This window comes from Chelativorans composti (assembly GCF_039541695.1).
Lineage (GTDB): Bacteria > Pseudomonadota > Alphaproteobacteria > Rhizobiales > Rhizobiaceae > Chelativorans > Chelativorans composti.
Genome location: NZ_BAABGS010000017.1, coordinates 1 through 56,289, shown reverse-complemented (window position 1 = coordinate 56,289; position 56,289 = coordinate 1). Strand labels below are relative to the sequence as shown.

At 59.1% G+C, this 56,289-nt stretch carries 62 protein-coding genes (1 of these 62 only partly in view); 58 read left to right on the top strand and 4 right to left on the bottom strand.

The features are described 5' to 3' along the window. Positions 1–817: the 5' portion of a DEAD/DEAH box helicase gene (locus ABD906_RS05280; RefSeq protein ID WP_345098544.1), read on the bottom strand. It extends 770 nt beyond the left edge of the window; 817 of the gene's 1,587 nt are visible here — the first part of the coding sequence; it begins with the start codon at positions 815–817; the stop codon falls past the left edge of the window. Between the two features lie 68 nt (positions 818–885). On the opposite strand from ABD906_RS05280, the gene ABD906_RS05275 reads away from it, so the two are divergent. The 21 genes from ABD906_RS05275 to ABD906_RS05175 all read left to right on the top strand — a co-directional run bounded on the left by ABD906_RS05275 (position 886) and on the right by ABD906_RS05175 (position 16,267). After that, positions 886–1,632, top strand: a complete 747-nt coding sequence (locus ABD906_RS05275) for a ParB/RepB/Spo0J family partition protein (RefSeq protein WP_345098543.1) — start codon at positions 886–888, stop codon at positions 1,630–1,632. Further along, on the top strand, positions 1,632–2,306 hold the full coding sequence (locus tag ABD906_RS05270; protein WP_345098542.1) for a ParB/Srx family N-terminal domain-containing protein: 675 nt from the start codon (positions 1,632–1,634) through the stop codon (positions 2,304–2,306). The genes ABD906_RS05275 and ABD906_RS05270 overlap by 1 nt, the downstream gene beginning before the upstream one ends. 23 nt (positions 2,307–2,329) lie before the next feature. Next, entirely contained in the window at positions 2,330–2,695 is a 366-nt protein-coding gene (locus ABD906_RS05265; RefSeq protein ID WP_345098541.1) for a hypothetical protein, read from the top strand. Further along, entirely contained in the window at positions 2,692–3,330 is a 639-nt protein-coding gene (locus ABD906_RS05260; RefSeq protein WP_345098540.1) for an ATP-binding cassette domain-containing protein, read from the top strand. The genes ABD906_RS05265 and ABD906_RS05260 overlap by 4 nt, the downstream gene beginning before the upstream one ends. Further along, positions 3,327–3,800 carry a hypothetical protein gene (locus ABD906_RS05255; RefSeq protein WP_345098539.1) on the top strand — a complete coding sequence of 158 codons (474 nt, stop codon included), beginning with the start codon at positions 3,327–3,329 and terminating at the stop codon, positions 3,798–3,800. Before ABD906_RS05260 ends, ABD906_RS05255 begins: the two co-directional genes overlap by 4 nt. Beyond that, positions 3,800–4,081, top strand: coding sequence for a hypothetical protein (locus ABD906_RS05250; protein ID WP_345098538.1), 282 nt, complete (start codon positions 3,800–3,802; stop codon positions 4,079–4,081). Before ABD906_RS05255 ends, ABD906_RS05250 begins: the two co-directional genes overlap by 1 nt. Then, positions 4,081–4,950, top strand: a complete 870-nt coding sequence (locus ABD906_RS05245; protein WP_345098537.1) for a hypothetical protein — start codon at positions 4,081–4,083, stop codon at positions 4,948–4,950. Before ABD906_RS05250 ends, ABD906_RS05245 begins: the two co-directional genes overlap by 1 nt. Then, positions 4,947–5,195 carry a hypothetical protein gene (locus ABD906_RS05240; RefSeq protein ID WP_345098536.1) on the top strand — a complete coding sequence of 83 codons (249 nt, stop codon included), beginning with the start codon at positions 4,947–4,949 and terminating at the stop codon, positions 5,193–5,195. The genes ABD906_RS05245 and ABD906_RS05240 overlap by 4 nt, the downstream gene beginning before the upstream one ends. Before the next feature lie 151 nt (positions 5,196–5,346). Further along, positions 5,347–5,973 carry a hypothetical protein gene (locus ABD906_RS05235; protein WP_345098534.1) on the top strand — a complete coding sequence of 209 codons (627 nt, stop codon included), beginning with the start codon at positions 5,347–5,349 and terminating at the stop codon, positions 5,971–5,973. Beyond that, positions 5,963–6,880, top strand: a complete 918-nt coding sequence (locus ABD906_RS05230; protein ID WP_345098533.1) for a phage terminase large subunit — start codon at positions 5,963–5,965, stop codon at positions 6,878–6,880. Before ABD906_RS05235 ends, ABD906_RS05230 begins: the two co-directional genes overlap by 11 nt. Next, on the top strand, positions 6,870–8,579 hold the full coding sequence (locus ABD906_RS05225; protein ID WP_345098532.1) for an LAGLIDADG family homing endonuclease: 1,710 nt from the start codon (positions 6,870–6,872) through the stop codon (positions 8,577–8,579). Before ABD906_RS05230 ends, ABD906_RS05225 begins: the two co-directional genes overlap by 11 nt. 54 nt (positions 8,580–8,633) lie before the next feature. Beyond that, entirely contained in the window at positions 8,634–10,286 is a 1,653-nt protein-coding gene (locus tag ABD906_RS05220) for a hypothetical protein (RefSeq protein WP_345098531.1), read from the top strand. Between the two features lie 81 nt (positions 10,287–10,367). Next, positions 10,368–11,327, top strand: coding sequence for a DUF6651 domain-containing protein (locus ABD906_RS05215; RefSeq protein ID WP_345098530.1), 960 nt, complete (start codon positions 10,368–10,370; stop codon positions 11,325–11,327). A 132-nt stretch (positions 11,328–11,459) separates the two neighbouring features. Beyond that, complete coding sequence (locus ABD906_RS05210; RefSeq protein WP_345098529.1) at positions 11,460–12,362, top strand: major capsid protein; 903 nt, start codon at positions 11,460–11,462, stop codon at positions 12,360–12,362. Positions 12,363–12,428: 66 nt separating this feature from the next. After that, positions 12,429–12,746, top strand: coding sequence for a hypothetical protein (locus ABD906_RS05205; protein WP_345098528.1), 318 nt, complete (start codon positions 12,429–12,431; stop codon positions 12,744–12,746). A 61-nt stretch (positions 12,747–12,807) separates the two neighbouring features. Next, the gene (locus ABD906_RS05200) at positions 12,808–13,479 is read left to right on the top strand and encodes a hypothetical protein (RefSeq protein WP_345098526.1); all 672 of its coding nucleotides are present in this window, start codon (positions 12,808–12,810) and stop codon (positions 13,477–13,479) included. Positions 13,480–13,482: 3 nt separating this feature from the next. Continuing rightward, positions 13,483–14,274 carry a hypothetical protein gene (locus ABD906_RS05195; protein WP_345098525.1) on the top strand — a complete coding sequence of 264 codons (792 nt, stop codon included), beginning with the start codon at positions 13,483–13,485 and terminating at the stop codon, positions 14,272–14,274. Then, positions 14,271–15,032 (top strand): hypothetical protein, encoded by a 762-nt coding sequence (locus ABD906_RS05190; RefSeq protein WP_345098524.1) that lies wholly within the window; start codon positions 14,271–14,273, stop codon positions 15,030–15,032. Before ABD906_RS05195 ends, ABD906_RS05190 begins: the two co-directional genes overlap by 4 nt. After that, on the top strand, positions 15,025–15,372 hold the full coding sequence (locus tag ABD906_RS05185; protein ID WP_345098523.1) for a hypothetical protein: 348 nt from the start codon (positions 15,025–15,027) through the stop codon (positions 15,370–15,372). Before ABD906_RS05190 ends, ABD906_RS05185 begins: the two co-directional genes overlap by 8 nt. Beyond that, positions 15,369–15,860, top strand: a complete 492-nt coding sequence (locus ABD906_RS05180) for an HK97 gp10 family phage protein (protein ID WP_345098522.1) — start codon at positions 15,369–15,371, stop codon at positions 15,858–15,860. Before ABD906_RS05185 ends, ABD906_RS05180 begins: the two co-directional genes overlap by 4 nt. Continuing rightward, positions 15,857–16,267, top strand: coding sequence for a minor capsid protein (locus tag ABD906_RS05175; protein WP_345098521.1), 411 nt, complete (start codon positions 15,857–15,859; stop codon positions 16,265–16,267). Before ABD906_RS05180 ends, ABD906_RS05175 begins: the two co-directional genes overlap by 4 nt. On the opposite strand, the gene ABD906_RS05170 is transcribed toward ABD906_RS05175, so the two are convergent. Continuing rightward, positions 16,261–16,647 (bottom strand): hypothetical protein, encoded by a 387-nt coding sequence (locus ABD906_RS05170; protein ID WP_345098520.1) that lies wholly within the window; start codon positions 16,645–16,647, stop codon positions 16,261–16,263. The genes ABD906_RS05175 and ABD906_RS05170 overlap by 7 nt on opposite strands. Positions 16,648–16,818: 171 nt before the next feature. On the opposite strand from ABD906_RS05170, the gene ABD906_RS05165 reads away from it, so the two are divergent. The 29 genes from ABD906_RS05165 to ABD906_RS05025 all read left to right on the top strand — a co-directional run bounded on the left by ABD906_RS05165 (position 16,819) and on the right by ABD906_RS05025 (position 47,461). Beyond that, the gene (locus tag ABD906_RS05165) at positions 16,819–17,640 is read left to right on the top strand and encodes a hypothetical protein (protein WP_345098518.1); all 822 of its coding nucleotides are present in this window, start codon (positions 16,819–16,821) and stop codon (positions 17,638–17,640) included. A gap of 81 nt (positions 17,641–17,721) precedes the next feature. Further along, positions 17,722–18,075 carry a hypothetical protein gene (locus ABD906_RS05160; protein ID WP_345098517.1) on the top strand — a complete coding sequence of 118 codons (354 nt, stop codon included), beginning with the start codon at positions 17,722–17,724 and terminating at the stop codon, positions 18,073–18,075. Between the two features lie 68 nt (positions 18,076–18,143). Beyond that, positions 18,144–18,437: a hypothetical protein gene (locus ABD906_RS05155; RefSeq protein WP_345098516.1), complete on the top strand. Its 294-nt coding sequence runs from the start codon at positions 18,144–18,146 to the stop codon at positions 18,435–18,437. A 29-nt stretch (positions 18,438–18,466) separates the two neighbouring features. Then, positions 18,467–23,140 carry a tape measure protein gene (locus ABD906_RS05150; RefSeq protein ID WP_345098515.1) on the top strand — a complete coding sequence of 1,558 codons (4,674 nt, stop codon included), beginning with the start codon at positions 18,467–18,469 and terminating at the stop codon, positions 23,138–23,140. After that, positions 23,140–23,493 carry a phage tail protein gene (locus ABD906_RS05145; RefSeq protein WP_345098514.1) on the top strand — a complete coding sequence of 118 codons (354 nt, stop codon included), beginning with the start codon at positions 23,140–23,142 and terminating at the stop codon, positions 23,491–23,493. Before ABD906_RS05150 ends, ABD906_RS05145 begins: the two co-directional genes overlap by 1 nt. A gap of 55 nt (positions 23,494–23,548) precedes the next feature. Then, complete coding sequence (locus ABD906_RS05140; RefSeq protein WP_345098513.1) at positions 23,549–24,256, top strand: phage minor tail protein L; 708 nt, start codon at positions 23,549–23,551, stop codon at positions 24,254–24,256. Further along, on the top strand, positions 24,253–25,056 hold the full coding sequence (locus ABD906_RS05135; protein ID WP_345098512.1) for a C40 family peptidase: 804 nt from the start codon (positions 24,253–24,255) through the stop codon (positions 25,054–25,056). The genes ABD906_RS05140 and ABD906_RS05135 overlap by 4 nt, the downstream gene beginning before the upstream one ends. After that, positions 25,049–25,684, top strand: coding sequence for a tail assembly protein (locus tag ABD906_RS05130; protein ID WP_345098511.1), 636 nt, complete (start codon positions 25,049–25,051; stop codon positions 25,682–25,684). The genes ABD906_RS05135 and ABD906_RS05130 overlap by 8 nt, the downstream gene beginning before the upstream one ends. Further along, entirely contained in the window at positions 25,681–30,294 is a 4,614-nt protein-coding gene (gene gpJ / locus ABD906_RS05125; RefSeq protein ID WP_345098510.1) for a TipJ family phage tail tip protein, read from the top strand. Before ABD906_RS05130 ends, gpJ begins: the two co-directional genes overlap by 4 nt. A 37-nt stretch (positions 30,295–30,331) precedes the next feature. Further along, on the top strand, positions 30,332–31,048 hold the full coding sequence (locus ABD906_RS05120) for a hypothetical protein (protein WP_345098509.1): 717 nt from the start codon (positions 30,332–30,334) through the stop codon (positions 31,046–31,048). After that, positions 31,045–31,809, top strand: coding sequence for a hypothetical protein (locus ABD906_RS05115; protein WP_345098508.1), 765 nt, complete (start codon positions 31,045–31,047; stop codon positions 31,807–31,809). Before ABD906_RS05120 ends, ABD906_RS05115 begins: the two co-directional genes overlap by 4 nt. Next, positions 31,806–32,111, top strand: coding sequence for a hypothetical protein (locus tag ABD906_RS05110; protein WP_345098507.1), 306 nt, complete (start codon positions 31,806–31,808; stop codon positions 32,109–32,111). Before ABD906_RS05115 ends, ABD906_RS05110 begins: the two co-directional genes overlap by 4 nt. A 4-nt stretch (positions 32,112–32,115) precedes the next feature. Then, complete coding sequence (locus tag ABD906_RS05105) at positions 32,116–32,319, top strand: hypothetical protein (RefSeq protein ID WP_345098506.1); 204 nt, start codon at positions 32,116–32,118, stop codon at positions 32,317–32,319. Positions 32,320–32,378: 59 nt separating this feature from the next. After that, positions 32,379–32,657, top strand: a complete 279-nt coding sequence (locus ABD906_RS05100; protein ID WP_345098505.1) for a hypothetical protein — start codon at positions 32,379–32,381, stop codon at positions 32,655–32,657. 39 nt (positions 32,658–32,696) lie between these two features. Continuing rightward, positions 32,697–33,185 (top strand): peptidoglycan recognition protein family protein, encoded by a 489-nt coding sequence (locus ABD906_RS05095; protein WP_345098504.1) that lies wholly within the window; start codon positions 32,697–32,699, stop codon positions 33,183–33,185. Then, positions 33,182–33,424: a hypothetical protein gene (locus ABD906_RS05090; protein ID WP_345098503.1), complete on the top strand. Its 243-nt coding sequence runs from the start codon at positions 33,182–33,184 to the stop codon at positions 33,422–33,424. Before ABD906_RS05095 ends, ABD906_RS05090 begins: the two co-directional genes overlap by 4 nt. Beyond that, positions 33,411–33,761, top strand: a complete 351-nt coding sequence (locus tag ABD906_RS05085) for a hypothetical protein (protein ID WP_345098502.1) — start codon at positions 33,411–33,413, stop codon at positions 33,759–33,761. Before ABD906_RS05090 ends, ABD906_RS05085 begins: the two co-directional genes overlap by 14 nt. Before the next feature lie 283 nt (positions 33,762–34,044). Beyond that, positions 34,045–35,916, top strand: a complete 1,872-nt coding sequence (locus ABD906_RS05080) for a hypothetical protein (RefSeq protein ID WP_345098500.1) — start codon at positions 34,045–34,047, stop codon at positions 35,914–35,916. Positions 35,917–35,944: 28 nt separating this feature from the next. Further along, entirely contained in the window at positions 35,945–36,298 is a 354-nt protein-coding gene (locus tag ABD906_RS05075; protein ID WP_345098499.1) for a hypothetical protein, read from the top strand. After that, positions 36,298–39,357 (top strand): phage tail fiber repeat family protein, encoded by a 3,060-nt coding sequence (locus ABD906_RS05070; protein ID WP_345098498.1) that lies wholly within the window; start codon positions 36,298–36,300, stop codon positions 39,355–39,357. The genes ABD906_RS05075 and ABD906_RS05070 overlap by 1 nt, the downstream gene beginning before the upstream one ends. 600 nt (positions 39,358–39,957) lie before the next feature. Beyond that, positions 39,958–40,518 (top strand): DUF4376 domain-containing protein, encoded by a 561-nt coding sequence (locus tag ABD906_RS05065; protein WP_345098497.1) that lies wholly within the window; start codon positions 39,958–39,960, stop codon positions 40,516–40,518. A gap of 22 nt (positions 40,519–40,540) precedes the next feature. Then, the gene (locus ABD906_RS05060; protein ID WP_345098496.1) at positions 40,541–41,293 is read left to right on the top strand and encodes a PhoH family protein; all 753 of its coding nucleotides are present in this window, start codon (positions 40,541–40,543) and stop codon (positions 41,291–41,293) included. A gap of 70 nt (positions 41,294–41,363) precedes the next feature. Next, a complete protein-coding gene (locus ABD906_RS05055) occupies positions 41,364–42,095 on the top strand; it encodes a hypothetical protein (RefSeq protein ID WP_345098495.1) in 732 nt (243 codons plus the stop codon). A 63-nt stretch (positions 42,096–42,158) separates the two neighbouring features. Continuing rightward, positions 42,159–43,499 carry a DnaB-like helicase C-terminal domain-containing protein gene (locus ABD906_RS05050; RefSeq protein ID WP_345098494.1) on the top strand — a complete coding sequence of 447 codons (1,341 nt, stop codon included), beginning with the start codon at positions 42,159–42,161 and terminating at the stop codon, positions 43,497–43,499. Between the two features lie 2 nt (positions 43,500–43,501). Then, positions 43,502–44,644 carry a hypothetical protein gene (locus ABD906_RS05045; protein ID WP_345098493.1) on the top strand — a complete coding sequence of 381 codons (1,143 nt, stop codon included), beginning with the start codon at positions 43,502–43,504 and terminating at the stop codon, positions 44,642–44,644. Between the two features lie 90 nt (positions 44,645–44,734). Next, the gene (locus tag ABD906_RS05040) at positions 44,735–45,256 is read left to right on the top strand and encodes a WGR domain-containing protein (RefSeq protein WP_345098492.1); all 522 of its coding nucleotides are present in this window, start codon (positions 44,735–44,737) and stop codon (positions 45,254–45,256) included. Next, positions 45,256–45,804: a hypothetical protein gene (locus ABD906_RS05035; protein ID WP_345098491.1), complete on the top strand. Its 549-nt coding sequence runs from the start codon at positions 45,256–45,258 to the stop codon at positions 45,802–45,804. The genes ABD906_RS05040 and ABD906_RS05035 overlap by 1 nt, the downstream gene beginning before the upstream one ends. An 11-nt stretch (positions 45,805–45,815) precedes the next feature. After that, on the top strand, positions 45,816–47,297 hold the full coding sequence (locus tag ABD906_RS05030) for an ATP-dependent DNA ligase (protein ID WP_345098490.1): 1,482 nt from the start codon (positions 45,816–45,818) through the stop codon (positions 47,295–47,297). Continuing rightward, on the top strand, positions 47,294–47,461 hold the full coding sequence (locus tag ABD906_RS05025; RefSeq protein ID WP_345098489.1) for a hypothetical protein: 168 nt from the start codon (positions 47,294–47,296) through the stop codon (positions 47,459–47,461). The genes ABD906_RS05030 and ABD906_RS05025 overlap by 4 nt, the downstream gene beginning before the upstream one ends. Here the strand turns inward: ABD906_RS05025 and repC are convergent. Together repC and ABD906_RS05015 are read right to left on the bottom strand one after the other, a co-directional pair. After that, positions 47,456–48,580 (bottom strand): plasmid replication protein RepC, encoded by a 1,125-nt coding sequence (gene repC / locus ABD906_RS05020; RefSeq protein ID WP_345098488.1) that lies wholly within the window; start codon positions 48,578–48,580, stop codon positions 47,456–47,458. The genes ABD906_RS05025 and repC overlap by 6 nt on opposite strands. A 177-nt stretch (positions 48,581–48,757) precedes the next feature. Then, a complete protein-coding gene (locus tag ABD906_RS05015) occupies positions 48,758–48,967 on the bottom strand; it encodes a ribbon-helix-helix domain-containing protein (RefSeq protein ID WP_345098487.1) in 210 nt (69 codons plus the stop codon). Between the two features lie 192 nt (positions 48,968–49,159). Here ABD906_RS05015 and ABD906_RS05010 point away from each other — a divergent pair, with 192 nt between their 5' ends. From ABD906_RS05010 to ABD906_RS04975, 8 genes are all read left to right on the top strand, one after another. Further along, on the top strand, positions 49,160–49,585 hold the full coding sequence (locus tag ABD906_RS05010; RefSeq protein ID WP_345098486.1) for a hypothetical protein: 426 nt from the start codon (positions 49,160–49,162) through the stop codon (positions 49,583–49,585). Between the two features lie 96 nt (positions 49,586–49,681). After that, positions 49,682–49,876 (top strand): hypothetical protein, encoded by a 195-nt coding sequence (locus ABD906_RS05005; protein WP_345098485.1) that lies wholly within the window; start codon positions 49,682–49,684, stop codon positions 49,874–49,876. A 49-nt stretch (positions 49,877–49,925) separates the two neighbouring features. Beyond that, positions 49,926–50,102, top strand: a complete 177-nt coding sequence (locus ABD906_RS05000; protein ID WP_345098484.1) for a hypothetical protein — start codon at positions 49,926–49,928, stop codon at positions 50,100–50,102. Between the two features lie 50 nt (positions 50,103–50,152). Continuing rightward, positions 50,153–52,384, top strand: coding sequence for a cobaltochelatase CobT-related protein (locus ABD906_RS04995; protein ID WP_345098483.1), 2,232 nt, complete (start codon positions 50,153–50,155; stop codon positions 52,382–52,384). A 112-nt stretch (positions 52,385–52,496) separates the two neighbouring features. Further along, positions 52,497–53,747: an AAA family ATPase gene (locus ABD906_RS04990; protein ID WP_345098481.1), complete on the top strand. Its 1,251-nt coding sequence runs from the start codon at positions 52,497–52,499 to the stop codon at positions 53,745–53,747. Then, entirely contained in the window at positions 53,744–54,394 is a 651-nt protein-coding gene (locus ABD906_RS04985) for a sigma factor (RefSeq protein WP_345098480.1), read from the top strand. The genes ABD906_RS04990 and ABD906_RS04985 overlap by 4 nt, the downstream gene beginning before the upstream one ends. Next, positions 54,394–54,924 carry a hypothetical protein gene (locus tag ABD906_RS04980; protein WP_345098479.1) on the top strand — a complete coding sequence of 177 codons (531 nt, stop codon included), beginning with the start codon at positions 54,394–54,396 and terminating at the stop codon, positions 54,922–54,924. The genes ABD906_RS04985 and ABD906_RS04980 overlap by 1 nt, the downstream gene beginning before the upstream one ends. A 57-nt stretch (positions 54,925–54,981) precedes the next feature. Continuing rightward, positions 54,982–56,250: a PHP domain-containing protein gene (locus ABD906_RS04975; RefSeq protein WP_345098478.1), complete on the top strand. Its 1,269-nt coding sequence runs from the start codon at positions 54,982–54,984 to the stop codon at positions 56,248–56,250. Positions 56,251–56,289 lie beyond the last annotated feature (39 nt).

Genomic DNA, 56,289 nt, shown 5'->3' with positions numbered 1-56,289 from the left:
TGCAGTGCTGAAGGATCTCGTAGTAGCTGTTTCCGCCGGCCTCGTGCGCCTCCTCGCCGATCACGACCTCGACCATCGAAAGGATCTTGAGGATCTGTTCACGGCGCTTCACCTTTGCGTCGTAGCGTTCCTGGGCGATACGGGCGACCTCTTCCGGCGAGATTTCGGCATTGCCGTTCTTGGACAGATGGGCCGACTTCACGATGGCCCGGCGCTCGCGCGCAAGGTCCGGCACTTCGAGCGCCTGCACGAGCGTCTGCACCATGCCCAGATTGACGCCGCGCACCACCTTGAACTCGCCGTCGCCGATGATGCCGGTGTTGAAGCCGATCTCCTTGAGCTGATCATCCATCTGATAGAGCAGGATGCCGCGCGTGGTCAGGAACAGGGTCATGCGCTTGTAGCGGGCCATGATCAGCTTGGCACACTTCGATTTTCCTCCACCGGTTGCCACTCGAATGATGCCGCGGCCATACTTCTCCACCTGCCGCAGCGCCTTGAGCTGGTAGTCGTAGCGCGGATCATCGTTGCCGAACTCGTCAACGATCGGGTTCTCCGGCCCGAGCGGCTCGGCGTGAGGCTTGCAGATCGACTGCACCTGATGGCCGATTGCCATCAGCTCCTGCTCGACCACATGGGCAAAGCCGGCCGGGAAGGTGTGGTTTCTGACATCGAAGAAGGAAGACTTGCCGTGCCAGCCGATGCTCACCGAGTCGGCCTCATACGAGAGCAGGGAGTTTACGAAGCTTGCAACCTCCCGGGTCGGATTGATCAGCTTAGCGACGGTCGCATTCCGAGCGATCTGAACGAATGCCATTCTGGATTGCCTATTGCCTTTGTATCCGGATATAGTAAGTATGAATTTACTTATCACCGGATGATCCGATGCGCGAGATTGAATTTAAATACGTTCCAGTTGGCGAGCTGAGGAAGAACCCCTGGAACACCAACAAGGTTTCGCCCGACAACGAAGAAAAGATCCGCGAAAGCCTCAAGCGGCACAGCATGTTCAAGCCGATCATCGTGCGCCAGGTAAAGGGTGTCCCTGGCTACGAGATCATCGGCGGCGAGCACCGCTGGGAGCAGGCCATCGAGCTGGGACTCAAGACGGTTCCGGTTGCCAACCTCGGATATATCGACGACAAGCAGGCAAAGGAAATTGGCGTTATCGACAACGCCCGCTATGGCGTGGACGACGCGTTGGCCTTCAGCGAGCTTCTGCGTGAACTGGGCGACGTGGAAGACCTTCAAACATTCCTCCCTTACGGTAGCGCCGATCTCGACGCGATCTTCAACGCTTCATCTATAGCGTTGGACGACCTGGAAATTGACGAAAGCTTCATGCGGGAAGAGGAGCCGGAAGAGGAGGAGGTTCCCGAACCGGTTCAGAAGGCGCCCAAGACCCACACCGTAATGCGCTTCAAGGTGTCGCTGGGTGATGCCGAACGCCTGACCGCCCTCATTGCCAAGACACAGAAGGATCACGGCTTCACGACCGCAGATGATCTTACGAACGCTGGCGATGCGCTGATCCATCTGCTCAGTCCTTACCTGCATTCCGGCGCGGCCACTGTCTATACGGCGGGGCTCGAAGCTCTGGACGATGTTCTGAACAACACGGATGACGAGTGATGAACAATCCTACGATTGAACTCTGGGATGTCGAAAAACTCATCCCCTATGAGGCAAATGCCAAGAAGCACTCTCCTCAGCAGGTTGCGGATCTGGCGAACCTGATCAAGAAGGCCGGATGGACGCAGCCGATCGTCGTGGACAAGGACGGCGTGATCATTGCTGGTCACGGCCGGCGCCTGGCCGCGCTAAAGCTCAAGGAAGAAGGCAGGCTGCCAAAGGGACTTGTTCCCGTCATCGTCCGACGTGATCTCTCCAAGGCCGAGGCCGACGCACTGCGTCTGGCTGACAATCGCGTCACCTCGACCGACTACGACCAGGCGCTCATCCAGGAGGAGCTTCAGAGACTGGCGCAGGAGCTTACCGGTGATCTCCAGATCATCGACCTCGGCTTCGACGAGAAGGAGCTTGATTTCACCCTGTCCGATCTGGGCGAGATCGACGACAGCTATTTCGTGGACGACGTGGCCGAAGCCGTCGAGCAGCAGAAGCGCGAGAATGAAAAGGCCATCGAGGCGACCGACGACATTGCGGCCCCGATTGGCGATGCGCTTGGCTTCAAGCGCGTGACAATCGCCCAGAGCCGGCAGATCCGCGAGCTTATGAGCGCTGCGGAGTCCAGAACTGGCAAGAAGGGGGTCGATCTCCTGATCGCCGCACTTTCCGCTGTCTGAATCGGTAAGTAAGAGTTTACTTAATGGGTAACGTCATATCGCTCACGTCCGGCCGGCCGATCGAGGTCGAGATTGAGGAGCAGAAACAGCTTGATCAGGAGTTCATCGACAGCCAGCTCGAGGTTCTGGACAAGCTGCGGGACCAGATCGCGACCGGGCGTTTTGCCGAGCTGATCGTAATTTCGCGCGATACGGAGTCCGGCCTGTTCGTTCATGACCTTGTTTTCAAGTCCGAGACATCCCGGTCCACCGACATCTTTGCCTGGGCCGGCATTCTGAACGCACTCACGCTTGAGATGACCGATCTGTCGATGATGGCGCCGACCATCACCTCCGACGGCACGGTCGTCGATCCTCATCAGGAAATGGAAAACGGAGAAGAGTGGTGACGGTCTACACCATCGACAGACGTTTCAAGACATCCGTCGAGCGCACGCCGCGCGTCCTTGAGGTGGCCGAGAGCTTCGGCCTTGGCCTCTCGGACAAGGAGTTCGTCATCTACGACAACCTCGATGTCGAGATCCGGCAGGGTGATGTGGTCTACATCACCGGGCAGTCCGGTTCCGGCAAGTCCCTGCTTCTGCGCGATCTAAAGGAGCAGATGACGAGGAGCGGCCTGCGCGTCGCTGACCTCAACGAGATCGAACTTGATGGCCGCCCGGTCATCGAGCAGGTCGGCAAGAACATGCAGGAGGCAACACACTACCTGGCGCTCGCCGGCATTTCCGACGCCTGGATCTACATCCGCAAGCCGTCCGAACTGTCCGACGGCCAGCGTTACCGTCTGAAGCTGGCGAAGGTTATCGAGCAGGATGCGGATGTCTGGGTGGCTGACGAGTTCGGCGCCGTGCTCGACCGCGTGACGGCAAAGGCTGTCGCATTCAATCTTCAGAAGACCTCCCGGCGCATGGGCAAGACGCTCATGGTGGCGACCACCCACACCGATCTCGTCGAGGAGCTTGGGCCGTCCCTGACCATCACCAAGCGCTTCAAGGAGCGCGTAGAACTGGAGCACGCCGCATGACCTTTTCGGGACACACCCTTGTCGTCCACACCCCCGATTTCAACCGCAGCCTGTTCGATGAGACCTGTTTCGACAGAGTGACATTCGTCGTCGAGAAGTCCCTCTCCCACGTCGGCCGCGGGTTCGACCGGATCGTCTTAGCTGGCTACACCCGGGACAGGATGCCGTCGGAAAAGCTCTTCGCAAGCATCATTGCCTGTGTCGCCAGGTCTGACAGTCCGGTCCTCTATACCATCGACGGCCGCACCTTCACCGAGACGCCCGTTGCGTCCGCCAGCCATCCGCTCATGCAGTTCTTCGGATACGGGCATCTGCCGGAGCACCTTCAGGTGGTGTCGAGGCCGTTCTGCGAACTGGCGCTTCACATCGTCACGACGCTTCCCCGTAACAGCGAGAGCACGACGGCTCTGCGCAAGCTTCTTGAGGCAAAGGACTGCGCCGTCCGCGCGGTGCTCTACAGGGAGGAGTGATGCTCGAAACCGCCTATTCCATCGCCTACGCACTGTCGGTGCCGCTCAACGCGGTGAGCGGCGGCAGGGCGGGGGAGACCTTCTCCTATCGCTGCGCCAAGGCCAGACGCGCCGGCAGGAGCTGGGGCTGCATCTTCTGCGTCCTGTTCGAAATCTTCGACCGGGATCACTGCGAGAAAACGATCCGCCGCTGGGAGCGCTTCGAGCGTTTCAAGCAGAGCGAGCTTGCGCGAAAGGATGCGTCAGAAAACGACAGGGAAGCTCGAGGGCTGCGACCGTGATGTTTCTTGATACAGAGACTATCATTGAGCGAAACGACAACCCTGAGCCCGTTTTCTCGCTCGCCCGGGACATGTGGGTGGAGCGAGGAACCAAGGCTGACTGGGATCTGCTGCACGATCTGCACTACAAGGCGGAGAAGCTGCCTATCGGGCCGCGGTTCTGGCGGCTGGAGCTCTATGGCGAAACCATCGGCGTGCTGGTCACGGGTGCGCCGAAGGGCATGCTGCGCGAGCGCCACATCGTCTTTCCGAACCTGAAGCCTGGCGCCGGCGAGACGAAGCTCACCAACACCAACCGCTACAACTACATCAACGCCAACTTCCGGGTGATCTCGCGCTTCGTGATCGACACCATGTATCGCGGCATCGGCGCGGGCTACCGGATGATGAACCTTGTCTCACGCATGGAAGGCAACACCTTCATGGAGATCCAGAGCTCCATGTCGAAGTTCAACGTCTTCGGACAGAAGGCCGGCTTCCGGTTCGTCAAGCCGATGAACGCGAACAAATACGAGCAGGTCATGAGGTTCTTCCGCTCGCACTTCAACGCGAGCCCACAGGACTTTGAGGCGATCGTGGCGGAGGTCGAGGCCAAGTCTCCGGAAGAGCAGCAGCGCATCCGGGATCTCTGCGTGGACTTCTACATGCGGAACTCCGCGCTCGAGAACACCTCAAACGGCGGTGCCGCAATGGAGCGCCGGGCAGCTCAGATGACACTGCGGGACGCCATCAAAGGAATCCAGCAGATAGGTCTGGCAAGTCCGATGTATGGCATTTGGAAGTGTCCTGATCCGAAGGGCACGGTGCCTGATCGTCTGCCTCTGCTTGCTTTCGACAATCAGGGTCCAAACGAAAGGTTGAAGCTGTGAAGCCGCGCAGAACCGAAAAGCAGCGCGAGATCATGGGAATCATTCTGCGTGAGGTAGGGCAGGGGCGTTTCCTGTCCATCAAGGAGCTGCACGAGATGATTTCCTACAGCGCCAGCTACGGCGCCATCCGGATCAGTGTTCGGTGGCTTGAACGTCAGGGAATGCTGGAGCGCCGGCAGGTGGGCCGGAACACTATCCTTGTGCCTACAAAGAGAGGATACGACTGGTTTCGCCCGGCGCAGTGAATTGAGGATCTTCCCCGATCCTTCGTTTCTAATATATTATGTAAATACTTACTTATATATGTATAATAATAATAATTAGAAACGAAGGAACGGGGAAAGGAGGCTGCTCCGGAGTTCTTGGACCGCTCCGGTTGTAAGTAAACGGTTACTGATGATGGAAGACAAAGCAACAGGCTCCGGCCGACGCATGACCGATGCCGAGCTGGCAGAGGCCAAGGAGCTCTACGAGCTTGGCAAGGCCAATCTGGTCGAGCTGTCGGAAAAATACGGGATCTCGCGCCAGGCGTTGTCGCGTCGGCTGAAGGATGTCGGTGCGGTCAAGAACTCGCGCGTGGGCGAGGTGGCCGCGGCGACCGCTGCTGCCGCAAAGGCCGCTGCTGTTGCTGCCGCTGAGCGCTTTGCCGATCGTCGGGCTGACTGGATCGAGGAGACGCGGATTGATGGCGTCAACTCGCTGAAGCAGATCCGGCTGCTCACGCGAAAGGTCGTTCTGGACGCGATGAAGGCCGGTCGCCCTGTTGCAACCGCCGAGGACGACCTGAAGGCGCTTCAGCGCTTCAACAAGATCATCTGCGACAACCTTCAGAGCGCCCTTTCCATTCTTCGTGCCGACGAGATGGTGGATCAGGACTCGCTGCCGACCCTGCGCATTGAGGATCTCACCGACGAGGACATTCTCCAGCACCACAAGAACACGGGTGCGCTGCCCGAGGATGCGACGGTGGCGGACATGCTGGCCGAGAATATCGACCTGGAGGACATCACCAATGGAGATTGATGCCCTTCAGGCGGCGCCGGCGAACACGTCGCTCAAGCTGCACCGCTACCAGAAGATCGTCGTCAACGACAAGCACCGCTTCCGCGTCGTCGTGGCCGGCCGCCGCTGGGGCAAGACGCAGGTGGCGAAGATCTCGATCATTCGCGCCGCAGCGTCCAAGTGCAATCAGCTCGTCTGGTATGTGGCACCCACCTATCTTCAGGCGCGCGACATCATGTGGGATGACCTCAAGATGTCGATTCCGCGTGCATGGATCGCCGCGATCAACGAGCAGCGCATGACCATCCGGCTCATCAATGGCTCGCGCATTGCGCTGAAGGGTGCCGACAAGCCGGACTCGTTGCGCGGCGTGGGTCTGCACTTCCTGGTGATCGACGAGGCCCAGGACGTGAAGAAGGAAGCCTGGGAGATGATCCTTCAGCCGACGTTGGCGACGACAAACGGCCGGGCGCTGTTCATCGGCACACCGAAGGCATTCAACTGGCTCTACGACATCTACATGCTCGGCCAGCGCGGCGACATCATCAGGGATGAGCGCGGCAGGATGGTTCCGAATGAGTGGATGAGCTGGCAGTTCCCGACGATCACCTCGCCGTTCATTCCCCGGCGCGAGATCGAGGCCCGCCGCCGCGACATGGATCCTCGCACGTTTAAGCAGGAGTTCGAGGCTTGTCACCTTCCGGAAACGGAAGTTCTCATGTTCGACGGACGGCGGGAGCAGATCCAGAACGTCAAGGCCGGGGATTTCGTGGCTCATCTGAGTGATGAGGGAAAAATCGTGCCTGCCGAGGTTATAAAGATCGGAGTGACTGGCGAGAAGACGATTTGCGATGTGACGCTTGAAACGGGCGAGACTGTTTCGGCAAGCGCCCATCATAAGTTCAAGGTTTATCGAGATGCAGCCTAATACCGTGTTCCTGGTCAATTCCGAGTATCTGGAGTTTACGCCGACCAAGAAAGAACTGCTGACGGCGGACGAACGTCTCGCGGCGCTTCTGGGCTACCTCACCGGCGACGGAACGATCACCTCAAAATCTCAAAGTTATACCAAGAAGAACGGCTCCGTGAGCCGGTATGACTGTATGGGTGGCGCCTTCTACTCCTCCGTGAAGGAGGATCTGGAGAAGATCCGGGCGGACCTGTTTGAGCTGGGCATCATTACGGCTGCGTCAGTGAGGTCCAAGAAGGGAAAGACGCCGGGGTATCAGCTTCAGATCAGTCAGTCCGCCTGCGAATGGTTCGTGCGAGCCGGTCATCCTGTTGGATCCAAGACGGCACAGAGCTTCCGCGTGCCTGACTGGATCATGTCGGCTGACGCCGGCGTGAAGCGTGCTTATGTCGCCGCACTGTTTGGCGCAGAGGGCACGACTCCGGTGAAGGACAGGTCCAGCAAGTCGCATTTCCCGAAACTGCCGTGCCTGAACATGTGCAAAAGGAGTGGTGTCGAGGGAGAGCTTTTCTTTCTCGACCTTCAGAAGATCCTTGCCGATCTTGGAGTGGCAGCTTCGGTCAATGTGACCGGGGGCGAATACAAGACCTACTGGCTTCGCATTCTCAGCGGCCCGGAAAATCTGATCCGCTTCTTCGAGGACGTCGGCTATCACTACTGTGACAGGAAGAGCGAACTGGCATGGTTGTGGGCGAAGTATCTGCGTGCCTATCAGACAGAGGCGAAGCGTCGTGTCGAGACTGTGACCGAGTTGGCCGCAAAGAAGGTCAGATACAAGGATATTGCCGCAGAGCTCGGCATGACGGAAAGCGCTGTGAAGGACATGCTTCATCGGCTGCGTCACGGGCAGGAGGGTGGAACCTGCGGACATGGCTTCCCTCATTTTGACGAATGGATTGCCGAGCGATGGAATGAGAAGCGCAAGGTCTTGCGTCTCTTCGTTCACGGCAAGTCGCTGCGGCCGCAACCGCAGACCGTCTGGAACATGCTCGTTGACAGTCACGACCACAGCTACGTCCTGGCGTCCGGCGCGAACAATTTCAATTCCTTCGAAACAATGTCGGGCCGCGTCTACTACCCGTTTGATCGCGACGAGCATGTAGGCGATTATCCGTTCGATCCGAGGGCGCCGATCTACATCGGCATGGACTTCAACATCGACCCGATGTCGGCCGTCATCATCCAGGAGAAGGAGAATGGCGAAATCTGGGTCGTTGACGAAAAGGTGCTCTACGGCTCGAATGCCCAGGAAATGGCCGACGAGCTGGCGCGCTGCTACTACCGCTATTTCAACCAGATCTCGATCTATCCGGACCCGGCCGGCAACAACCGCAACCACGATCGTGGCGAGTCCTCGATTGAGATCCTGCGCGAGGCCGGTTTCAAGAACATCTACTTCAAGCGCAAGCACCCGCTGGTTCAGGATCGCGTGAACGCCGTCAATCGTCTGCTGATGACGGCAGAGGGCGACATTCGTCTGCGCGTTGACCGCAAGTGCCGCAAGCTGATCGACTCCCTTGAGCAGACCATCTACAAGGAAGGTTCGCGCGAGGTGGACAAGTCGCTCGGCGTCGAGCACGTCACAGATGCTCTCGGCTATTACGCGGACTTTCGGCATCCGATACGCAAGATGCGCATTCTGGGTGTGTCGATTTAGCTTGAAAGTAGGTAAGTATTTACTTACAATCAGGCTCCACGCACGGATTTGGACATGGCCGTCAAGACCGAAGACAAGCTGAGAGATTTCTACGACAGGCGTCACCCTGCCTACAACGAGTTGGTGGGGCATTGGCGTTTTCTGGAAGAGACCTATCGCGGCGGCCGGCGCTGGTTCGAGCAGAACATTCACCGCTATCACAAGGAAGGTGACAGCGAGTATGCCGCGCGCCTGAGGCGTGCATATCGCTTCAACCACACGAAGGAAGTGGTTGAGCTGCTCCAGAAGTATCTGTTCAAGGGTGATGTTCAGCGCAATATCGAGGAAGCGCCGGACGTCGTGAAGGAGTTCTGGAAGCGCGCCACGCTCACCGGACTCGACATTCATCAGTTCATGCGCCAGGTGTCCGCGGGCACCTCGATCACCGGCCGCGTTGCAATCGTGGTCGATAACAACTTCCGCGCGCCGGTGAATGAAGATGGCAAGGTGCGCCCGGTCTCGGTGGCCGAGGCCAGCAAGCAGAGCTATCGCATTTACGCCTACATGGTGTCGGCCAAGGACATCCTGGACTATGCCTGGGATGATGACGGCGACGGCGAGCTGCTTTGGATCAAGCTGCGCGAAGTGGTGCGAGACGACAAGGATCCGCACAACTGCTCGGGCGAACTCTCCGAGCGCGTCCGACTGTGGACTCGTGACGGCTGGGAGCTCTATGAGGAGGTCGAGGCAGAGGGCTACCACTATCGTGGTGGCCGGCGCTACCGTAACCGTCGCGTCGAGCTTGTTGAATCGGGCGAGCACAATCTGGGCTTCGTTCCTGTCAAGCTGGTCGATCACACGATCAGCGAGGATCCGTATCGGGTGCCGGGCCTCATTGATGACGTGGCCTATCTCGACTGCGCGGTTGCAAACTATCTGTCGAACCTGGATGCCATCATCCAGGATCAGACCTTCTCGCAGCTTGCCATTCCGGCCCAGGCCATCCAGTCGGGCGACGACATGTTCCAGAAGGTGCTCGAGATGGGCACCAAGCGCGTGTTCGTCTACGACGGCGGTGCCGGTTCGACGGCCAAGCCCGAATACCTGTCGCCGGACCCGAAGCAGGCCGGCGTGATCATCGACGTGATCAACAAGATCATCAACGAGATTTACCACACGATCGGCCTTGCTGGTGAGCGCACCAAGCAGGACAACGCTGTTGGTATCGACAATTCGTCTGGCGTGGCGAAGGCATACGACTTCGAGCGGGTCAATTCGCTGCTCCTCTCGAAGGCGCAGATCTGCCAGGCGGCTGAAAACTGGATCGTTCGGGCCGTCCTTGCCTGGGCAAAGGAAGAGGCTCCGGAATACGATCTGGTGACGTATCCGTCCACGTTCGACATCGCAAGCCTGAACGACGAGCTTATTACCGCCGAGGCACTGGCGAAGATCGACGCTCCGGCAGAGGTGCGGCGTGAACAGATGCGGACCATCGTGGACAAGATCTTCCCGCAGTTGAAGGAAGATCTTCGTGCCAAGCTGCTCGACGACATCGACGACTGGCTGGAAGGCTCGGACATGCCGGTCGCCCCGACGTCCGTCAGCAGTTCGGATGACAAGCCCGTGGCGGCGCCCAACCGTCAGGGCGAAGTGACCAGAACCACCTATAGCAACAACGCAGCGAAAACAACCAGGGCCGCCATCAGCCGGGCCACCAGGCGGACCTGAAAGTAACCGGGCCGAGATACTGGCCCAAACGCGAGAGATCGCAACCAGGAAGCCCGAGGAAAGGGGCAAAGGAGTAGTCGAATGACGATTGAAAAGAACACCGGTTCTGACGTGCGCCAGGGCGCTTATGCCTATCATGCACTTGGAGCCTCCGGTCTTGCAGGTCTGGCGATGCCGCGGATTGCATTTGCACCGGAAACTGGCGAAGGGCAGGGCGGTGATGTCGCCGATGCCGCTGACGCCAACGATGCGCAGAAGAAGGCAGGCACCACCGTCGAGACGGAAGGACAGACTCGCAACGAGCCTGAGAATACCGAGAAGGACGCTGATGCTGCCGGCGATGAGAACGCCGACGATCCGGCCGCACTCAAGGCCGAGAAGGCTGCCCTGCTGCGCGAGGTGATGGAAAAGAAGAACAAGCTGCGTGAGGCTGAGAAGAAGGCCGCCGAAGCGCTGGAGCAGCTCAAGCAGTTTGAAGGAATTGATCCCGACAAGGTGCGGGAACTGCTGCGCAGGGAAGCAGAGGCCGAGCGCCAGGCCGCCGAGGCCAAGGGTGACTTCGAGCGCGTGAAGGCCATGATGGTCGAGGAGCACGAGCGCGAGAAGAAGGCCCTTCAGGAACGCATTGCCCAGCTTGAGGCCGAGACCGGTTCCTTCCGTTCGACGATCAATGAACTCACCATTGGCAACAGTTTTGCCACCTCGAGCTACATCAGGGACTCTCTGACGCTGACCCCGACCAAGGCGCGCGCCCTCTATGCCTCGCATTTCGAGTTGCAGGATGGCCGTGTGGTAGGCTACGACAAGCCGGCCGGCGCGAAGGATCGGACTATGCTCGTGGGCGCCGATGGCAATCCTCTGTCCTTCGATGCCGCGATGAAGAAGATCATCGAGGCTGACCCGGACAAGGATACGCTGATCAAGGCAAAGGTGACGCCGGGCTCCGGTTCGACCCATTCCGGTCAGCAGCCGACCAAGACCACGAAGCCTTCGATTGGTTTCGGCGTCGATCGCATCCGGGCCTCTTTCGAGAAGATTTAAGCCACAAACAAGAAAAGTAAGTCTTCACTTACTTTTTCCTTGCCAACGGCCCCATTGATGGATTATGTAAGTAAGCGACTACTTACATAGTCCACGATGGGCTGTGCCTTAACGCAAGGAGAGTTTTGAACAATGCCGCTTCTGATGACCGAAGCCGCAAAGCTGGCAGAGGATGACCGCCAGCGCGGCATTATCGAGGAGCTCCTCGATAAGGATGAATTCTTCGCCCTTGTGCCGTTCGTGAAGGCCAAGGACGATGTGTTCAGCTATACCCGCGAGAAGTCGCTGCCGAACGCTGGCTGGATCGACCCCTACGATGACATCGAGGAAAGCACGGGCGAGGTCGAGAATGTTTCGACCAGGCTCAAGATCCTTGCGGGCCAGTTCGACATCGCCAACTTCATTTCCGAAGTGAAGTCGGAAATGTATGACCAGATCGCTGTTCAGGCGAAGTTCAAGATCAAGGCCGTCGGTCGCGATTTCAAGAACTGCCTGATCAACGGCGATGAGTCCGTGAACCCGAAGACCTTCGATGGTCTGAAGAAGCTCACGGTTCCGGAGCAGACGATTTCCGCCGGCGCAAACGGTAACGCCCTGTCCTTCGCAATGCTCGATGAGCTGAAGGATGCCGTGCCGCTTGGCGCTGACTTCCTGATGATGCGCTCCGAGATGTGGCGCGTGATCCGTGAACTTGCCCGCCTCCAGGGTGGCAACACGGCCGAGCACATCATGGTTGAGAACTTCGGGATGCCGATGCGCTTCTACGATGGTATGCCGGTCATCATCAACGACTACATCAGCAAGGATGAGATCCAGGGCTCCAGCGACAAGACGACCTCCATCTATGCGGTGCGTGCGAACGAGGTTGACGGCTTCCATGGACTCTGGGCTGGTGATGCCGCCGGTATCCGTCTGGAGGAGGTTGGCCTGAACTTCAACAAGGACTCCACTCGCTGGCGTGTGAAGTGGTATTGCGGCGCCGCCCTGCGCGCGACCCATGCTGTTGCCCGCCTGAAGGGTGTTCTTGTTCCTTGATTGTAAGTCAGAACTTACATACAATGGGCGGGGACTTCCCCGCCCTTTTTCTTTAAGGAGAACGAAATGCCTCGCCTCAAACTTACCCGACCCGGCTTCGAGAACTACACCGGGTATCTTCTTGGTGTGCAGTTCGTGAATGGCGTGAGCGTAGGAATCAGCCAGCACGACATCGACATCATTGCTGCCTCTCAGGGCGGCGTCCTGATCGACGATGAAGACAACGAGATCGGTGGCGCATCGCCGGTTCTGCGTTGGACGCACGAGCACAAGCCCGATCATCCTGGTGCGCCGTTCGTCGGCGTTCCCCCGTATGAGTCCGAAGAGACCGGAGACGAAGAGGCCGGAGACGAAGAGGCCGGAGACGAAGAGACCAGCGAGTAGCCAATCAGAGCCCGGAGTTCATTCGGGCACTTCCTCTTAATCAGCAAGCATCAGGTTCAACATGGATTTGAAGAAGCTCAGGGTTGCATCGCCGCATATGCGCAACTACACCGGCGTCCTCGGCGCGGTGAAGTTCGTCAATGGCGAGTCCGTGGAGTGGCTGCCGCGGCACGTTCGTGACCGTATGGCCGCCGCAATGCCTTTCGACGAGATCGACGAGAACGGCGTGGTCATGCCTGCTGGTTCCGTGCATCGCATGATCCGCGAAGCGGCATCCCGGGCCGAGAACATCAACCCCACCCGTCCGCGCCAGACCGAGGCCGAGAAGATTGCCGAGCTGGAACGCGCCAAGCTCGATGCCCAGAAGATCCCGGAACTGGAGACGCGCGAGAGCCTCGAGGCCATTGCCGACAGGGAAGGCATCACCGGTGTGCGCCGGGTGGCTGCCCGCTGGGGTGTGAAGCACCGGTCGATCGCCGTTCTCATCGAAATGATCCTTGAGGCGCAGGAGGCCTATCTCGCCAAGCGAAAGCTGTCGCTCGAGAAGGTTCGTGCAGAGCAGCAGAAAAGCCTCGAGAAGATCGCGTTGGCCGCGGCTGCTGCGGAGCCCGCGAATGAAGGGCCGGCTGATGAATCTGGCAAGACCCCGGATCCTGTCAGCCAGACAATCACGGAAGCCGCTGCTACCGGAGACCTGGCCGTGGCCGTGTCCACCGAGAAGGCACCGGAGTAGGCCATGAAGTTCTACCCCGCAGACAGCATTGTCGAGGTTGAGGTTGCATTCAGCGACCTCAACGGCCAGCCTATTACGCCGACATCCGTGTCGGCCGTGCTGTTTGATGGCGAAGATAACGAGATCGAGAATTTCGGCTCGATTCCCTTCGACCCTGCGGCCGGCTCTGTCACGGTTGTTGTCCCGCGGATCTACAATGAACTGGATAGCAACGAGACGCGCGCGGTGCGTGTTCTGCGGGTGTCCATCGGCACGGTTGGCGGTGAGATCATTCGATCTCTGCCCTATGCACTTGAGGCCGAACAGCGCCTTGAGATCATGGTCAACACGTTCCAGACCTATGAAACGGCCCAGGTCGCCATGAAGGACATGGTGAACATGTCCGGCTGGACGGCGGCCAACGACGATCAGCGGCGCGCCGCGCTCGTCGAGGCTTTCCGGCGCATAACCATGATGCCGTTAAAGTATGGTGTTCGCGACACCCACGACAAGCTGAACTTCCGCGAGGAGCACTACATCACCCGCGAAGATTGGATCGGCATGTCGGCCGAGGATTTCAAGAAGCTCCCGGACCACTTCCGCCAGGCGCTTCGTCGGGCCCAGTTGATCGAAGCCAACGAGCTGCTTCAGGGTGATGCTGTTGCCCGCAAGCGCCGGGCCGGCATAGTTTCCGAAACTATCGGTGAAAGCTCGATGACCATCCGGGCCGATCGCGTCGATTACGGCCTCAATCCGCAGACGATGGCAGCCCTGGCGGGTTACATTCACTTCAACATGCGCATCACCCGGGCATGATCTCGAACATTCTGTCTGAACGTGCGGAAGCCGCGGCCGCTCGATATGAGCGGCTGCTGGCGTCCTATCAGGTGCTTTATTCTCGCGCACTGTCCGGCGGCGTCTTCGAGTATGTCGGCCGCATTGCAGAGACGGTAGCCGAAGCTGAACGCAAGGCCCGGATCTTTCTTGAGGAGGAGAAGGACTGGATTGCGAAGGATCTTTACGAAATCGCTTCAGAAGCTCAGGGGCGCGTGCAGCGCAAGCTGACGCAAAAAGATACTGAAGAACTTACGGACGCAGCCCTTGAGCATTTGAAGCTGACCCAGAGCTTTCTGACTGATGAGCTTGTCGCGCAGTTGCAGCGAGACATTGCGACCCTGCGACGCGAGCTTCAGAAGGCAACGCTCGACGTGCGCATGATGGCCCGGGCGAATGGTATTTCCGAGAGCGAGGCCGCGTGGCGCTATCGCATGGATCATGACGACCTGGTGCTGTTTCATTTTCTCGACCGCCGGTCGCGCAAGATGCCCTCGCGCAGCTTCATTCGCACAATCTGGCGCATGTCGCTGCTGTCTGCCTACAACGAGACGGTTCTCTTCACTCTCGTGGATCACGGCATCGACCGTGCCGGCGTCGTGCGCTTTGAGGATGGTGTTGAGAAGCAGGTCGATGTGATCAGCCTGTCCGGCGATGCTCCCGGCTACGCGGCCGTGCGTGACACTTACTTCCACCCGAACGCAAACGCCTATCTGGATTTGGAGGCCGTCGATGTTTGAACCCAATCAGGTCGGCAAGCTCTACAAGCTTATCGGCCGTGACGTTTTCGCTCGTTCGACCTATGCCGAGCCGATCGACTGTCCGTTTGGGGCGGTCAACATGGATGTTGGCGCGCGCAAGACTTCCGTTCGCGCCGACAGTTCTGCATCGCGCGGTTCGGCAGACGAGCACGCCGCAGAGCGCGCCAAGATCCTGATCGCGCCTTTCATCGACGTGCAGGTCGGCGACAAGTTCGAGTGCGAGGAGGGTGTCTTCGTCATCCAGACCAAGCACGTCCGGCGCTCCATCATGGGCAACATCGACCACTTTGAATGTGATCTCGAGGTAATCCCGGCATGAAGGCAAACATGAAGGTCTCGGGGTTTCCGAAGGTCAAGGCAGCACTGCGAAACATTGCAGATCGCGTTCCGAAAAACGCGGCGCGCACCATGCGCCGGTCAGCCGAGATCATTCTTGAGGAGGCAAAACTCAACACCCCGCGCGACTGGGGCTCGCTCGAAGAGGCGATCAAGATGAGGGAAGGGCGCGGACCGCGCGGCCGACTCGAGATCGACATCTACGTTGACGGCGCCCAGCCGGTCCTTGGCCGCTACAGCCTGGTCACGGTCGATCAGTATGCGTGGATCATTCACGAGAACTACGACCACCTGGTTGAAAGCAAGACGTGGAAACCGGGCAAAGAGACCGTGAAGAAGATGCTTCAGAACCCTGGCAGGCACATCGGCTCGTTCTTTCTTACGCGCGCCGTCGATGAGGAGCGGCCGCGGCTGATGAAAAAGATGATCCAGGCGGTCGCCGGCGTTATTCAGGAAGAGGGAATGGCATGATTTTCGACGTGATTGAAAGGAAGCTGGCCGACAGCGGCATCGTGGTGCCGGGCGTGAGCCTTTTCCGCGGCTTCTTGCCGGCCGAAACCAAGATTGGCGTGCTGACAAGGGCGCCGCTCACCGGCATCCCGGTCGATCCGTATATTCCGGGGCGTTATCGCGCGAACATTCAGATCATCACCCGGCACGTCGATCCGGTCGAGGGCGATCATCTGGCGAATGAGGTGGCGAAGATCCTGATGGTCGAGGCGCCGGAGCGGCACGAGTTTCCTGAAAAGAACATGACCGGCAGCGTCTCCCTGTTCTATCCGAAGACGTTACCGGTGCAGTTTCCGCGGCTTGAAGGCAACGGTCTGGAGTTTTCCCAGCACTTCGATGCCGTCTGGACGATGAGCGAGTTTCAGTAGCTGTAGCGCTTGCTGTTATATTTCGAGACGGCCCTGTAGAGGGTGTCGAGGCTTTCCTCGATGACCTGGCGGGTTGCCTCTCTGCTGAGATCGCTCTCGCAGCGTCTTAGGCCCCAGACCAGATCACCGAAATGCTCGGCATCATCAAGGGCCTTCAGGACATCCACCGGATCGACGCCAGTGATTTCGGCCATCTTGTTCTGAATCTTGAGGCGAATGTAGAGGGGGTCTCGCGTGTTTCCGCAGACCTTTTCCTTGCCGTAGAAGTGCCCGTAATCGGTGACGGCCTTGCTGAGGGCACGATTGACCGGCTCAAAATCCTCGTCGGCCATTGCGGGGTTTGCCGCCAGAAGGAGTGCGGCGGCAAGAAGTCTAAGCATTCACGTCTCCTCTTTTCGTTCGTGTCTCTGCTTCGTCTTCTATCAGCGTAACAAAGGAAAAGTCGAGTGTTCGGAAGGGACTAGTCAATTCCTTGTTTACTCTTGATGCCCAATCGGTTATGGTCAGTAAGCACTTACTTACCCCACGGCCATTTTAAGGAGATCTCACTAATGGCATCGTCCGCAGATAATGTGAAGTTGGGGGTCTGTAACGTCCTCTTCGACGGTGTTGACCTTGGCTACACCAAGGGCGGCGTCGAGGTGGAGGTGCAGACGACCACCCACGAAGTTACCGTTGACCAGCACGGTTCCACGCCGCTGGCTGAACTTATCACTGGTCGCACCGTGACGGCAAATGTTCCGCTCGCCGAGACGACCCTGGAAAACCTGGTTGCCATCATGCCCGGCGCCCGGCTCATCACCGACGGCGTTCGCGCTACCGGCTCGGTCACGCTGAACAGCAATCCGTCGATCGGCGATAGCGTCACGTTTGCGGGCTTCACCTTTGAGTTCGCCGACACTCCTGTTGGAGCCTACGACGTGAAGATCGGCGCCGACAAGAATGCAACCGCCGCGGCCCTCGCCGAGAAGATCAACGCAGCTCCGGTTCCCTACACCGCAGCGGCCAACAACGCCGTTGTGACGATCACGGCGAAGAACTACGGCGCCGCGGGCAACGGCGAAATCACGCTCGACTTCGCGACTCCGGCCAACGCCACCAAGACGAACCTGGCCGGTGGCGTCGATCCGACTTCTGCGCGCGTCGATGTGTCCGACGGCATCAACATGAACCTGCTGTCGGTCGCCAAGACCCTGATCCTGCGCCCGCGCGGCACGAATGGCGAGGATGACTTCATCATCTATCGCGCTGCCTGCCCGGGCGCCCTGAACTTCGCCTACCAGACGGACGCAGAGCGCGTCTATCAGGCGAACTTCAAGGGTTATGTCCGCGAGGACGGCGTTCTGTTCTCCGTCGGCGACGTGAATGCGTAAGCTCTCTGACAGCATCTGAGGAACCTGGCCGGCGTCTGCTGAAGGCGCCGGCTGCCCATTTTCAACCACAGGAAGAACCATATGACCAAAGTCATCAATCTCGACACCCTGGCTCCGGCTCCCGCTCTGGCGATCATTGTCGATGGCGAACGTCACGAGATGAAGGAGGCAACGGTCGAGACGTTCCTCGAGAACATGCGTGATATTGAGGCGCTTGGAGTGAATGCCTCCCCGGTTCAGGAGGTCGAAACGATCATCCGGATTGTCTCCCGCGCTTTTCCCACGCTTCCGGTTGAGAAGATGCGTAAGTGGCCGCTGTCCACCATTCAGCAGCTTGCTGACATGGCGCGTGGCATGAATGCGGAGATTGGCACCACCGATGCCAAAGAGGCCAAGGAGGCCGCCAAGACGGGAAACGCCCCCGCGGCGAGCTGAAAAGCTTCGACGTCGGCTTTCTGCTCGCCAAGGTTCTGCGTGAATACGGGTTCTCGTGGGATGATGTGATGAAGATGCCCCTGAGGCGGTTCTGGTTCTTCGTGAGCCAGGTGGATCGGCTCAGGGCGGAAGAAGAGATCCGCCAGCTCCGTGTCCTGGCCGCGGTCACCAGCTCAGATGCCTACAAGAAGGCGATCGAGGTGCTCCAGGAGGAGATGGGCGAGATCTACATCTGGGAGCCGCTCAAGGTTCCGCCGGAGATGAGGGTCGATCCGGAAACGGGCCTCGATCCCGAGTTCGACCGTGAGGGACTGCGAGCACTGAAGATGAAGCTGGCCGCGCAGGCTCGAACGAGAAGGTAGGTAACGACTTACATACGGGACTGACTGGAATGACTGCAATTCGCGTTGAACTTCAGCTTGCTGATGGCAGCTTCACCACCGGACTGCTGCGCGCCGGTCAGTCTCTTGCCCAGTTCGAGCGAGAGCTTATCCGCACGAACCCTCGTCTTCAGGCATATGCCCAGAACGGCCAGAGCGTCATCAAGTCGATGACGCGGGCCACCGATGCCAACCGTTCGTTCCTGTCCAGCCTGCGCGACATTACCATCGTGACCGGTGCCCTCTCGATGGGCATTGGCGCGGTCTCGCGCGCGGCGAACGGCTGGCTCGGTCAGATCGTCAAGGTCAACGCCGAAATGGAGCGTTTGACCATGCTCATGACCGGCATGAGCACGAAGGAAAATCCATTCGAGGATGCTGCGTCGAACGTGGAGTATCTGCGCGAGCAGGCGCGGCAGATGCCCTTCTCGCTCAACGCCATGTCGAGCGCCTTCGTGAAGCTGAAGGCGACCGGTATTGACCCGACCTCCGGCGCGTTCAAGGCACTCGTTGACGGTGTAGCGGCATTCGGTGGCACCGACCAGCAGCTTGAGCGCATCGTGCTCGGCATCACACAGATGTCGGGTAAGGGTGTCATCCAGATGGAAGAGCTGCGTCAGCAGCTTGGTGAATCCATGCCTGGCGCCATGCAGCTCATGGCCCGCTCGATGGGTGTTTCGGTCGCTCAATTGACGAAGGCGATAGCGACCGGCACGGTCGAGGCGAAGTCTGCCCTGGAGCAGTTCTACGCTGAGGTCGAGCGCTCCTATGGCGGCTCTGCCCAGCGCATGATGGAAAGCTTCAACGGTCAGGTCTCGCAGTTGAAGACCAACCTTCAGATGCTGGTGACGGGCGAAGGCGGCCGCGGCTTCTTCCAGGCCGTCAAGGGCGAGCTGATTGCGATCAATGAGTTTCTCCGGTCCGACTTCGCTAGCGCAATCGCCCAGAAGATGGGCACGGCGCTCACGGCCGTTATGCAGGGCTTCCGCGAGCTTGTAGCCTGGGTCTGGAAGTTCCGCGACGAGATTGCGACGCTTGCAGCAAGCGGCGGCCTTATCTGGCTCGCAGGCGTGGCGAACTCTGCATTCGGTGCAATTGCCGGCGCCATCAACAGCACACGTGTGACGATGGTGGCCTTCAGCCGCGCAATGGCCGAGGCCGGCTCCATGATTGCGCTTGGCGCGACCGGCTTCCGCAGCCTGAGCACAGCACTGATTGGTGTTCAGATGTCTGCACTTGGTGCGGCGACGGCCCTGCGTGCGATTGTCATGGCAATCCCGGTGCTCGGGGCCATCACCGTTGGTCTTGGTTCCGCGCTGATGCTGCTTCGGGACTTCTTCAAGTCCACGGCCGAGGCGGCTCGTGATGCTTATGAGGAGATGATCGAGTTCGGCAACCAGACGGAAGCTGCGACCCGGCAGATCATCGACAACTACAAGGCAACGCTTGATGCCGAGGAACAGCAGATCCTCAGCACCATTGAGAACATCAAGCAGGCCATGGAGAACCCGCCGCGCGGCACTTCTGTCGAGCAGCATCAGCGGATCCTCGAATACTGGCTCAAGAAGTATGAGGAGCTCCAGCAGCGTCGCGTCAAGGTTGAAGAGGAGAGCGAGGACGCCCTGCGCAAGGCGCGTGAGCGCGACCGTGACCAGCGACTGCGTGAGCTTGAGCGTGAGAACAACGAGAAGATTGGCATTCTGCGCGCCCAGTATCTGCGCCAGTCTGAACTCGACCGGAAGGCGTTTGATGACGCGATCAGGAATGCTCGGCAGACCGGCGAGGCAATCTCGAAGATTGAGGAAGACTACAGTGTTCTAACAATCCAGCGCGGCATCGAGCTCGAGGAGAAGATCCGCGAGGTCTACATGAACTCGCGCCAGGCGCTGATTGCCGAGCTTGAGAGAAGTGACGTCGAGGCTTCGATAGGCCTGGCCGGGATCATCACGGCAATCGACGACCAGATCAAGGCGACCGACCAGCGCATCGAGGACCTGCGCACCCAGGAGCGCGGCATGAAGTTTCAGAAGGCTCCTGAAGATCAGAGCAAGGCGATCGAGCGTGGCAAGAAGGCGCTTGCGTCTCTACAGCAGGACATTGCCGCCGTGTGGGCCGAGTTCAACGGTGCCAGTGGCGCGGCCGCGGAGATGATGCAGCGCATCGCCAATGGCGACTTCGGTTCGATCAAGGAAGGCGGCGAGGAAGTGGCGAAGCTGCATCAGGCGCTGCTTGATGCCGCCGAGGCCAAGGAAGCGCTGGATGAGCTTATGGATGGCCGCAAGGAGGTCTACCGTGAGCTTGATCGGATCAGGGATGATCTGTTTGAAAAGGAGCTGGAGCTCTTTGAGCGCAAGAGCGGGCGCAAGCTCTCGGATGCCGAGAAGCTCATCATGCGCATGGACGCCGGGCTCATCAAGGGCTTCGGAAAGAACAGCGAGACTCAGAGACTGATCGAGGCTGCTGCGCGTGGGCTGACACAGAACGCGGAAGCCGCGGCAAAGGTTGGCGATGCGATCCGCGACGACGCATTCGGCCAGCAGTCGCTCAATGCCATTGATGAGGCGACGAACCGGTTCCAGCGCCTGCTCGGCGTCGTGTCGCAGACTGGTGACACGATCTCCGGCCTCAATTTCTCGGGCTTCAGCCCGGGCGGTGTTGCCAATGACCTGCTGACCGGCATTTACGGCGGCGGAAACAGGATCACGCGCCATGCCGGCTCGTTCCTGGATCTGATCGCGCGCGCCGAGGGCACGGACAAGGGTCGCGGCTATAACGAGACGCTTGCCTATGGTCGGTTCACCGGCGGCCCTGTCGATCTGGTCAACATGACCCTGGATGAGATCGACCGGCTTCAGACGCAGATGCTTCGGCACCCGGGCAACTACTTCAATTCGAGCGCCGTCGGACGCTACCAGATCGTGCAGACGACGCTGCGTTCCCTGCGTAAGAAGCTCGGGCTGAGCGGCGACGAACTGTTCACGCCCGACTTGCAGGATCGCCTGGCCCTCGAACTGATGCGTGGCCGGGGCGCGAATGTCGAGGGCCTGCGCAATGAATGGGAAGGTCTGCGCCGGGTTGATGCGAACGTTATTCTTCAGGCCTACAATAACCAGGCGTCCTACAACGCCGGTGTGGGCCCGACGCGCGAGGCGGCCGCTGCCCTCAACGAGCAGGCGAATGCCCAGGCGCGCCTCAACGAGGAAAAGACCAAGACCCAGCAGCTTACCGAGCAGCAGGCCAAGATCGAGGCCGACGTGCGCGAGACGGCCGGCCAGTATCAGGAAAAGGCTCTGGATCTTGCTCGTCGCACCGGTCAGCAGAATGTGGCCGAATACGCCAAGAAGATCCAGCGCGACATTGAACGCGCCAAGTCCGGCGTGGACGAGATCGGCAAGCACTACGAGCGGCTCGTTGATGACATCGAGGCTGGAAAGCTTTTCGATACCATCCGCGATGCAAACGATCCGGTCTATGCCGACCTGATCAAGCTCGCCAAGGAGCTCGATGCTGCCGAGAAGAAGCGCAAGGAGACGCAGGATGCCATCAAGGACGCCAAGCGCGAGGAAGAGCAGTTCAACAAGAAGGAACTGGAGCTCGCCGAGCGTCTGAGGGAGGCCCGGGAGAAGTCCAGGAACCCCGACTACAAGGGCGAGTCCGATGAGCTGCGCAAGCTGCGGATGGAGCTTGATGAGTATGTCGAGCTGAAGAAGAAGGCTTATGGCGAGGACTCGGCCGAATACAAGGCCGCGCTTGATTTCCGCACCAATCAGCTCCGCCAGTTTGGTCAGGTCGAGGCCTACGAACAGGCCGCGAAGTGGGCGAAGGAGCGCCGGGACTTCGAGACTTCGATGATGTCCCAGACGCAGATCAGGCAGCGCGAGATGCAGCGTCAGCTTGCCCTGCTTGACCGCTGGGTCGAGGACGCCCGGAAGGCCGGCCTGAGCGAAGAGGAAATCACTGAGCAGGTCGAGCGCCGCAAGGCCCAGATCCGCGCCCAGTATGCGATGCAGAGCCCGCTTGCGCGCCAGATGAAGGAATGGTCCGACTTCCAGGGTCAGCTTGAGCAGGCGACGACGCGCTGGATGGACAGCCTTGCCGGCGGACTTGCCGACCTCATCATGGGCACGGGCGATCTGCGCTCGGTCATTCAGGGCATCCTGAAGGACATCATCAACATGGGCATCAAGTATCTGATGTCCAACATCATGGGCAGCAAGGGCAAGATGGCTGCTGTTGCGCCGCGCGGCGGCAAGGGTGGTGGCAAGGGCAAGATGCTGGGCAAGGGTCTGTTCGGCCTCTTCCACACCGGCGGCATCGTTGGCTCGACGCCTCCGCGCGCCCGGCTCGCCCCGCTTGGCCTGTTCGCCAATGCGCCGAAGTTCCACGGCGGCGGTATCGTCGGCGGACCGAAGCTGTTGCCGTCTGAGGTGCCGATCATCGCCAAGAAGGGCGAGGGTGTCTTCACGCCGGAGCAGATGGAAGCGATGGGCAGCTTCAAGCAGCCGATGGCCTTCCAGATCAACGCTCCGATCACCGTGAACGGCTCCGCCGGCACGCCTGAACAGAACCAGGATCTGGCAAAGCGCATGGCGAAGGAGATGGAAATCACGATGCGGACGATCATCGCGGACGAGGTTCGCAAGCAGCAGCGTCCGGGTAACGCATTGAACAGGAGAAGCAGGTAATGGCACTGCCTACGTTCAATCCGCCGATTGGCCCCTCGCCCGGGACCACGCACAAGCCCAAGATCAGCCTCTATGAGGCCGAGTTCGGCGACGGCTATTCTCAGCCGACGCCGAAGGGCATCAACCACATCAAGCGCACGGTGTCGCTCAGGTGGGAGGCCCTCACCTACCAACAGATGGAAGAGATAGTCGGCTTCTTCGAGCGCATGGAAGGTTGCAAGCCCTTCTACTACCGGCCTTTCGGTGTGGGTGAGGTGATGAAGTGGGTCTGCAAGGATTGGCAGGCTTCCACGGAAGAAGGCATCTGGAGCGTGAAGGCGGAGTTTGAGCAGAGCTTCAGCCACCAGATCTGATTGGGCTTGATTGTAAGTAATGGTTTACTTACAATCGGACCAACTCGGAGTTGCCATGTCCATTCAAGCTGAAAGCCAGTCTCTTGCGCCTTCCGGCATCATCAACCTGTTCACAGTCGATACCTCGCCTGTGGGCGGACCGCTGCTGCGCTTCATCATGGGTTCCGACAATGATCAGCCCGTGAAGTTCGGCGGTGTCGAATACCAGCCCATCGACATCCAGTTCGACGGGCTCGAGACGACCGGCCAGGGAGCATTGCCGACGCCGAAGATTCGCGTGTCGAACGTTGATGGCCTGGCCCAGGCCATCATTTCGACATGGGGCGATCTGCTCGGCTGCACGCTGTATCGACTGCGCACCTACAAGCGGTTTCTTGACGGCCAGCCTGATGCGGATCCTGAAGCTTTTTACGGCCCGGACGTTTTCCGCTTCGAGCGCAAGACGTCCGAGAACGCTGTTTACATCGAGTGGGAGCTCTCCGCGGCGATCGACCAGGAAGGCAAGATGTTGCCTGGTCGGACAATCATCCGCGACACCTGCCTGTGGCGCTATCGCGTTTTCAATCCGTCCACCGGTCAGTTCGACTACAGCAAGGCGGAGTGCCCCTACACCGGCAACCAGTATTTCGACATCAACGACATGCCCGTTTCCAGCCCCGCCTTGGATTATCCGAGCCGGCGCCTCAATTGCTGCCGCGTCCGGTTCGGCAACAAGCCACTGCCGTTCGGCGGCTTCCCGGGTGTTCAGAGGGTGAACGTATGATCCCGACAGGTTTTGAAGAGGCATTCGCTGAAGCCAAGGCTCATGCGCGCAGGGAGTTTCCGCTCGAAAGCTGTGGTCTCATCGTGAGCGGCAAGTATATCGCCTGCGAGAATGTCGCGGCCGATCCTTCCGAACACAAGGAAGGCGACCGGAACTGCAACTGCAAGCGCTGTTCCTTCGTGATCGACCCGGCGGTCTACGCGAAATATGCGACCGGCGGGAACATCGACTTTGTGGTGCATTCGCACCCGAATGGTCCCTTCTATCCGTCAAAGGCCGACATGGAGGGCCAGCTTGCGACCGCTGTGCCGTGGGCCATCATTGCGCTTGACGATGAGCGCGTGGGCGATCCCATCTGCTGGGGTGACAGCCTGCCGATCGCACCTGTCCTCGGCCGGCAGTTCATGCACGGTGTCCACGATTGCTATTCGCTGGTGCGAGACTGCTTCAGGCTCGGCAAGGATGAGCTTGCCAGGCAGGACATTCATGGCTGGCCCTATGACCCGATCAAGCTGCGCGAATATCCGCGCGATGATGCGTGGTGGGAGGACAACGAAGACCTCTACATGAAGAACTTCATCCGGGAAGGCTTCATGCGCATTGATTTCGAGGATGCGGCACCCGGTGACATTTTCCTGATGAAGATTCGTTCCAGCCAGTTCAACCACGCCGGACTGCTTCTCGATAACGGCCTGATCCTGCATCACCTGCCCTCGCGTCTGTCGCGGCGCGAACCGGCCGGCATCTGGGCGCGTCAGGCGGGCGTCTGGCTTCGTTATGTCGGGTTCGACAATGCGTAACGTCTATCTGCATGGCTCTCTCGGCGAACAGTATGGACGCCATTTCCGTCTGGACGTGAAGACGGCCGGCGAGGCCATCCGTGCGCTCTCGGCCAACTTCCCGAGCTTCTACCAGACCATCCGCGATGGCGCCTGGCATGTGGTCCGCGGCAGAGATGTCGATACGGGCATGGATCTCGATGCGGATCAGGTGCGCGATTTCAACCTCGGTAATGGCGATCTGCACATCGTTCCCTATGTCGCCGGTTCCAAGCGCGGTGGTCTGCTGAAGGTCATCCTGGGCGTTGTGCTTGTCGGTGCTGCTTTCCTGTTCACGGGCGGCGCGCTCGCCACCCCGATCGCTGGTGGCGCACTCGGCGGTATCACCGGCACTCATGTTGCGCTCTTTGGTGCAGCGGTCGCTGTGGCCGGTGTTTCGCAGCTTCTGGCGCCCGAAGAAAGCGGCAAGGACGAGGACGAACATTCGTTCACGATGTCCGGGCCCAGCTCGACTGACCAGCAGGGCGTTGCAATGCCGCTTGTCTATGGCGAGGTGATCACGGGCGGCCGCCTGATCTCGGGCGGTGTGGACATCGAGCGCATTTCCGCCAGCGGCAAGAAGAGCGGCTCCATCGGAGGCAAGAAGTGAACCAGATTGCGAACATCCCGGTTGTTCATGGCCGCGGTGGCGGAAAGGGCGGCGGTGTTTCCAACGATCCGAATACGATCCGCACGCGCGCCCGAGCCCGCTTTATCGAAGCGATCTCGGAAGGTCCGATCCATGGTCTCGTGAACGGCGAGAAGTCGATCTATTTCGACCAGACGCCGCTCATGAACGAGAACGGCACCTACAACTACAAGGATGTCATCTGGCAGTTCCACCAGGGTTATGCCGATGAGGGCCACTTCAAGGGACACAACGCCGTTGAGTCCCCGCATACGGTCGAAGTCCAGGTAACGGCCGCGAATGGCGGTGTGGTGCGAACGATCGTCGGCGAAAACATCGACGCGGTGCGTGTGATCCTGCGAGTGCCTGCGCTTGTTCGCCAGACCGATGAGGGACTGAAGAAAACGTCGCTGCGCTATGCCATCGACGTGCGCGGCTACCAGGGCACCTGGGTGAATGTCGTCAATCACACGCTGAGGAACGAGAAGGCCCTTTCTCCCTTCCAGCTTGCCCACAGGATCGAGCTGCCGGATGGGGGCTCGCCCTGGGACATCCGTGTCCGGCGCATCACGCCTGACAGTGATGACGACAAGCTCCAGAACGAACTCTGGTGGGAAAGCTACGTCGAACTCATCGAGGGCAAGTTCATCTATCCGCACACCGCGGCAATAGCCTTCGACGTGAACGCGGAGGAGATGGGTTCGACCATCCCGCCGCGCGCCTACCACGTCAAGGGTCTGCTGGTGAAGGTTCCGAAGAACTACAACCCTGAGACGCGCACCTATACCGGCATCTGGGATGGCACGTTCAAGATCGCCTGGACGAACAACCCGGCGTGGATCTTCTATGACCTGCTGACCAACAACCGATATGGTCTCGGCGAGTTCGTGAGCCCCGACATCATCGACAAGTGGTCGCTCTACACCATTGCGCAGTATTGCGACCAGCTCGTGCCGTCCGGCTACAAGAACGCCGACACCGGCGAGGACATTCTCGAGCCGCGCTTCACCTACAATGGCGTCATCGACAGCCGCGACGAAGCCTTCTTTGTGCTTCAGTCGATCACCCAGGCATGGCGTGGCATGGCCTACTGGGCGCTCGGAAAGGTGTTTGCGACCGCCGACATGCCGGCCGACCCGGTGAAGCTGGTCACACCTGCCAACGTCATTGATGGCGATTTCGAGTATGCCGGCACCGCGATCAAGGCGCGGCACTCGGTCGTTCAGGTCAAGTGGAATGATCCGGCCGACTTCTACCGCCCGGCAACCGAGATCGTCATCGACACCAAGCTGCTTGAGAAATACGGTTGGCGCGAGAAGACCGTGCAGCTTCGTGGTTGCACGTCGCGCGGCCTGGCGCACCGCTACGGCAAGTGGATCATAGACACCGAGCAGAACGAGACCGAGACCATCACCTACTCGGCTTCCTGGGATCATGCCGAGCTGCGCCCGGGCGACATCATCGCCGTGTCCGACCCTCGCAAGGCCCAGATCCGCGCCGGTGGCCGTATCGTGCGGCACAATGGTCTCGTGGTGCAGCTCGATCATCCTTTCGAGCGCACGGAAGGCGCAACCTACGAACTCATGCTGACCCTGCCGTCGGGCCTTATCGAGAGGCGCAAGATTGTCTCTTGGCTCGATGACGATACCCTGCGCGTGGAGACGCCCTTCAGCGAGGAGGCCCTGCCAGATGCGCTCTGGACGATCACCGGCACCGACATCACACCGCGCCTCTATCGCGTGCTGACCATCGACGAGACCGAGCCGAACATCTTCAAGGTCACTGCCCTCTTCCACGACCCGCTGAAGTATGCGCGTGTCGAGCAGGACATTGTGTTCGAGCCCCTGCCCTACGAGCGCAATTCGCGCACTTCGATCCCGCCGACCGATTTGCGTGTCACTGAAACAGGCTATGTCTCGAACGGACAGACCTTCACGTCGTTGACCGTCTCCTGGACGCCGCCGCAGAACTTCCTGACGCGCGGCTTCCTGGTGTCTGTTGACACGCCGAACGACGGACGCATCGAGCTTGGTGCCACCAACTCCAACTACATGGAGATGAGGAACACTGAGGCCGGCGAATACACGTTCTACGTCCAGACCATCAGCTATGCCGGTGTTCTGTCCGAACCGGCCGAGATCACGTTCAATGCGTCCGGCGCGGAAGGCTTTCCGCTGCCGGTGGTCTCCGAACTGGAGCTTGCCGACAATCCCGGCTCGACGGAGTTCCAGAGTCCTGACCTGCGGATCCGCTGGAAGAACAACTTCGCCTTCCAGCTTGATGGCGATCCGAAGGATGATCCCTCGCCCCACTACACCTTCAACCTCGTTCGCATCTACAATGCGCTGACGGGTGAACTTCTGCGCGAGGAGCGGGTTCATCAGGAAAGCTACACCTACACCATCACGGCGAACCGTTTTGACAGCCTGCGAAAGGGCTATTCAGGGGCCAGCCGCAGCCTGCGTGTCGAGGTGACGGTCTCCGACGTGTTCGGCCGCACGTCCACGCCGGCTGTGCAGACTTTCACCAATCCCGTTCCGGCGCCGATCGTGCCGACCTACATGATCAACGGCGGCACAATCTTCATGTCCTGGCCGCAGCCGGAAGAGCCGGACTATGCCGGTGTCATCCTGTTCCGCTCGACCGAGCCTGGCATCAATGTTCTGACCGACACGCCCTACTATGAGGGCGGCGGCAACGCGCTCACCATCCTGGGCGACTACGAGACGGTTTACTACTTCAAGATCGCTGCCTACGACACCTTCGGCAAGGAAGGGCTGAACTGGTCGAGCGAGTTTGCGATCACGACCCTGAGCGACGGCGCGGACGTTGAACCGCCGGCCATCCCTGTCGATTTGCACGTCACGTCGGAACTTGAGGATGACGGTCGCGCCCGCGTGGTCGTCACCTGGTCGGCCAACACCGAGGAAGACCTGGCGGGCTACGATGTCGAAATCCGCCAGACGGGCGGTGCCTGGGTGGGCACGCAGGTCACAACGAACCGTTACGAGTTCCTGAGCCTCCCCGGTGTGGTCTACGACATTCGTGTCCGCGCACGGGATCGCAGCGCGAACTCGTCCGGCTACACGAACATGGTGACGCATGTCGCGGCCAAGGACTCCACACCTCCGGCCCCGCCCACCAATGTGCAGATTTCGGCCGGCCTCAATTCGTTCTGGCTGTCCTGGACCAATCCGGCGGATCCTGACCTCGATCACATCGAGGTGCTCGAGTCCGAGACGAACCAGATTGCTGACGCTGTTGTGCTTGCGAACGTGACCGGCAGCTCCTTCGCGCGAACCGGCCTCGACCACAACATCCGCCGCTATTACTGGGTGCGCGCCGTTGATACCTCCGGCAACAAGAGCACCGCGTCCTCGTATGTCACCGCGGTCACGGCAGAGCTGCCCAAGCGCACGGAGATCCAGACCGTCGGCCTGGTTCTGACGCCGAACTCTCCGGCCGCCGACGAGGTGAGCTGGCCGACATTCACGATCATCTATGGTGAAGCCGGGGAGGCGCCCCAGTCGCGCACGATAGCGCCTGGTAACGCAACATATACCTCGCAGCCCGTCTACCTCTATTATGTCGAGGGCGAAACCCAGCTTCGCTCGACCACGAATATTGCAGCGATCTTTACCGATCAGGGCCACCCGATCGCCGTCTACCGCGGCGGAACGGATGTCGAACTGGCTGGTGGCAAGACGCTGATCGACGGACAGAACATCCTGACGGGCACCGTCGGCGCGCAGCAGTTGGTGACGAACAATGCGATCATCACCAATACGGCGCAGCTTGCTGACGCGATCATCACGAGCGCCAAGATCGTTGAGCTTGATGCCGCCAAGATCAAGGCTGGAACGGCACTCGCCGGCTCCATAACGGTCAATGGCAGCACGCTCTCGGACGTCGTGACGAGCGCGAATGATCCGGCTGCCAAGATCAACAGCGGCACGACACGCATCGACCCCGGCAAGATCCTCGTATCCGGATCCACCACGCTTGCCGACTGGAGAATGGGCGGAGATGAGACGCGCATCGACGGCGGCGCCATTGCGGCCAATACAATCTCGGCCAACAAGCTGACGATCGGGCAGCGGGGCATCGCGGTTGACGGTATCACCTTCGAGCACAACTCGCCTTCGGCCAACAAGGTGGCCTGGACGGCCGGCTCGATCGCCTATGTTGATGACGACGGCACGAGCAAGACCGTCTCGATCACTGCCGGCAATGCAACATGGTCGTCCGGCACGCTCTACCTTTACTGGGTGAAGGGTGCGACGACGATAAGCTCCACCACGAGCCATGCGACGGCCAATGGCGCCAACAGCGTGATTCTTGCTACCTATCGGGGCGGCATCATGCTCTTCCCGGTCTACGGCCGCACGATCATCGACGGCGGCCAGATCAAAACGCAGAGCATCGACACTGCGCAGTTGAAGGTGGGCGCCGTCACCGCGGACGTGATCAGTGTCTCCTCGCTGTCGTCGATCACCGGCAACATGGGCCTGCTGACTGCTGGCAAGATCCAGAGTCCGGACGGTAAGTTCGTGATCGACCTCGACAACAAGTTCATCTCGATCACGGTTTAGGCTTTACAGTAAGTAAAAACTTACTTACGATGGGCGCATGGCAAAGAAGCTCTACGCTGACGGCATGACGGGTAAGGTCGCGATCTACGATCCGGCCAACCCGAACGCCTTCACTGACCCCAGGAACAACCTCGGATCGGTCTACTTCCACTCCGATCTCGACTACGTGGGTGTGGCGGCGATCATCGACGTATCGGTGAACCATCCGTTCCGTGCGAAGGGCGGCAGCAACGCCCGGCATGCCTACCTGACGCCCAATCCTGCCTCCGGCGCGGTGAACTCGCTCACGCACAACCTGGGCTACGTGCCGCATGCACTGGTGTTTGTCGGCAACGACATGCTGCCGGCAAATTCTCAGATCCAGCACGTAGGATCGTCCTTCCGCACTGTTGCAATCGAAGTGACGACGACACAGGTGCGCGTCTTTGAGACGGCCTGGGTCTACCAGCATGACCTTCCGGCCATCACAAAGAACTACAAGATCGTCCTTTTCACGCAGAAACTGGGATCTTCGGGCAATCAGACGCTCAGGATCGAGCCCTCTCAGTTCATCGCCTCGCGCGGCAAGCTGAATACCGCCTACAACTACCTGCGGCGATCGCTTACAAGCCCGATGTTCTGGTTCTCGAAGGGCAAGACGGCCGACGTTGCAAACGGTTCGTTCAAGATCGTGACGGCCAACGGCAGCACGATCACCCGGTCGCCCTACAACGGCTCGTTCACAGGCGTTCCCGGCATCGGAGTCGAGTTATGAGCTTCTACGCCAGCAACGACCGGATCTACATCACCAATTCCAGCGGCAAGGTGATCTTCGACACCAACAAGCCGATGCCGCACATCATCCAGACGGTGTCGGCCACGGTGTCCGTGACTTTTCCGGAAATACCGGTGTCGATCAAGCGCGGCATGACGAACATGGGACCGTCCATGATGTGCGCGCGGGACGAATACCAGTGTAAAAACGAGTATGTCTGTAACTGGGATCCGATGCTCGGACAGTATGTCTGCGGCTACGAGTGGGTCTGCAACTGGGTGGCCGTGCCCTATGACCGCTACCTGGTATGGGATGTCTTCGACTATAAGGCGCTTGAATGGGAGAAAACGCACGAGATCGCCACCATCGAGAATGGACTGGAAGCGGATTTCCTGCTGGTCAAGGCAGTTGCCACGCGCACGCTACAGGGCGAGCTTGCCGACATCGGCGGTCTGCCCTGCGGCCTGCCGCTCGGCCAGACCTTTGTCGCCAACAACACCTCCATCATCGAGTGCATGTCGGATATCCGCGACGGCTCGCCCTGGATGACCCGGATCATGAGCGTCTTCGTCGAAGGCGGAAAGGTCAAGGTCCAGTTCAAGCACTCGAACCGGGCATTCGAGTCGGTATCCGCCTGGGACTACATGGAATGCAGCTGGATTGGCTTCCCGCCCGTCGCTCCTGGCATGCCTCCGCCGCCAAAGGGCAAGAGCGCCTTCACCTTCGACCTGAACATCGTCATCGGAAAATTCACGAAATGACCGAACCCCTCTGCAAGCCCCGCTACAAGTGCCGTCCGAAGTATCAGGTGCTGCCGTCAACCCAGACGCCGATCGTCGAGGAAGGCCAGATCGTCGGCTGGACGCTGCGCATGACCATGATGCATCAGGGCATCCTGCATACCGAGGAGATGACCTATACCTGCGCGCCCGACGAGGTCCGGCCCTTCCCGTGCGACGGCCAGGCGCTGGAGGACGTTCTGGCAAAGGCCATCAACGAGCTGAACCTGATGCAGATCTGCGAAGCGGGTCTCGAAGCCAAGATTCCATCAACCGAGGAGTGAAACGATGAGTAACTGTGGTCCCGGCGAAGTGCCCTACAAGGGCTACTGCATGCCTTCCTATTTCACCGAGGAGGAAATGGAAGAGCGCTACCAGCAGCTCCTGTCCTATGAGCGCCGCGGCAAGAAAATGCGCCTGATCATCGGCGGCATTATCGTGGTGGTGCTGATTGCAGGTGCCGTTCTCTGGTATGGCAGCGTCACCGGCTGATTGCGTGTTTTCGCTCCTCGTGGTAAGTAAGGGTTTACTTACCTCACAGGAGCGCGATCATGGCTGATACCCCCTCGATGACGATCACGCCGGCCAAGGTCGGCTTTGTGTTGTCCCTGGTCACCACCGTCACGGTCGGCTGGAATGCCGTCTCTTACTTCAAGGCGATCGAACAGAAGAACTTCGAGCAGGATCAGGCAATCCAGTCCCTCAAGGAGAGCGGAATCCGTCTCGAACGCAGCACGGACCGGCTCACCAGCGAGACAGGCCAGCTCCGGATCGCCGTCGAGCGGCTGACCACGATCATCGACCGGATCGAACAGAATACGAGGCAGTAAATGGCCTTGATTCCCGAACATTGGATGCCCAATGCGCCCATGAAGCGCATCATCGCTCACTGGACAGCCGGTGGGTATGTCGCGTCGTCCCTCGACAAGGAACACTATCACTTCCTGGTTGAAGGTGACGGAACGGTCGTTCGCGGCCTGCATCCGATCAGCGCGAACATTCCGCCGCTGCGCGAGGGGAGGTATGCAGCGCACACGCGCTCGGCAAACTCCTATTCGATTGGCGTGTCCGCCTGCGGAATGGCCGGCGCTACTGAAAATCCGTTCAATCCCGGACGTTACCCGATCAGTGAGCGGCAGTTTGGCAAGCTCGCCGAACTGATCGCTACGCTCGCCAAGCGCTACGGCATTCCCGTTACTGACAAGACCATCCTGACCCATGCCGAGGTCCAGCCGAACCTGGGCATCAAGCAGCTCGGCAAGTGGGACTACACCCGCCTTGTCTTCAAGCCTGAGTTAAAGGGCTACAGGGAAGTCGGCGACTATCTCCGGCATCTCGTAAAGGTGGCAATGCGATGAGACTGCCCAAGAAGAGCTCCCGGCGCTTTTCCAAGTGGATGCTTGTGATCAACGGCGCGCTTGCCTGGGCGGCCGTCTTCTACGCGATCAACAGGGGCCAGGCTGAAGCTGTCGCCGCTTCAGGCCTCGGTCTCATCGGCATCCTCTACAGCGCCTACGTCGGTATCGGTCATGCCGATTTTCGCAAGGTTCTTGAAGCAAGCAAGACAATCCTGAGAGGTGACGATGAAGCTGGCTGATTTCATTCCAACGCCCGTCAAGGTCGGCTTCTGTGCTGTGGCCGCGGTCGCGGTGATTGCAGCCGGATGGACCATCTACAACTCGATCTACGAGTCCGGCTGGCAGGATGCCGCCTTCCACTACGAACAGAAGATGAAGGAGCAGCGTGAGGCCAACGAGCGCGCAATTGCTGAGGCCAAGCTGCGCCTCAACACAGAGATCACCCGTATTCGCCAGGAAAAGGAAAGGCTTGAAGATGCACTCGAACGGATCGAAGCAGAGGCTGACACGGATCCTCGCGCCAACAGTCTCGGCATTTCTGCTGACAGCGTGCGCCGCCTCCGGGCCATCCGCTAACGCACCGATCAATCTCCCGGAGCTTCCGGCAGAGGTAAGGACCTGCAAGGGCCCGACTGAACTGCCGGCCGGTTTCATGTCGCAGGCGAAGGTAGAGCGGAATTGGGCCTCGGACCGGGCCAATCTGGTGATCTGCCGGAACAACCTCAACACTGTCGTTGGATACTATGACGAGATGCGCGAAGGACTCACCGTTCCCCCGGGGCAGTGAGTCCTGCGTTTCTAATATAAGTATCTAAGTATTTAACTATATAGCTATATAATTAGAAACGATGGACGGGAAATGAAGCTGCCGGAGTGGACCGAAACCTTCGTCAAAGTCTACAATGACAAGGAGCGCTTTCCGACAATTGCTGATGTGGCGCTCGAACTTGGCATTTCCTATCAGACCGTCCGGAACAGGGGTGCCATTCTTCGCGGCCTGGCGCGTCGAGGTGTTGAGGTCCCGGAACTCATCAGCCGCGTCATTACAAAGACGAGAAATGACGAGGAGCAGCTTACCCCTAGAGATCATGCTCAGAAGCGCGCGGACGCGCTCAGGGACGCTGTATGTTCGATTCTGACACGCTCTAGATACCCTGTCATCAACCCCGAAGCTGTCATTGTCGAAAGCTCTGTCGCAATTGTCTATGATCGGGCGCTGGGACTGAATGTCGAGAAGGAGACAACGCCGCGCACCTGGCTTTCTGACACGCTCCGGGTCGAGAGGGTCGAGGATCCGCGCGGTCGCACCTTTATCTTTACCTCCGCCCAGAATGATGCCGAGATCCACCTGCCCTTCTGGCGCTCTCTCAAGACCTACGCCGAGCTGATCGACGCCGACATCGTGGTTGGTCCCCTCACCTACGAGACGCAGTGGTGGTCCGAGACCAACCCGGCATCTCGCTTCTATGATCCCAGGCTCGAGGAGTTCTTGTGCTTTGGTCAGATGGAGATCGGTGACAATTTCATCTTCGCCGGCGAGATGAACACTCTGCCGACGGCCCGGCGCCCTATCTCGGATCTTACGACCTATTCCCGGGGACGCTGGGCGGTTTTCCCGCATCCGATGATCCAGTTGAAGTCGGTTCCCTCCACCGATCCGAACATCCAGGCCCATCAGGTGATGACGACCGGTTCTGTGACCCGGCCGAAGGTCATTCCGCGCAGGGCTGGTGTTAAGTCGGTGTTTCATCAGGTGCTGGGCGCGACAATTGTCGAGTTCGACGAGGATGGCGACATCTTCTGCCGACAGATCATTGCCGATGAGGATGGCTCCTTCTACGATCTGGACATTTACGTGAATGGCGACGATTTCACCTTTCATGACGGCGTGGCCGGTATCGTCTTCGGCGACGTTCACATAGCCAAAGCCGATCCGAAGAACTGTATCGCCTCGTTTGGCATCCATCCGCGTGATCCGCACCGGGCACATCATTCTGGCTCGATGATGGAGGTGTTGAAGCCCGAGAAGGTCTTCTTGCACGACATCCATGATCACGAGTCCCGTAACCATCACAACGCCAATGATGCCGCCCATGCGTTCGAGATGGCCTATCGCGGCCGCGATAGTGTCGAGGATGAGGTCTTCATGGCGGCCGATTTCCTCTACGCCCTGAGCAACGCATACGAGGACACCCAGGTCATCGTCGTTGACTCCAACCATGACCTCGCCCTTGAGCGTTATGTGCGCGAGGGACGTTACCGCAATGACGGCATCAACATGCTCTACGGCTTGCGGCTTGAGCAGGCATATATGGAGTTCCGCCGCCAGGTGGCCGAGGCTCTGGAGGCCGGTGTCAACCCGCCGACCTTCTCGCTGCTCGAATGGGCGATCCGTGACCTGCTTGCACCGATCGACCTTCCGGTCCAGTGGGTGCATGACGGCCAGTCCTACCTCCTCAACGAGGTCGAGCACGGCAATCACGGCTATCGCGGCGCGAACGGTGCAAAAGGCACCGTGACGGGCTTTGCGGCAATGGGCCGGCGCATGTCGATCGCCGACAAGCACTCGCCGGAGATTCTTGATGGCGTCTACGTCGCCGGAACGATGCAGCTTCAGATGGGCTACAACAGAGGTCCATCGGGCTGGGCAGTGGCGAATATTGTGCAGTATCCGAACGGCAAGCGAACTCTCGTTACCTTGCAGAACGGCAAATGGCGTGGTAGAAAGTAAGTAAGGGTTTACTTATACTCGTGGCGAGATGTCCTCTTACAATCACTATCTTCAGGGCAAGGCGATCCAGACTGGCTGTGAGTGGCGCCTGAAATTCAAGATCATTTCCGAGGCGCTGGAGTCCTTCCCGCCGAGCGCCAAGTTCGTGGCGCATGTGCGAGACACCTATGATGGACCGCTCAAGGCTGAGCTGACCACCGAGAACGGCCGTGTCATTCGCGTTTCCGGCAATGAACTGGAACTGGTGCTGCCGGCCGAAGTCACCAAGAACTGGGAGGCCGGCAAGGTTGTCATGGACGTGATCCGGACAGATCTCACCCAGCCGATACATCTCGGTTTTGACCTCGAAATCCCCGTGAAGCGTTCCGTGACGAGGCTCTGATGTCTGACGATCTCGTTGTATCCTATGCCGATGACATTCTGGTCCGGGTTCGCCACAATCACGAGCTCCGGCTTGAACTGACGCGCCAGGGTCCGCAGGGACCGCAGGGTGAGAGGGGCGATCGCGGCTTCACGGGTAAGAGCGCATATGAACTTGCCGTGGAACAGGGTTTCTCCGGCAACCTCGGCGACTGGCTGGAGTCTCTCAAGGGCAAGCCGGTCCAGCTTCGTCGAAGCGGCTCCTATGTCCAGTGGCGTCTGGTGGGCGAGTCCACCTGGCAGAACCTTTTCCCGCTCCTCGACATCAAGGGCGACAAGGGTGATCCCGGCGACGAGGTTGAACTTCGGGTCAACAGCGGTCAGATCCAGTGGCGTCGCGGCGACGAGGCCTGGCAGAACCTGATTGCCATTCTCGATCTCAAGGGCGATCCGGGCGAGCCTGTATCGCTTCAGACCAACGCAACTCATATCCAGTGGCGGCTGGGCTCCGGTGCATGGCAGGATCTGCTGCCGCTGACCGCAATCCGCGGTGAGGACGGCGACGAGATCGAGCTGCGGCGCAGCGGTGATTACGTGCAGTGGCGTCTTGGCACCGGTTCCTGGACCAACCTTATTCCTCTTGCTGACCTCAAGGGTGACAAGGGTGATGAGGTCGAGCTGCGTGTCACGGCAACGCATATTCAGTGGCGCCTGGAAGGCGGCACCTGGCAGGATCTGATTGCACTCAGCGCGCTTCAGGGTCCGGCCGGCAATAACGCCTGGTCACCGATCCTGGCTGTTGAACAGGACGACGAGCGCTTTGTTCTCAGGGTGGTTGACTGGACGGGTGGCACAGGCGTCAAGCCGGAAACCGGCCTCTATATCGGCGCGACTGGATACGTGACGAACAAGGCAGACGCTGCAAATGTGCGCGGCGCGCCCGGCTCTGGCGACATGACCACGCCCGTCTACGACAGCAACAACGACGGCAAGGTGAACTCGGCCGACCGCGCCGATGCCGTTGACTGGTCTGGCGTCGAGAACAAGCCCTCGACCTTCCCGCCGGCATCGCACACTCACAGCGCTAGCGACATTACCTCCGGCACCCTGAACGCTTCGCGCATTCCGAACCTGGCAATCTCGAAGATCACCAACCTTCAGTCGGCGCTGGATGCCAAGCTTGACGCCAGCAAGGTGGGTGTGGCGAACGGCGTCGCTTCGCTTGATGAGAATGGCAAGGTTCCGGCTGCACAGCTTCCGAGCTACGTCGATGACGTGCTCGAGTTCCCGGACTACGCCTCGCTGCCGGCAACCGGCGAAAGCGGCAAGATCTACGTTCTCCAGACGCCGCACACCGTGGGCGGCATGACAAGCTCCCAGTTCCGCTGGACCGGTTCCGGCTATGCGCCGATCGTGGCATCGCCTGGCACGACCGATTCTCTGTCGGAAGGTTCGACCAACAAGTATTTCACCGAGGCGCGCGTGCGTTCGACGCAGCTCGCCGGACTTTCGACGGGCTCAGGCGGCGCGATCGGAGCCTCCGACACCGTTCTGTCGGCCTTTGGCAAGATCCAGAACCAGATCAATTCGCTGTCGTCTGGCGTTTCCAATCACACACATCCGGACGCGACGACTTCCGCTTCCGGTTTTATGTCCGGCGGCGACAAGTCGAAGCTCAACGGAATCGAGGCGGGCGCCGACAAGACGGATGCCGAGAATGTTGGTGCGGCCATTCACGGTTCGTCGGCCAAGACGACTCCGGCCGACAGCGATACGGTCGCTTTGATCGACTCCGCAGCCTCTTATGTCTTGAAAAAGCTGAGCTGGTCCAACATCAAGTCCACGCTCAAGGCATACTTCGACACGCTTTACTCGGCTGCAAGCCATACACATGCCGCCGCCACAACGTCGGTGGCGGGCTTCATGTCGTCCAGCGACAAGTCGAAGCTTGACGGTATTCAGGCCCAGGCGACGAAGAATGACACCGATGCAAACCTGAAGAACCGCGCCAACCACACCGGCACACAGCCCATCAGCACGATCAGCGGCTTGCAGGGTGCGCTCGACTCCAAGCTGGATCTGGCCGGCGGAACCATGACGGGCAGGCTGGAGATCCCGGCAGCTTCGGCAGACGGCGCAATGCTCAACGTCGGTCAGGGCACCGAGGGGCCCAGCTCTCCTGTCACTGGCGATGTGTGGATCAGTGGCAATGTCCTTTACTTCCGAGGGACTTCGTCTACTCGTGCGCTGGGCTCTACGGGTAACCTTTCCACCGTTTCGCAGGCTGAGGCGGAGGCAGGCACGGCGACGTCCACGAGGGCATGGACGGCGCAGCGCGTCCGGCAGGCGGTCGCTGCATACGCAGCGCCGATCTCCCACGGGCATGAGATTGCGGATGTGAATGGGCTTCAGGCGGCCCTGGATGACAAGGCCGCGTCCCTGCATACGCACGGCATTGCGGATGTGTCCGGTCTTCAGTCTGCCCTCGATGCCAAGCTTGATGCGTCTGCCGCTTCGACCGATGCGGATGCAGACACAATCGTTAAGCGCACCAGCGATGGCGACATCAATGGGCGCTACATTAAGGGCGACTCTATGTGGTGCTCGCACAGCGCGAGCACGCGCAGCTCGGATACGATCTTCTATTCCTCGACCGACAACTACATTCGCAAGAACACGGCGGCAGGTTTCAAGGCGTCGCTCGGTATCACGATTTCGGACGTTGCAAATCTTCAGTCCAGTCTCAACGCCAAGATCAACAAGACCGGCGATACAGGTCTTGGTGGTTTCGTCTCGACGACCTACAACCTGGGCAGCAGCAACGGCAAGACCATCAAGCCCGATCCGGCCAATGGCAATTATCAGGCGCTTACCAACGACGGCAACTTCACGCTTCAGGCGCCGGACGACATCAACTGGAGTTCCTACTCTATCCTGATCCGTATTAGCGGCTCGGGCGGCACCTGCACGGCTACGGGGTTCACCAAGGTCTACGGCCAGCTTCGTTCGAGCGGAAACAACTTTGCAACGATCCGCGTAATCAACACCACAAAGGTTCTTGTGTTCGAGGAGGCAAGCTGATGGCAATCGGTCAGTTCATGCCGTTATCAGTCGCGGAGGTGTTTGATCCGCCCGGCTCTGTTACCTATAACAGTGGGACACATTCATTTGTTGTTCCCGCTTACAAAACATTCCTGCGCATACGCATGTGGGGCGGCGGCGGTGGTGGTGCTCGTGGGTTGATCGGCGGCTCGAGTAACGGAAAGTCGGGGGGCGCAACCACGTGTTCGTCACTTGGTCTTACGGCGAATGGTGGCGGGTATGGAAGAAGAGGAACAGCACCAGGAGGGACCGCAAGCGGCGGCGACATAAACACTACCGGAGGCTCGTCGTCGAGTATGACTGGAGGTTCATCCCCCAATGGTGGGAGTGGAGGTAGTCAGGCACAACCAGGTAAAGCTCCCGGAGGAGGAGGCGGCGGTGACCGTTACTACAATTCCGGCAATGAAGAATACGTAACTTTAAGCGGTGGCGGAGGTGGTGGGTATCTACAGAAACAATACTCCAAAGGAGCAGTCCCCGCAGGTAGTGTTTTATCGTTCAGCGTAGGTAGCGGCGGAGCGGGGGGAGGTTCTAACAACGGCGCTAACGGAAGAGTTATAATTGAGTGGGAATAATACCATGCTTAACATTACTAAAAACGGTGAGGTCGTCCTTCAGGTCAATGAGGGCGGCGCAGTGAACCTTGACGGGTTCCACGCTTCGCCAGTCAAGGCGGGTTGGGAGTTTGAACTGGATGGTAATATTTATACTGCCGTCGAGGCACCGCCCCCGCCGGAACCAGAACCGCCAACGCCCGAGCAGATAAAGGCTTCGCTCGCAGACCATGCCGCCCAGAAGCGCTACGAAAAGGAGATAGGCGGGACGGTCTGGAATGGCCTGCCCGTCCACACCGACCGCGAGAGCCAGTCCAAGATCATTGCCGAGCGCCTGGCAATCGAAGCGGGCGAACGTGATGATCCGGATTATTGGAAGTTTGCCGATGGTGTTTTCCGGCAGATCAGCAATGAGGACTTTACTTCGCTCGCTTCGGCGGTGCGTCAGCATGTTCGTGACTGCTTTGCCCTGGAAGGCCAGGTTCTTGCTCTGATCACGACCGGCGTCATCACGACGACGGAGCAGATCGACCTCGTGTTCGAGCATGGNTTTAAGAGGCTTCGGGTAATATGGGGTCAACGATAAATTCCCACCTGGAGCCTCTCCGATGCCTAAGCCCTCAAAAGCCCGCGCTCGTGAAAGCAAGCGCGAGAAACGTTTGCGTGCCGCAAACGACAAGATCCTGGGTGCGTTCGAGCTACAGAATCCGCCTTTCAGGCCGACCACTGGCATGAAGACTCCGGTCGCGCCGCTCAACGATGCGCAGCGGGAGTATGATGCGGCAATCCGCACTGCTGACGTGATCTTTGGCGTGGGCCCCGCCGGAACCGGCAAGACATGGTTTGCCGCCATGCGTGCCGCTGAAGCGCTTGACCGGGGCGACATTCGCAAGATCATCCTCACTCGACCCGCCGTTGAGGCGGGTGAATCCCTGGGCTTTCTGCCTGGCGAGCTGGACGAGAAATACGAGCCCTACATACGCCCGGTGCGCGATGCGTTCGAGGAGTATTTCGGCACTGGCCGCCTTGAGTATCTCCTGAAGAACGGCAACATCGAGCCTCGGCCGCTTGCCTACATCCGTGGCTCGACCATCAAAAATGCCTGGCTGCTCGCCGATGAGATGCAGAATGCGACTGAAGGGCAGCTCAAGATGCTGTTGTCGCGCATCGGTGAGAACGCCAAGTTCATTCTGAACGGCGATCCCAGGCAGTCCGACCTGCCGCGGGGCAAATCCGGGCTTGAGATCGTTCGCTCAAAGCTCGCCCATGTCCCGGGCGTCGTGTCTGTCCAGTTCTTCCGCGAGGATATTGTTCGTTCCGGCATTTGCCAGGCCATCGTGGAGGCGCTTGAGGGAGCTTAGGCTCCCTCTCTCCAGTCTAGCCGTGTGCTGATCGCTATAACGTGCGCAGCAACGAACAAGTGAAACAGGCATGTCCAGCATAATTCTAGCTTTTTCGACCGAAATCGACGCGGAGCGAACGCACACCCTGGAGAGTGACTACTTCTGCCAGTTCATCGACAAGGACATCCTTGAGCATGAGCGGGAGCTGTTCACGCGCAAGTGGTTCGACTATCGCCACATGACCGTGCTCCAGGCGACCGGCGCCTACATCGAGGCCTACAACCGGGTCTACAAGCGCATCTACGCGCAGGAGTATGACCGCCAGCGTGCCGAGTATATCGCGCCGTTGAACTTCGAGGGAATGCTGGGCGATTTGAAGCGCAATGGCACTCCGAAGACCAAGCGCAAGTTCGTCGGTTGCTGGCGTGGCCGGCAGATCGCCGACTGGCTGTGCATGCCTTACGATATCTACATCGACCTTGCCTTCACCTACCGGATGCGCTGGTGGAAGCAGAATACCATGCCGCAGCCCACGCAGCTTTACAGCGAGGCGATCGTGGAGAAGATCGTTGAGCGCTGGGAAGAACTGAAGGGCAGCAACATCTACGTGGCCGAGCACCCGGCCTACCTTGTGCAGAACTATCAGGGTCTGCCGCATCAGAACGATTACCATGAGTGGCTGTTCGCCCAGGCCATGTCGCGCATGAACCCGCCGGCCTACCTGGCCGATTTTGTCCAGGCCCATCACCTGCCGATCGACAAGGTCCGGGCCCGGTTGTCGCCCGAGCAGTTTGAAGTCTTCGAGCGTTACCTCGAGTAACCCAAGACGCTTTTCGTTATAAGCAATAGTAAGTAATCGCTTACATCCAAAAGGGAAAGTTCTGTGTCAGAAGCCGAAACAGAAGTCGCAAACGACGCCAAGTTCGAGTTCGACGCGGGGTTCCAGTCCAAGATCGCGTCATTGTTCTTACGCGATACCAGCTTCGCGCTGAAAACCAACGATCTCATTCAGCCCGAGTATTTCACCGAGGACGCGACCGGCGCGCTAATTCGCATCGCAAAGGACCATTTGCGCGTATACAAGTCTGTCCCGGATCTCAAGATCCTGCCGACGCTCATCAAGGATGAGATTGCCGCCAAGCGGCTTCGGCCCGACATGCTCGAGGGCGTGAAGGCCGTCATCAAGGAAGCGATCAAGGCCGATCTGTCGAATCCGGATTACGTGGTCGATCAGGTCGTGCGTTTCGCGAAGCACCAGGCCATCGAGCAGGCGATGATGAGGTCGATTCCTCTGCTTGAGAAGGGACAGTTCGACAAGATCGCCGAGATCATGAAGAAGGCGACGTCTGTTGGTCTTACTGTCGATGACGGTGACTACGACTACTGGGCGGAGATCGAGAACAGAACGAAGGAGCGCGCCGATCTGCTGGCCGGCAAGATCGTGCGCGAAGGTATCACGACAGGCTATCCGGACATTGATGGGAACCTTTACCATTACGGCTGGGGCCGTCGCGAGCTTTCGTGCATCATGGGCGCGGCCAAGGCGGGCAAGTCCATGTCGCTCGGCGATTTCGGGCGCAATGCGTCTCTGGCCGGATACAATGTGCTCTACATCACCCTCGAAGTGAGCAAGAAGATCATTGCGGAGCGCCTCGATGCGGCAAACTCCGACACGCTGATGCGCGAGCTGCACAAGGATCACGCCAGGGTCGAGGCGGCGATCAAGGCGCTCCGGGCGAAGAACGCCGGTCATCTGCGCATTCGTGAGTATGCGTCCGGCACCTGCAAACCCTCTCAGGTCAATCGCCTCATCGAGGACTACCGCGCAAATGGCATCATCTTCGATCTGGTGATTGTTGACTACGCCGACATCATGGCAGCGGAGTATCGGTCCGACAGCATGATCGAAAACCTGCGCACGATCTATATCGACCTGCGCGCAATCGCCTTTGAGCACAACATCGCCGTGCTGACGGCCACCCAGACCAATCGCGAGGGTGCCAGGGCCTCGACGGCCAAGGCAACCGACATTGGCGACGACTGGAACAAGGCCAGAACGGTTGACATCCTGATTGGTATCAATGCGACCGACGCAGAGAAGGCGGCCGGCGAGGCGCGTCTGACCTGGCTGCTGTCGCGCAATACCGAAGATGGCTTCAGCCTGCGCATCAAGCAGGATCGCCAGAAGATGAAGTTTCTGACGAAGGTCCTCGGCAGGGTCTGATCATGAGCAACATTTCCATCGACGAACTGATGGAAGAACTCGACATCGAGTTCTTCCTTCAGCGGGAATCCATTGCCTACAAGGAGACGCGCGGCGTCAACGGCATCCAGCTCAACATCCGAACCTGCCCCGCTTGTAGCGACAGTCGCTGGCGCGTCTATTTCGGCGTCGAGACGGGGCTGGGCAACTGCTTCGTTTGCGGCCTGGGCTTCAACAAGTTGCGTTTCCTGCATCACTATTTCGGGGGCCAGGACTGGAAGACCACGATGCGCGAGGCGCGCGAGCTTCTGCGTGAACAGGGCTGGCGGCCGAAGCGCAAGGCGATGGTTGCGACATTCGAGACGAATGTGGAGCTTCCGGTGTCAGAGGAACTGCCGCTGCCGGATGGTTCCAACCTGGCTTATCTCGAGCATCGCGGTTTCGACGCCGAGATAGCCCGGTATTTTCGCTTCCGCTGGTGTCAGTTCGGCTGGTGGAAATACAAGGACGACGATGGCACGGTGAAGCTTCAGGACTTTTCCAACCGCCTGATCATCCCGGTCTATGACCTTGATGGTGAACTCAAGACATTCCAGGGGCGCGATCTGCTGCCGCCAATCACCGACGAGCAGCGGGCGCTTGGTGTGCAGGAGCGTCAGCGATACCTCTTCCCGAAGATGCTGCCCGGCACCGGGCGCTACCTCTACAACGGCCACAACGTTGTTGCGACCGATCACGTGGTCATGGGCGAAGGCGCCTTTGACGTGGCGGCGATCAAGGTTGCGCTCGATGAGGAATCGTCACTTCGCAGCGTCGTCCCGGTCGGCTCTTTCGGCAAGCATCTCTCGTATGGCAGCCCTGCCGGGGACGATCAGCTTGGACGCTTCAATGTGCTCAAGCAGAGGGGCTTGAAACGTGTAACGATCATGTGGGACGGCGAGGAGAAGGTTATCAATGCGGCGCTTGCGGCGGCCAGGCTTCTCGCGGGTATCGGGCTTCAGGTTCGCATTGCCCTTCTGCCTCATGAGAAGGATCCGAACGAGGTTCCGGCCGAGGTTGTGCGCAAGGCCTTCTACGCCGCGCACGAGTGGTCTCCGGCGCTCGACATCAAGTGGCGGCTTAGAAATCCGTATTCCGAGCGCGAACGCGCTAAATACGGATTATGAGTAAGCGCTTACTTCACCGCGTCAGTTCCATCGCTTTGCGTCGTATAACGAAAATACGAACACAGCGCGCAGCGCGCTCAGGAGAAGGGCATGAAGGAATATCCGATCGAGATCGAAACGACCCATTACGTCCACCGGGGTGGAACCAAGTTTTACAACATCACTGTGATCCACAACATGCAGGATGATGCGGTTGTGGTGTTTCGATGGGGTCGCGTCAGCCAGTTCGGGGATGTCAAGGTTCAAATCTTCAAGTCGCTTGAGGAGGCGGAGCGGGCCGCGACGAAGAAGGAAAACGAGAAGATTGGCCGCGGCTACGTCCAGGATGGCCCGATGCAGAAGCGCACGGCGGAGCATCGTTTGGAACTCTCAAGGACTATCGGGCTCGCCCTCTTCAACAAGATGGGCAAGACGGCCGTCAATCACCTCGACCCCGGTTTCGACACCAGCAAGATGCGCGACGTTGATCCGCCTCGCTTCGACGAGGAAGGCCGGCCCCAGGAGCACATTCGCAAGGCTGACATCTCGGAGCAGCTTCGGCGCCTGGCCGAAGAGGAGCGCGTCGAAGCTCTGAAGGTCTACGAAAACAACCCCCTGTTTGGACTGTTCTGATGACACGCCTGTTTCTCACCTTTTCGGACAAGAACCAGTTCAAGTTCATCTGTCCGATCTTCAATGTCGAAACGCAGTTTCGCGCCTGCAACAAGCTGCGGGATTTGGTCTATGTCGCCAACTATCCGCCTGTTCGGCGTGGTTGCCAGGCCTGCATCCAGGCCGGCAAGTGTCCGGTTGCGGAGATCATTCGCAGAATCTCCTTCAGCAACAACAGGAATCCGCCTGACACATACGGATCTGAAACGCCGGTTCTGGGCAGGATCGAGCGCAGCATTCTTGAGCGCATTGCCCCGGTGATTGTGCCTGACAAGCTCATGGAAAAGCTCGGTGTGCCGCCGGCAGAGCAGGCGTTGATCAAGTCGTCCTCGGCCCGGATCTACAAGCTGATCGGCGAGACACCGCCTGACGCTGAGCCGGTTTCCGAACGCACGGCCGAACGTGCATCTGCGCCGCGTCGCGCGCCGAAGAAAGCAGACCGGGGCGAAAGCAAGTTCGTCAACAAGGCTGCTGAAACAGGCGACCTTGCCGCAGCCGTTTCGATGTGAGGGAGTGACTTATGTCAACCGCATACGATGTTCTGCGCCTGATCGAACAGATAGGCGAGACAAGCTCGAGGACCGAGAAGGAGGAGCTTCTCGGTCTCCTGGTCGCGATGCCGCTTGGCAAGTTCGTGCTCGAATGGGCCTACAACCCCTTCATCACGTTCGGAGTCAAGGCGGTGGAGCATGGCTCGGGCGGCACGTTTAACATTCAGTTCAGGGATACGTTGGTCAAACCGCTGCTTGAACGGCTGGCGAAGCGCGAGCTTACCGGCCGGGCTGCCGAGGCCGAGATCCGCGATGTGATGGGGGCGCTTGATGCCGACGGCGCGCGCCTGCTCTACCTCATCCTGTCGAAAGACTTGAAATGCGGCATTGGTCCGGCCACGATCAACGCCGTGATGCCCGGGCTCATTCCGACCTTCGCGGTCATGCGTGCGAATGCCTACGAGTCCAAGCGCGTCAAGTCCTGGCCGCAGAAGGCCGAGTTCAAGCTCGATGGGCAGCGCAACACGTTCCTCTGTCACAACGGCAATGGTCGATTTTTCACGCGCGCCGGCAATCCGGTTCCTGCGCTCGACTTCATGGTGCCGATCGTCATGAAGGCCGCACACATCGTTGTCGGCGCAGGTCGGGCAGACCTCAACGAAGTTCTCCTCAACGAGAACGGCGAGCTTGATTTCATGCTCGACGGCGAGGCCATGATGGGGCTGTTCGAGGACACCGGCAAGCTCCGGCGCGCTCGTGAGGCGGCAATCGGTGCCGAATTGCATCTCTACGATTTCATGTCGTTCGGGGACTTCGACGCGCCCGGGGCGGTAGGCAAGCCTCTTGTCGAGCGCCGTCGGTTGCTGTCCGACTTCGTGCGCCTGGCAAAGGCCTCGCTGCCGCACGAGGAAGGCGAAATGCTCCAGCTTGTGCCGCAGTTCTTTGCCAACAACGAGCGCGAGGCAATGGAGCTGTTCGAGACGGCCCGGTCTATGTCGTTGGCGAAGTATCTGGCGCGTGGGAATCCAGAACGCGAGGCCGAGCTTCTCAAGACAACAATCGACAAGGCGACCGGCAAGCCGAAAGTGCTTGAGGGCATCATGCTCAAGGATCCGAACGGCCTCTATGAGAAGAAGAAGTCCAACGGCTGGCTCAAGATCAAAGCTGAAGAGACCGAGGATCTTCGCGTCATCGGGTGGTTCGAGGGTGAGGTTGGCACCAAGCTTGAGGGCAAGTTCGGCGGCTATCTCGTCGATCACAACGGCGTGGAAGTCCGTGTCGGCGGCGGGTTTAGCGATGCCGAGCGCGAAGCGGCCCTTGTCGAGTGCCTTGCTGCTACCGCTGGCCAGGAACCCGTCATCAAGAAGGGCATCAAGACCTACTACTTCACCGGCCGTCTCATTGAGGTTGAATACAACGAGGTAACGCCTGATGGCTCGCTCAGGCATCCCCGCTTCGTTCGCTACCGCGACGACAAGGACGGCGAAATAGAAACAAGGGAGGCTGCGTGAAGACCATTGACCGTATCGCTGCTGATGCCGTCGAGAACATGAAGCGGGAGAACAGCGAGATCGCCTTGCAGGCGATCATCGAACTGATGCTCACCGACTTTCCCGCTCGTGCCGTGGTGTCAAAGCTGCGCGCCTGGGCCGACTACCTCGAAGAACGCTCATAGACGCCTTCGCATGAGCCGCTGAATCTCGGTCACAAGGTTCACGCGGCCCTCTTTCATCAGCCGCACCAGCGCCCGGAAGTAGCCGCCGGCATTTCTGATAGGATCGGCCCCGGGCGCCGGAGCTGCCTGCAACTGCACCACATAGACCAGCGTTGCCGCGGCCAGCAGACTGCCGATGTCACGGCAGGCCTCTTCCCACCCGGACGGGCTCACACCAAACGCGCCGCGCATTTTTGCAACCGCCGACACAAGCTCCCGGTCTGATCGCGCCTCGCCGATAAATTCCATCGCATCAGGGCAGGCCCTAGCCAGGTCCGCGGCGTTTACATGTAGCTGCGGCGGCGCCGCCTCGCCCACACTATCTTCCCGGCCATTCCAACAAGACTCTTCAGGGGCATCTTTGTTATGGTCTTTGTGGCGGCAGTTATTGCCGCCACAGGCGGCATAATAGATTGCTTCTGCTTCTTCCCTGATCGCTTTCCACTCGCTCTTGAACGGCTCGACGGCGCATCCTTTGGCCGAACGCCGCGGTGTGCGCCTGGATAGCTCCAGCGCACGGCGGACGAGATCGCTGATGTCGGTGTCGGGGAACCACTCCGCAATCGCTCGCAGAGCTTCCTGGGCGGAGCGCCGGTGGACCGTCATTTCGTCAAAGGCTTCCTTCCACTCCCGCTCGCGGTCCTTCTGGGCCTGGACGCGCTCGCGCCACTCGCCGGCCCTGTGCAGGATGGGCCCAAGGTCGAAGCCGAAGGCGCGAATGATCTGCCCCTGCGGCGAACGTTGAGCAAATCGTTTACCATTCGGAGAATCTTTTGAGACGATGACGCCCAGGTCGATAAGCTGGCGCAGCGCGTAGCGGATGGACCGCTCCGGGATGCCCGTGCGCTCTACGAGGATCTCGTTCGACGGCCAGACCAGCATCCGGCCTTCTACCAATTCCCCGCCGTAGAAACCTATAAGTTGCTCAAGCACATAGCGGCAGTTGGGCGACAGGTTCAGTGCCCGTGCGCACAGCCTTCCCGCCTCGAAAAGAGCCGTCTTTTCGTCAGTAAGTGGTTGCTTAACAAGCGGCCTCACTGTAGCCAGTGAGCGCCAGCCGGTATGCTGCCCTCTGCTCATTTTCGTTCCCTCTTCAGGGCAAAGCAGGGTCGTTCACCTCCGTGGAGGTGTTGACAAATCACTCGTGATTCGGGATAACCGGAGTGTGATTTTTGAGATCCGGTGTTCTCTCAGAATGTCCGGTTATCCATACCCTCTAAAAGCCCTGGGATTGCAGTCCCGGGGCTTTTGCTTTGCCTACATCTGTTGACCTTCTAAATTTCGTCCCTCGACAAATTCCGCCATCACCTTCGCGAACAGTTCGGAGCGGTTTTTGTAGTTGCCGGCGCGGACCAAGGCGTCTACCTTCTTGCACAGGTCGTGGCGCAGCCAGATCTGCACTTGAGTCTCCCCTTGGGCCTCGCGATTGCGACGATACCTTTCGTATTTCGTAATCTTTTCCGACATAGCCACTTCCCAAACAGTCACTAGTAACTAATGCCCGATTCGCGTCGAAGCCGCAAGTATCTGTGGTTTTAGCGCGCCCCTGGCGCGACAGCGATGATTTTTGGCTCTATGTAAGTATGCATTAATTTACACCCCCATGAAAAGCGCGCTATAGCTTCAATTGTCGAAATCATTCACAGGAAGGAATTGTTAATGGTAGCGAAAAGAGCAAACCAAACTGCTGTGGACCGCGCGAAGGCGGAGGCGTCCAAGCAAATCTCCAAGATCATAGAGAAGCAAATGAGCGTCCTCGGCCTGACCCAACAGCAGGTCGCCGAGCAAGTGGGGTTCAACAATCGGAATATGCTCACCATCATCAAGAATGGTCTGGGCAAGCTTCCGGTCGAGCGCGCGCCCGCTCTTGCGAAGGCCCTGCGGGTTGACGAGCGCAAGCTCATTAGACTGGCGCTCCAACAGAACTACTCCCCGGAGATCGTCAATCTGATTATGGGGCCGAATGATGAACGCCTGTCCGTCAACGAGGCTGCCATCATTAATCATATACGCAGGGTCACGAACAATTCGGACCCAGAGCTGACGCCCGATCTTGCCGAGAAGCTCGAAAGGGCATTCATGTAACATCATGATCATGAGCAAGCGAGGCCGGCCCTGTCTATAACGGGGCTGGCTAAAATTTTCCGTATCACGCTAAGTAAGCACTTACTGGAGGACGAAATGGTGAACCGGGACCTGCTGCCTAATGAAGATGCTCAAATCTTGGCAACTACGATGGAACACCAGGAAAAAGTAGAGCTTGAAGGGGTGACGGTCTTTATTGGCAAAATAGAAATTGGCAAAAAAGAACAGCGTAGGTGCATTCTCATCATTCCATGCGCCGGTAACAGCATCCTTTTGTCTCCCGACGACTGATTTGCTACTTCGCTTTATAAGTAATCACTTAGTTACGGACGAGAGAGAGATGAAGCGGGACCTGCTGCCTAATGAAGATGCTCAAATCCTGGCAACCACGATGGAACACCAGGAAAAAGTAGAGCTTGAAGGGATGACGGTTTTTATTGGTAAAATAGAACAGCGTAGGCACATTCTCATCGTTCCATGCGCCGGTAACAGCATCCTTTTGTTTCCCGACGACTGATTTGTTACTTTCACTTTATAAGTAATCACTTAGTTACGGACGAGAGAGAGATGAACCGGGATATTGTCGAGCTACGGGAGATCATTCAAAAACTGGTTCCACTGCTTGCAGGTCGAGGCCTCACGGTGACGCAGATCGGCACCCAGGCCTATGTCTCGACCAATCCGCTGACAAAGATTCCTGAGCGCGTCAATATTCCGAGCATTCCGGACAATGCGGCACCGGAATTTGTTCGTGCGATCCAGGGCTTCATCGACCACGAGGTCGCCCACGTTCTCTATACCGACTGGAAGCAGTATGGAGCGGCGGGCGGCCTGAGTGCAAAGGATCTGCGCGATCCGAAGAAGCAGCGCTTCATGAACCTGCACAACATCGTGGAAGACACGATGATCGAACGGCGCATGGTTGCCGACTTTCCTGGTTCCGCACGTAACCTGTCCGATACCCGCAAATACTTCCTCGAGAAGGTCACAAAGAAGGCCCTGGCGACGGCAAAGGACGAAAAGGACGCCTTTCGCTATCTGCTTGTGCCGCTGATGCGAGCGCTCGCCGGCCATGAGGAAATGCAGGAGTTCATGGACGAAGGGGGTTATTGGAAGAACCCCTACATTGATGCGGTGGTCAAGGGGCTGAAGCCGGAGACGCTGGACCTTCTCAAGACCTGCACCACGACGGCCGAAACGCGCGTGATCGCCGAGGAGCTCGAGGGGATCATCTATCCGGCGCAGCAGTCGCCGGCTTCTGCGAACGCTGATCCCGACGAGGACGGCGATGAAAGCGAGGACAAGCCTGATCAGAAGGCCGGTCCCGGCAATGGCACTGGAGCCCGCGACCACGACGACAGCGATGGTCAGGAGCCTGGAGACGATGACGAGAGCTCCGGCACGACGATCACGATCTCCGCTGGCGGCACTGGTGATGAGGAAGAAGAGGAAGGCGGCAACAAAGAGAAGGAAGACAACAAGACCTCCGACGGCGACGCGAAGCCTGATGCCGACGATGATGAAGGTGAAGGTGAAGGTGAAGGTGAAGGTGAAGGTGAAGCGGACGGAAAGTCGAACGGGCCGGGCGACGACGAAGATGGTGAGAGCGCGGAAGGCTCAGGTGAAGGCGAAGGGGGCGAAGACAACGACGACGGTGACGAGAGCGGAGAAAGCAAGTCCGCTCCTCAGAACGGTGTAAGCAAGTATCGCACTGAAGGCGCTGACGGTGGCGGTGTCGGCGACATAAGCGACGACGATACCGAGCACCAGGGCGGCGGTGGTGGTGTGGGCAACGCTGCGTCGAAGGCGGTCTTTGACTACGACGACCGCGACTTCGAGGAGGTCGATATGTCCAAGCAGATTGCCATCCTGATCTCGGATGAGGCGGTCGCTGCGATGGATCCGAGCCAGTATCTTGTGCTCACCCGTGAAATCGACAGGATCGAGCATGTGAAGGTGCCGCCGAACATCAAGCGGGAATGGGTTCCGAGAATGGAAGAGGAAGTTGCGTCGATGACCAGTCGCATGACGAAGGACATCGAGCGGATGCTTGCCTCGCAGAGCCACGTCATTCGCACGCCCGGGCATCGCAAGGGCAAACTTCATGCCCCCTCGCTCTATCGTGTGTTGCAGGGTGATCCGCGTGTTTTCACGCAGAAGCAGGAGCACACCTCGAAGGACACGGCGGTGACGCTTCTGTGCGACAACTCCGGCTCGATGGGCGGGGAAAAGATGAAGCTCTGCATGATTTCGGCGTTCGCCCTCTCGCAGGTGCTGGATCGCGTCAAGATCGCGCATGAGGTCATCGGATTCACGACCGGCGGCTGGTATAACATACCCGAGACGCTGCGTGATGCGATCGACAGGGAGATGACCGCATCCAAGATACGTTGGGATCGTGTCGAGCCGATCGTGATGCCGATCTACAAGGATTTCGAGGAGCGTATGTCGCCACAGGTGAAGGAGCGCTTCGCCTACATGATGTTTGCCCAGCCTGGTCTGAACGGCAACATCGACGGCGAGTCCCTCGAATATGCTGCAATCCGTCTGTTGAAGCGGCCCGAGAAGCGCAAGGTGATGCTTGTGCTCTCGGACGGTCAGCCGGCCGGCTCCTACAAGTCTGGACCGCATCTGTCCTACATGGTCAAGCACCTTGAGGAGGACTTCAACATCGAGTGCATCGGCATAGGCATCATGGATAAGTCCGTGAAGCGCTTCTATCCCAAGAATGTGGTCATCAATGACGTGAAGGAGCTGCCGACAACCGTCATTGGGGAGATCAGAAAGCTCCTCATGTAGCCGCATTGGTAAGTATGCGGATACTTATAAAATCGCTTGTCTCCCACGCAGAAAGTAAGTAAGCATTTAACAAAGCGCTACGCGACAGCGCAAATTGATCAGAGGGTAGCAAATGACCGATACCGCAGTTCTCACCACTGCTGACGAGGCAGTGGACGATCGAATCGTGTGCCATGTGGACAATCAGCGCGTCCACGTCATCAAGACTCACCTTCAGAAGCACCATCCGGAATGGACGATCGAGCGCTACATGGCGGAGTTTCCGGGCGCGCCGCTCATGTCCAAGACGGCAGAGGAGCTGCTCAAGAAGCGTGAACGGGAGAAGGCAGAGGCAGCCAAGCGCGCGGCCGAACAGACAGAAACGCGCGCCGCTCTCATGACCAGCTTTGGCGACGGCAGTGGTGTTTCGCGCAGCTCGGTTGTGGTCAAACAGGAGTTCTTTCACGAGGTCTTCGAGCTTGGCAAGGCGTCGGCAGCACTGAACGCGAAGGGTCAGCCGATCCCGATCTCCATCCTGACCGGGCACGATCCCGAGTCTGAGAACTACATCCCGGATGTGGACCGGAACTACATCTTCAACATCGACCTGTTGAAGAAGGTCATTGTCGGGCTCCAGCTCAACATGCCGATCTATCTCTGGGGTATGCACGGCACCGGCAAGACCACCGTGCTTGAGCAGGCCTGCGCGAGAACGCGCCGTCCGTTCATGCGCGTCCAGCACACCATCAACATGCAGGAGTCCGACGTCCTGGGCCAGTGGACGGTCAAGGATGGTCAGACAGTCTTCCAGCTTGGGCCGCTGCCGCTCGCCATGCTCAATGGCTGGTTCTACTGCGCCGACGAATACGACTTCGCCATGCCGTCCGTGACGGCTGTCTATCAGCCGGTGCTTGAAGGCAAGCCGCTCGTCATCAAGGATGCACCTCCGATCTTCCGCAAGATCGTGCCGCATCCAGAGTTCCGCTTCGGCGCGACCGGAAACACGAATGGCTCTGGCGACGAGACCGGCCTCTATCAGGGCACCCTCGTTCAGAACGCCGCGAACTACTCGCGCTTCAAGATCACCGAAGAGGTCAAGTATATGGAGCCGAAGATCGAGGAGTCGATCCTGGTGTCCGTGACCCGGATCGACAAGGCGACTGCGACCAAGATGGTCAAGTTTGCGAACGATGTCCGCAAGCTGTTCGCCGACGGCAAGATCTCCATGACCATATCGCCGCGTGAGCTGATCTCGGCAGCACAGATCGGCATCGCTTACGGCGCGAACTTCGTGCTTGGGCTCGAGCTGGCTTTTGCCAACCGTCTGACGCGCGTGGATCGCAAGACTGTCCAGGAATACCTCCAGAGGCTGATGGGCGCATGAGCGAGAACTATCGAGATCCGAAAGCATCGGAGGCGCGTATTCGCTCCTTCGCCCGTCGCGTTCTCCGGCGTGTTCATGCGCTGGGTGCCAAGACTGCCACTCTCGATGACATCGAACAGGAACTCTGGATCGCCTGGTGCAAGGCAGTTGAGGCATATGACCCGAAGGGAGGAGCGTCTTTTCAGACGTTCCTCTACAGGGGCATGCAGAACCACATCAATCGCTACGTGGAACAGCAGTATGAGCGGTTCCACGAGCAGACCGTTGCCCTGGCGCTCGATGCTGCACCGTCAGACGATGTTGAGGATGGCAGCCTCATCGACATCATTCCGGATGAGTCCGTAAACTTCGACAGCGAACTGGAAAACGAGGATGCGTTCCAGTTCGCCATCCAGAAGTTGTCGGAGCGCGCCAGGATTTTCGTGCAGCTTCTCAAGGACCAGCCGACGGAGCTCGTTAAGGAGTTCCAGAAGCTGCACATTCGCGGTGAATACGCTCGAAAGATCGGCGTTCCCGTCATCACCCCTCAACGCATGACCGCCTACATCATCTTCGACTTCATGGGTGCGAGCCGGCACGAACGGACGCAAATCCTCGCGGAAGTCGAGGAGCTTGGCAAATACATGATCGCTAGGTTGAATCCCTGATGTATGAAGTCCCGCCCTTCTCGCCCGGCTGCTTCGGGTCTGCAATCGCGTTTCGTAAGGAAGACATGGTGTGCCAGGCTTGCCCCTTCGCCGAGAAGTGCGAGGTGGCGCATGAAATCACCCTGAAGGCTCTGCGCGAGCGATACGGCATCAAGCCGCCGCAGCCGCGCACTGCGCAAAGGGCGAAGAAGCAGGAGGCCCACACGGCCGATCCCGCAGCAACTGTGCTGCCCAAGAAGGCGCGGGAACTCATCGAGCGGCTCGACCGGAGCCAGATTGACATCTGCGGCTCGCTCAGGCGCGGCGTCAATCCGTTCGGCAAGGGGCTGAATTTCATGCGGATCGCCTGTCACATCCTGCTACGCGCCTCTGCCCCGTTTGATCGCGAGTTCCTGAGCGCTGCCTTTGTCAAGGCGCTCGGCTGGCAGAAGAACACTGCCGATGCACACGCGCGCATGGCGATCATGGCGCTTACGCACGTTGGTGCGATTGAGAACCGTGATGGCCTGATTTCCCTGCGAAAGGCATGACGAACAGCCGGATGTCGTTCCGGTCATTCCAAGCGTTATTCCACTGGACAAGCAGACATGTATTCCATCCTTGCAGCTCGAACCGACTTCTCGATTGGCGAGTCTATCCTTTCCACCGAGGATCTGATCCAGAAGGCTGTCGATGCGGGGCAGCGTGCCGTTGCGCTCACCGACACGATGAGCGTCACGGGCATGATCGACTTCACCAAGCGCGCCAAGAAGGCGGGGTTGAAGCCGGTCATCGGCACGAGGCTGCGTCTTACCGATGATCCGACCTGGCGGCCCGCCAAGGGCGAGAAGAAGAAGCACATGCCGCGCTCCTACTTCCTGACGATCTACGCGCTCAAGGAAGCGGGCATGAAGGCGATCTTCCGGCTGCTGACCCTCGCCAACAGCGACGACCGCTTCTACTACGAGCCGAAGCTCGGCTTCGACGACCTCCTCAACGAGCTGCGCGAGCTTGACCGGGGCGATGTGGCGATCGTTCTGGGCGATGCCCACTCGGTCCTGGAGCATCCGGAACACGAGAAGATCGTGGGCGACATTCGTCCGCTCGTGGAGCACTTCTACGCGCCGCTCATTCCGGTCAACACGCCTTATTACGGCCGGCTGAACCAGATTGCCATTGACCTCATTGAAAAGGGCATCTGTGCGCCAATCGTCGTGCGCCCGGCCTTCTACGGCCAGGGCGAAGCCGATGCGCAGGAAATCATGACGGCGATCGCATCGAACGTGAAGGTGTCCGATCCCTGGTTCCTGTCGCGCTTCAACCGTGACTTGCACGTGGTCTCCGTGAGGGAGCTAGTCGATCACATCAAGTTGGCGGTCGAACACCTGAACAAGCGCGGTGTTGCAAATGGCGGTCTGCACTTCAAGGAAGGTCTCATCAATACGGGCAGGCTCGTCGCCGCGGTAGAATACGAATGGACAAAGCAGCAGGTCTCGCTGCCGCAGATGGCACCGGACGAGTTCAAGGCTGTCGTGGAGGCCTGCAAGGAAGGCTGGACCAGGCGCTTCAAGGACAAGGTGTTCGGACACCGGCCGACGGATGAGGAACTCGAAAAGGTCTACAAGCCGCGTCTTGCCTATGAGCTGTCCGTGCTCAAGCGGCTGAATTTCTCCGGCTACTTTCTGCTTGTGCAGGATGTGGTGCAGTTCGCCAAGAAGAACGGCATTCTTGTCGGGCCTGGTCGCGGCTCTGTGGGCGGCTCTCTGGTTGCTTACCTCATGGGCATCACGGAATGCGACCCGATCCGGTTCGGTGAGAACGGCGGTGAGAAACTAGTCCACGGAAGCGGCGGCATGGAGCTGCTGCGGGCGGTGTAAAAGTCGTCCACCCTTTCCCTTTCTGCGACAGCAGGGAGG

Coding starts and splice junctions, on each gene's coding strand:
- ABD906_RS05275 (WP_345098543.1), top strand. CDS start 886: ATGCGCGAGATTGAATTTAAATACGTTCCAGTTGGCGAGCTGAGGAAG.
- ABD906_RS05270 (WP_345098542.1), top strand. CDS start 1,632: ATGAACAATCCTACGATTGAACTCTGGGATGTCGAAAAACTCATCCCC.
- ABD906_RS05265 (WP_345098541.1), top strand. CDS start 2,330: ATGGGTAACGTCATATCGCTCACGTCCGGCCGGCCGATCGAGGTCGAG.
- ABD906_RS05255 (WP_345098539.1), top strand. CDS start 3,327: ATGACCTTTTCGGGACACACCCTTGTCGTCCACACCCCCGATTTCAAC.
- ABD906_RS05250 (WP_345098538.1), top strand. CDS start 3,800: ATGCTCGAAACCGCCTATTCCATCGCCTACGCACTGTCGGTGCCGCTC.
- ABD906_RS05245 (WP_345098537.1), top strand. CDS start 4,081: ATGTTTCTTGATACAGAGACTATCATTGAGCGAAACGACAACCCTGAG.
- ABD906_RS05235 (WP_345098534.1), top strand. CDS start 5,347: ATGATGGAAGACAAAGCAACAGGCTCCGGCCGACGCATGACCGATGCC.
- ABD906_RS05230 (WP_345098533.1), top strand. CDS start 5,963: ATGGAGATTGATGCCCTTCAGGCGGCGCCGGCGAACACGTCGCTCAAG.
- ABD906_RS05225 (WP_345098532.1), top strand. CDS start 6,870: ATGCAGCCTAATACCGTGTTCCTGGTCAATTCCGAGTATCTGGAGTTT.
- ABD906_RS05220 (WP_345098531.1), top strand. CDS start 8,634: ATGGCCGTCAAGACCGAAGACAAGCTGAGAGATTTCTACGACAGGCGT.
- ABD906_RS05215 (WP_345098530.1), top strand. CDS start 10,368: ATGACGATTGAAAAGAACACCGGTTCTGACGTGCGCCAGGGCGCTTAT.
- ABD906_RS05210 (WP_345098529.1), top strand. CDS start 11,460: ATGCCGCTTCTGATGACCGAAGCCGCAAAGCTGGCAGAGGATGACCGC.
- ABD906_RS05205 (WP_345098528.1), top strand. CDS start 12,429: ATGCCTCGCCTCAAACTTACCCGACCCGGCTTCGAGAACTACACCGGG.
- ABD906_RS05200 (WP_345098526.1), top strand. CDS start 12,808: ATGGATTTGAAGAAGCTCAGGGTTGCATCGCCGCATATGCGCAACTAC.
- ABD906_RS05195 (WP_345098525.1), top strand. CDS start 13,483: ATGAAGTTCTACCCCGCAGACAGCATTGTCGAGGTTGAGGTTGCATTC.
- ABD906_RS05190 (WP_345098524.1), top strand. CDS start 14,271: ATGATCTCGAACATTCTGTCTGAACGTGCGGAAGCCGCGGCCGCTCGA.
- ABD906_RS05185 (WP_345098523.1), top strand. CDS start 15,025: ATGTTTGAACCCAATCAGGTCGGCAAGCTCTACAAGCTTATCGGCCGT.
- ABD906_RS05180 (WP_345098522.1), top strand. CDS start 15,369: ATGAAGGCAAACATGAAGGTCTCGGGGTTTCCGAAGGTCAAGGCAGCA.
- ABD906_RS05175 (WP_345098521.1), top strand. CDS start 15,857: ATGATTTTCGACGTGATTGAAAGGAAGCTGGCCGACAGCGGCATCGTG.
- ABD906_RS05170 (WP_345098520.1), bottom strand. CDS start 16,647: ATGCTTAGACTTCTTGCCGCCGCACTCCTTCTGGCGGCAAACCCCGCA.
- ABD906_RS05165 (WP_345098518.1), top strand. CDS start 16,819: ATGGCATCGTCCGCAGATAATGTGAAGTTGGGGGTCTGTAACGTCCTC.
- ABD906_RS05160 (WP_345098517.1), top strand. CDS start 17,722: ATGACCAAAGTCATCAATCTCGACACCCTGGCTCCGGCTCCCGCTCTG.
- ABD906_RS05155 (WP_345098516.1), top strand. CDS start 18,144: ATGAAGATGCCCCTGAGGCGGTTCTGGTTCTTCGTGAGCCAGGTGGAT.
- ABD906_RS05150 (WP_345098515.1), top strand. CDS start 18,467: ATGACTGCAATTCGCGTTGAACTTCAGCTTGCTGATGGCAGCTTCACC.
- ABD906_RS05145 (WP_345098514.1), top strand. CDS start 23,140: ATGGCACTGCCTACGTTCAATCCGCCGATTGGCCCCTCGCCCGGGACC.
- ABD906_RS05140 (WP_345098513.1), top strand. CDS start 23,549: ATGTCCATTCAAGCTGAAAGCCAGTCTCTTGCGCCTTCCGGCATCATC.
- ABD906_RS05135 (WP_345098512.1), top strand. CDS start 24,253: ATGATCCCGACAGGTTTTGAAGAGGCATTCGCTGAAGCCAAGGCTCAT.
- ABD906_RS05130 (WP_345098511.1), top strand. CDS start 25,049: ATGCGTAACGTCTATCTGCATGGCTCTCTCGGCGAACAGTATGGACGC.
- ABD906_RS05120 (WP_345098509.1), top strand. CDS start 30,332: ATGGCAAAGAAGCTCTACGCTGACGGCATGACGGGTAAGGTCGCGATC.
- ABD906_RS05115 (WP_345098508.1), top strand. CDS start 31,045: ATGAGCTTCTACGCCAGCAACGACCGGATCTACATCACCAATTCCAGC.
- ABD906_RS05110 (WP_345098507.1), top strand. CDS start 31,806: ATGACCGAACCCCTCTGCAAGCCCCGCTACAAGTGCCGTCCGAAGTAT.
- ABD906_RS05105 (WP_345098506.1), top strand. CDS start 32,116: ATGAGTAACTGTGGTCCCGGCGAAGTGCCCTACAAGGGCTACTGCATG.
- ABD906_RS05100 (WP_345098505.1), top strand. CDS start 32,379: ATGGCTGATACCCCCTCGATGACGATCACGCCGGCCAAGGTCGGCTTT.
- ABD906_RS05095 (WP_345098504.1), top strand. CDS start 32,697: ATGAAGCGCATCATCGCTCACTGGACAGCCGGTGGGTATGTCGCGTCG.
- ABD906_RS05090 (WP_345098503.1), top strand. CDS start 33,182: ATGAGACTGCCCAAGAAGAGCTCCCGGCGCTTTTCCAAGTGGATGCTT.
- ABD906_RS05085 (WP_345098502.1), top strand. CDS start 33,411: ATGAAGCTGGCTGATTTCATTCCAACGCCCGTCAAGGTCGGCTTCTGT.
- ABD906_RS05080 (WP_345098500.1), top strand. CDS start 34,045: ATGAAGCTGCCGGAGTGGACCGAAACCTTCGTCAAAGTCTACAATGAC.
- ABD906_RS05075 (WP_345098499.1), top strand. CDS start 35,945: ATGTCCTCTTACAATCACTATCTTCAGGGCAAGGCGATCCAGACTGGC.
- ABD906_RS05070 (WP_345098498.1), top strand. CDS start 36,298: ATGTCTGACGATCTCGTTGTATCCTATGCCGATGACATTCTGGTCCGG.
- ABD906_RS05060 (WP_345098496.1), top strand. CDS start 40,541: ATGCCTAAGCCCTCAAAAGCCCGCGCTCGTGAAAGCAAGCGCGAGAAA.
- ABD906_RS05055 (WP_345098495.1), top strand. CDS start 41,364: ATGTCCAGCATAATTCTAGCTTTTTCGACCGAAATCGACGCGGAGCGA.
- ABD906_RS05045 (WP_345098493.1), top strand. CDS start 43,502: ATGAGCAACATTTCCATCGACGAACTGATGGAAGAACTCGACATCGAG.
- ABD906_RS05040 (WP_345098492.1), top strand. CDS start 44,735: ATGAAGGAATATCCGATCGAGATCGAAACGACCCATTACGTCCACCGG.
- ABD906_RS05035 (WP_345098491.1), top strand. CDS start 45,256: ATGACACGCCTGTTTCTCACCTTTTCGGACAAGAACCAGTTCAAGTTC.
- ABD906_RS05030 (WP_345098490.1), top strand. CDS start 45,816: ATGTCAACCGCATACGATGTTCTGCGCCTGATCGAACAGATAGGCGAG.
- repC (WP_345098488.1), bottom strand. CDS start 48,580: ATGAGCAGAGGGCAGCATACCGGCTGGCGCTCACTGGCTACAGTGAGG.
- ABD906_RS05015 (WP_345098487.1), bottom strand. CDS start 48,967: ATGTCGGAAAAGATTACGAAATACGAAAGGTATCGTCGCAATCGCGAG.
- ABD906_RS05010 (WP_345098486.1), top strand. CDS start 49,160: ATGGTAGCGAAAAGAGCAAACCAAACTGCTGTGGACCGCGCGAAGGCG.
- ABD906_RS05005 (WP_345098485.1), top strand. CDS start 49,682: ATGGTGAACCGGGACCTGCTGCCTAATGAAGATGCTCAAATCTTGGCA.
- ABD906_RS05000 (WP_345098484.1), top strand. CDS start 49,926: ATGAAGCGGGACCTGCTGCCTAATGAAGATGCTCAAATCCTGGCAACC.
- ABD906_RS04995 (WP_345098483.1), top strand. CDS start 50,153: ATGAACCGGGATATTGTCGAGCTACGGGAGATCATTCAAAAACTGGTT.
- ABD906_RS04990 (WP_345098481.1), top strand. CDS start 52,497: ATGACCGATACCGCAGTTCTCACCACTGCTGACGAGGCAGTGGACGAT.
- ABD906_RS04985 (WP_345098480.1), top strand. CDS start 53,744: ATGAGCGAGAACTATCGAGATCCGAAAGCATCGGAGGCGCGTATTCGC.
- ABD906_RS04980 (WP_345098479.1), top strand. CDS start 54,394: ATGTATGAAGTCCCGCCCTTCTCGCCCGGCTGCTTCGGGTCTGCAATC.
- ABD906_RS04975 (WP_345098478.1), top strand. CDS start 54,982: ATGTATTCCATCCTTGCAGCTCGAACCGACTTCTCGATTGGCGAGTCT.